Annotated in this window: 61 protein-coding genes and 2 tRNA genes (2 of these 63 cut by a window edge); 48 read left to right on the plus strand and 15 right to left on the minus strand. The window is 66.6% G+C overall.

The window, feature by feature from the left end:
- Positions 1–1150 carry the 3' portion of an ATP-binding protein gene (locus V7Z82_RS05600; RefSeq protein ID WP_334148873.1) on the plus strand. It extends 677 nt beyond the left edge of the window, so the window shows 1150 of its 1827 coding nt (coding positions 678–1827); its start codon lies beyond the left edge, outside the window; the stop codon is at positions 1148–1150.
- A 716-nt stretch (positions 1151–1866) separates the two neighbouring features.
- Here the strand turns inward: V7Z82_RS05600 and V7Z82_RS05605 are convergent.
- Complete coding sequence (locus V7Z82_RS05605; RefSeq protein WP_334148875.1) at positions 1867–2424, minus strand: hypothetical protein; 558 nt, start codon at positions 2422–2424, stop codon at positions 1867–1869.
- A gap of 290 nt (positions 2425–2714) precedes the next feature.
- Here V7Z82_RS05605 and V7Z82_RS05610 point away from each other — a divergent pair, with 290 nt between their 5' ends.
- Together V7Z82_RS05610 and V7Z82_RS05615 are read left to right on the plus strand one after the other, a co-directional pair.
- Positions 2715–4052 (plus strand): O-antigen ligase family protein, encoded by a 1338-nt coding sequence (locus tag V7Z82_RS05610; RefSeq protein WP_334148877.1) that lies wholly within the window; start codon positions 2715–2717, stop codon positions 4050–4052.
- Between the two features lie 120 nt (positions 4053–4172).
- A complete protein-coding gene (locus V7Z82_RS05615; protein WP_334148879.1) occupies positions 4173–5246 on the plus strand; it encodes a DUF4236 domain-containing protein in 1074 nt (357 codons plus the stop codon).
- Positions 5247–6128: 882 nt separating this feature from the next.
- On the opposite strand, the gene V7Z82_RS05620 is transcribed toward V7Z82_RS05615, so the two are convergent.
- Together V7Z82_RS05620 and V7Z82_RS05625 are read right to left on the minus strand one after the other, a co-directional pair.
- The gene (locus tag V7Z82_RS05620) at positions 6129–6680 is read right to left on the minus strand and encodes a LysM peptidoglycan-binding domain-containing protein (RefSeq protein WP_334148881.1); all 552 of its coding nucleotides are present in this window, start codon (positions 6678–6680) and stop codon (positions 6129–6131) included.
- A 436-nt stretch (positions 6681–7116) separates the two neighbouring features.
- Positions 7117–7494 (minus strand): hypothetical protein, encoded by a 378-nt coding sequence (locus tag V7Z82_RS05625; RefSeq protein ID WP_334148883.1) that lies wholly within the window; start codon positions 7492–7494, stop codon positions 7117–7119.
- 552 nt (positions 7495–8046) lie between these two features.
- On the opposite strand from V7Z82_RS05625, the gene V7Z82_RS05630 reads away from it, so the two are divergent.
- The 3 genes from V7Z82_RS05630 to V7Z82_RS05640 all read left to right on the plus strand — a co-directional run bounded on the left by V7Z82_RS05630 (position 8047) and on the right by V7Z82_RS05640 (position 9881).
- A complete protein-coding gene (locus V7Z82_RS05630; protein ID WP_334148885.1) occupies positions 8047–8742 on the plus strand; it encodes a hypothetical protein in 696 nt (231 codons plus the stop codon).
- Positions 8743–8747: 5 nt separating this feature from the next.
- Positions 8748–9101 carry a hypothetical protein gene (locus tag V7Z82_RS05635; protein ID WP_334148887.1) on the plus strand — a complete coding sequence of 118 codons (354 nt, stop codon included), beginning with the start codon at positions 8748–8750 and terminating at the stop codon, positions 9099–9101.
- A 378-nt stretch (positions 9102–9479) separates the two neighbouring features.
- Positions 9480–9881, plus strand: coding sequence for a hypothetical protein (locus V7Z82_RS05640; protein ID WP_334148889.1), 402 nt, complete (start codon positions 9480–9482; stop codon positions 9879–9881).
- 97 nt (positions 9882–9978) lie between these two features.
- On the opposite strand, the gene V7Z82_RS05645 is transcribed toward V7Z82_RS05640, so the two are convergent.
- Positions 9979–10494: a hypothetical protein gene (locus V7Z82_RS05645; protein ID WP_334148891.1), complete on the minus strand. Its 516-nt coding sequence runs from the start codon at positions 10492–10494 to the stop codon at positions 9979–9981.
- A 485-nt stretch (positions 10495–10979) separates the two neighbouring features.
- On the opposite strand from V7Z82_RS05645, the gene V7Z82_RS05650 reads away from it, so the two are divergent.
- The 9 genes from V7Z82_RS05650 to V7Z82_RS05690 all read left to right on the plus strand — a co-directional run bounded on the left by V7Z82_RS05650 (position 10980) and on the right by V7Z82_RS05690 (position 18703).
- Positions 10980–11975: a restriction endonuclease gene (locus V7Z82_RS05650; protein ID WP_334148893.1), complete on the plus strand. Its 996-nt coding sequence runs from the start codon at positions 10980–10982 to the stop codon at positions 11973–11975.
- A 625-nt stretch (positions 11976–12600) separates the two neighbouring features.
- Positions 12601–13797: a sigma-70 family RNA polymerase sigma factor gene (locus V7Z82_RS05655; protein ID WP_334148895.1), complete on the plus strand. Its 1197-nt coding sequence runs from the start codon at positions 12601–12603 to the stop codon at positions 13795–13797.
- A gap of 83 nt (positions 13798–13880) precedes the next feature.
- Positions 13881–14366, plus strand: a complete 486-nt coding sequence (locus V7Z82_RS05660; protein ID WP_334148897.1) for an FBP domain-containing protein — start codon at positions 13881–13883, stop codon at positions 14364–14366.
- 51 nt (positions 14367–14417) lie between these two features.
- A complete protein-coding gene (locus tag V7Z82_RS05665; RefSeq protein ID WP_334148900.1) occupies positions 14418–15215 on the plus strand; it encodes an enoyl-CoA hydratase/isomerase family protein in 798 nt (265 codons plus the stop codon).
- A 117-nt stretch (positions 15216–15332) separates the two neighbouring features.
- Positions 15333–16337 carry a hypothetical protein gene (locus V7Z82_RS05670; RefSeq protein WP_334148902.1) on the plus strand — a complete coding sequence of 335 codons (1005 nt, stop codon included), beginning with the start codon at positions 15333–15335 and terminating at the stop codon, positions 16335–16337.
- Positions 16334–17128 (plus strand): inositol monophosphatase family protein, encoded by a 795-nt coding sequence (locus V7Z82_RS05675; RefSeq protein ID WP_334148904.1) that lies wholly within the window; start codon positions 16334–16336, stop codon positions 17126–17128. The genes V7Z82_RS05670 and V7Z82_RS05675 overlap by 4 nt, the downstream gene beginning before the upstream one ends.
- 121 nt (positions 17129–17249) lie before the next feature.
- Entirely contained in the window at positions 17250–18452 is a 1203-nt protein-coding gene (locus V7Z82_RS05680; RefSeq protein WP_334148907.1) for a M23 family metallopeptidase, read from the plus strand.
- A 68-nt stretch (positions 18453–18520) separates the two neighbouring features.
- Positions 18521–18592: transfer RNA gene (locus V7Z82_RS05685), tRNA-Thr, on the plus strand.
- Between the two features lie 37 nt (positions 18593–18629).
- Positions 18630–18703 (plus strand) — tRNA-Met (locus V7Z82_RS05690).
- A gap of 38 nt (positions 18704–18741) precedes the next feature.
- On the opposite strand, the gene V7Z82_RS05695 is transcribed toward V7Z82_RS05690, so the two are convergent.
- The gene (locus tag V7Z82_RS05695; protein WP_334148909.1) at positions 18742–19002 is read right to left on the minus strand and encodes a DUF6458 family protein; all 261 of its coding nucleotides are present in this window, start codon (positions 19000–19002) and stop codon (positions 18742–18744) included.
- 110 nt (positions 19003–19112) lie between these two features.
- Positions 19113–19823 carry an META domain-containing protein gene (locus V7Z82_RS05700; RefSeq protein WP_334148911.1) on the minus strand — a complete coding sequence of 237 codons (711 nt, stop codon included), beginning with the start codon at positions 19821–19823 and terminating at the stop codon, positions 19113–19115.
- A 137-nt stretch (positions 19824–19960) separates the two neighbouring features.
- Between V7Z82_RS05700 and V7Z82_RS05705 the strand changes: the two genes are divergently transcribed.
- Together V7Z82_RS05705 and V7Z82_RS05710 are read left to right on the plus strand one after the other, a co-directional pair.
- Complete coding sequence (locus V7Z82_RS05705; protein ID WP_334148913.1) at positions 19961–20587, plus strand: MSMEG_1061 family FMN-dependent PPOX-type flavoprotein; 627 nt, start codon at positions 19961–19963, stop codon at positions 20585–20587.
- An 18-nt stretch (positions 20588–20605) separates the two neighbouring features.
- Entirely contained in the window at positions 20606–21532 is a 927-nt protein-coding gene (locus V7Z82_RS05710; RefSeq protein WP_334148915.1) for a PDR/VanB family oxidoreductase, read from the plus strand.
- Positions 21533–21558: 26 nt separating this feature from the next.
- On the opposite strand, the gene V7Z82_RS05715 is transcribed toward V7Z82_RS05710, so the two are convergent.
- Entirely contained in the window at positions 21559–22233 is a 675-nt protein-coding gene (locus tag V7Z82_RS05715; RefSeq protein WP_334148917.1) for a GntR family transcriptional regulator, read from the minus strand.
- A 116-nt stretch (positions 22234–22349) separates the two neighbouring features.
- Here V7Z82_RS05715 and V7Z82_RS05720 point away from each other — a divergent pair, with 116 nt between their 5' ends.
- From V7Z82_RS05720 to V7Z82_RS05740, 5 genes are all read left to right on the plus strand, one after another.
- Positions 22350–23441: a mandelate racemase/muconate lactonizing enzyme family protein gene (locus tag V7Z82_RS05720; RefSeq protein WP_334148919.1), complete on the plus strand. Its 1092-nt coding sequence runs from the start codon at positions 22350–22352 to the stop codon at positions 23439–23441.
- Between the two features lie 23 nt (positions 23442–23464).
- Positions 23465–23800, plus strand: coding sequence for an L-rhamnose mutarotase (locus tag V7Z82_RS05725; protein ID WP_334148921.1), 336 nt, complete (start codon positions 23465–23467; stop codon positions 23798–23800).
- 77 nt (positions 23801–23877) lie between these two features.
- Positions 23878–24063: a hypothetical protein gene (locus V7Z82_RS05730; protein ID WP_334148923.1), complete on the plus strand. Its 186-nt coding sequence runs from the start codon at positions 23878–23880 to the stop codon at positions 24061–24063.
- An 11-nt stretch (positions 24064–24074) separates the two neighbouring features.
- Positions 24075–24245, plus strand: coding sequence for a CsbD family protein (locus tag V7Z82_RS05735; RefSeq protein ID WP_334148925.1), 171 nt, complete (start codon positions 24075–24077; stop codon positions 24243–24245).
- Positions 24246–24332: 87 nt separating this feature from the next.
- Entirely contained in the window at positions 24333–25850 is a 1518-nt protein-coding gene (locus V7Z82_RS05740) for an MFS transporter (RefSeq protein ID WP_334148927.1), read from the plus strand.
- A gap of 11 nt (positions 25851–25861) precedes the next feature.
- Here V7Z82_RS05740 and V7Z82_RS05745 read toward each other — a convergent pair whose 3' ends face one another.
- Positions 25862–26422 (minus strand): MarR family winged helix-turn-helix transcriptional regulator, encoded by a 561-nt coding sequence (locus tag V7Z82_RS05745; protein WP_334148929.1) that lies wholly within the window; start codon positions 26420–26422, stop codon positions 25862–25864.
- Positions 26422–26661 carry a hypothetical protein gene (locus tag V7Z82_RS05750; protein ID WP_334148933.1) on the minus strand — a complete coding sequence of 80 codons (240 nt, stop codon included), beginning with the start codon at positions 26659–26661 and terminating at the stop codon, positions 26422–26424. Before V7Z82_RS05750 ends, V7Z82_RS05745 begins: the two co-directional genes overlap by 1 nt.
- 128 nt (positions 26662–26789) lie before the next feature.
- Between V7Z82_RS05750 and V7Z82_RS05755 the strand changes: the two genes are divergently transcribed.
- Both V7Z82_RS05755 and V7Z82_RS05760 read left to right on the plus strand, forming a co-directional pair.
- Entirely contained in the window at positions 26790–27233 is a 444-nt protein-coding gene (locus V7Z82_RS05755) for a MarR family winged helix-turn-helix transcriptional regulator (protein ID WP_334149158.1), read from the plus strand.
- 73 nt (positions 27234–27306) lie between these two features.
- Entirely contained in the window at positions 27307–27636 is a 330-nt protein-coding gene (locus tag V7Z82_RS05760; RefSeq protein ID WP_334148935.1) for a DUF7882 family protein, read from the plus strand.
- A gap of 10 nt (positions 27637–27646) precedes the next feature.
- On the opposite strand, the gene V7Z82_RS05765 is transcribed toward V7Z82_RS05760, so the two are convergent.
- Complete coding sequence (locus V7Z82_RS05765) at positions 27647–27922, minus strand: LysR family transcriptional regulator (protein WP_334148936.1); 276 nt, start codon at positions 27920–27922, stop codon at positions 27647–27649.
- Positions 27923–28069: 147 nt separating this feature from the next.
- On the opposite strand from V7Z82_RS05765, the gene V7Z82_RS05770 reads away from it, so the two are divergent.
- From V7Z82_RS05770 to V7Z82_RS05800, 7 genes are all read left to right on the plus strand, one after another.
- The gene (locus V7Z82_RS05770; protein ID WP_334148938.1) at positions 28070–28645 is read left to right on the plus strand and encodes a HutD family protein; all 576 of its coding nucleotides are present in this window, start codon (positions 28070–28072) and stop codon (positions 28643–28645) included.
- A gap of 140 nt (positions 28646–28785) precedes the next feature.
- Positions 28786–29226 carry an Asp23/Gls24 family envelope stress response protein gene (locus tag V7Z82_RS05775; RefSeq protein ID WP_334148940.1) on the plus strand — a complete coding sequence of 147 codons (441 nt, stop codon included), beginning with the start codon at positions 28786–28788 and terminating at the stop codon, positions 29224–29226.
- A 96-nt stretch (positions 29227–29322) separates the two neighbouring features.
- Positions 29323–29496, plus strand: coding sequence for a CsbD family protein (locus V7Z82_RS05780; protein ID WP_334148942.1), 174 nt, complete (start codon positions 29323–29325; stop codon positions 29494–29496).
- A 59-nt stretch (positions 29497–29555) separates the two neighbouring features.
- Positions 29556–29822 (plus strand): GlsB/YeaQ/YmgE family stress response membrane protein, encoded by a 267-nt coding sequence (locus V7Z82_RS05785; RefSeq protein WP_334148944.1) that lies wholly within the window; start codon positions 29556–29558, stop codon positions 29820–29822.
- A 187-nt stretch (positions 29823–30009) separates the two neighbouring features.
- Complete coding sequence (locus V7Z82_RS05790) at positions 30010–30510, plus strand: RNA polymerase sigma factor (protein WP_334149160.1); 501 nt, start codon at positions 30010–30012, stop codon at positions 30508–30510.
- On the plus strand, positions 30507–31127 hold the full coding sequence (locus V7Z82_RS05795) for a hypothetical protein (RefSeq protein ID WP_334148947.1): 621 nt from the start codon (positions 30507–30509) through the stop codon (positions 31125–31127). Before V7Z82_RS05790 ends, V7Z82_RS05795 begins: the two co-directional genes overlap by 4 nt.
- On the plus strand, positions 31109–31474 hold the full coding sequence (locus tag V7Z82_RS05800) for a hypothetical protein (RefSeq protein ID WP_334148949.1): 366 nt from the start codon (positions 31109–31111) through the stop codon (positions 31472–31474). Before V7Z82_RS05795 ends, V7Z82_RS05800 begins: the two co-directional genes overlap by 19 nt.
- Positions 31475–31558: 84 nt before the next feature.
- Here the strand turns inward: V7Z82_RS05800 and V7Z82_RS05805 are convergent, their stop codons facing one another.
- Complete coding sequence (locus V7Z82_RS05805) at positions 31559–32413, minus strand: SDR family oxidoreductase (RefSeq protein ID WP_334148951.1); 855 nt, start codon at positions 32411–32413, stop codon at positions 31559–31561.
- Between the two features lie 92 nt (positions 32414–32505).
- Here V7Z82_RS05805 and V7Z82_RS05810 point away from each other — a divergent pair, with 92 nt between their 5' ends.
- The 8 genes from V7Z82_RS05810 (at position 32506) to glmM (ending at position 39592) form a co-directional block, all read left to right on the plus strand.
- Positions 32506–32871 (plus strand): winged helix-turn-helix transcriptional regulator, encoded by a 366-nt coding sequence (locus tag V7Z82_RS05810; RefSeq protein WP_334148953.1) that lies wholly within the window; start codon positions 32506–32508, stop codon positions 32869–32871.
- A gap of 97 nt (positions 32872–32968) precedes the next feature.
- A complete protein-coding gene (locus V7Z82_RS05815) occupies positions 32969–34510 on the plus strand; it encodes an APC family permease (RefSeq protein ID WP_334148955.1) in 1542 nt (513 codons plus the stop codon).
- Positions 34511–34539: 29 nt separating this feature from the next.
- Entirely contained in the window at positions 34540–35388 is an 849-nt protein-coding gene (gene truA / locus V7Z82_RS05820; RefSeq protein ID WP_334148958.1) for a tRNA pseudouridine(38-40) synthase TruA, read from the plus strand.
- 60 nt (positions 35389–35448) lie between these two features.
- Entirely contained in the window at positions 35449–36339 is an 891-nt protein-coding gene (locus V7Z82_RS05825) for a hypothetical protein (protein WP_334148961.1), read from the plus strand.
- Positions 36340–36383: 44 nt separating this feature from the next.
- The gene (locus V7Z82_RS05830) at positions 36384–37052 is read left to right on the plus strand and encodes an endonuclease/exonuclease/phosphatase family protein (protein WP_045279255.1); all 669 of its coding nucleotides are present in this window, start codon (positions 36384–36386) and stop codon (positions 37050–37052) included.
- 207 nt (positions 37053–37259) lie between these two features.
- Positions 37260–37706: a 50S ribosomal protein L13 gene (gene rplM, locus V7Z82_RS05835; protein WP_045279258.1), complete on the plus strand. Its 447-nt coding sequence runs from the start codon at positions 37260–37262 to the stop codon at positions 37704–37706.
- Positions 37707–37733: 27 nt separating this feature from the next.
- Complete coding sequence (gene rpsI / locus V7Z82_RS05840; protein WP_045279259.1) at positions 37734–38219, plus strand: 30S ribosomal protein S9; 486 nt, start codon at positions 37734–37736, stop codon at positions 38217–38219.
- 14 nt (positions 38220–38233) lie between these two features.
- Positions 38234–39592, plus strand: a complete 1359-nt coding sequence (glmM, locus tag V7Z82_RS05845; RefSeq protein WP_334148965.1) for a phosphoglucosamine mutase — start codon at positions 38234–38236, stop codon at positions 39590–39592.
- A gap of 71 nt (positions 39593–39663) precedes the next feature.
- Here the strand turns inward: glmM and V7Z82_RS05850 are convergent, their stop codons facing one another.
- Together V7Z82_RS05850 and V7Z82_RS05855 are read right to left on the minus strand one after the other, a co-directional pair.
- Positions 39664–41136, minus strand: coding sequence for a hypothetical protein (locus V7Z82_RS05850; protein WP_334148967.1), 1473 nt, complete (start codon positions 41134–41136; stop codon positions 39664–39666).
- Positions 41133–41918, minus strand: a complete 786-nt coding sequence (locus V7Z82_RS05855; protein ID WP_334148969.1) for a glycosyltransferase family 2 protein — start codon at positions 41916–41918, stop codon at positions 41133–41135. The genes V7Z82_RS05850 and V7Z82_RS05855 overlap by 4 nt, the downstream gene beginning before the upstream one ends.
- A gap of 61 nt (positions 41919–41979) precedes the next feature.
- Between V7Z82_RS05855 and V7Z82_RS05860 the strand changes: the two genes are divergently transcribed.
- Positions 41980–42423, plus strand: a complete 444-nt coding sequence (locus tag V7Z82_RS05860) for a GtrA family protein (RefSeq protein WP_334148971.1) — start codon at positions 41980–41982, stop codon at positions 42421–42423.
- Between the two features lie 22 nt (positions 42424–42445).
- Here V7Z82_RS05860 and V7Z82_RS05865 read toward each other — a convergent pair whose 3' ends face one another.
- A complete protein-coding gene (locus tag V7Z82_RS05865; protein ID WP_334148972.1) occupies positions 42446–43888 on the minus strand; it encodes a polysaccharide biosynthesis tyrosine autokinase in 1443 nt (480 codons plus the stop codon).
- A 78-nt stretch (positions 43889–43966) separates the two neighbouring features.
- Positions 43967–45346, minus strand: coding sequence for a polysaccharide biosynthesis tyrosine autokinase (locus tag V7Z82_RS05870; RefSeq protein ID WP_334148974.1), 1380 nt, complete (start codon positions 45344–45346; stop codon positions 43967–43969).
- A 119-nt stretch (positions 45347–45465) separates the two neighbouring features.
- On the opposite strand from V7Z82_RS05870, the gene V7Z82_RS05875 reads away from it, so the two are divergent.
- The 8 genes from V7Z82_RS05875 to V7Z82_RS05910 all read left to right on the plus strand — a co-directional run.
- Positions 45466–46623, plus strand: a complete 1158-nt coding sequence (locus V7Z82_RS05875) for a hypothetical protein (protein WP_334148976.1) — start codon at positions 45466–45468, stop codon at positions 46621–46623.
- Positions 46624–46888: 265 nt separating this feature from the next.
- A complete protein-coding gene (locus V7Z82_RS05880; RefSeq protein ID WP_334148978.1) occupies positions 46889–48700 on the plus strand; it encodes a nucleoside-diphosphate sugar epimerase/dehydratase in 1812 nt (603 codons plus the stop codon).
- Entirely contained in the window at positions 48697–49830 is a 1134-nt protein-coding gene (locus V7Z82_RS05885) for a DegT/DnrJ/EryC1/StrS family aminotransferase (protein WP_334148980.1), read from the plus strand. Before V7Z82_RS05880 ends, V7Z82_RS05885 begins: the two co-directional genes overlap by 4 nt.
- Positions 49820–50455, plus strand: coding sequence for a sugar transferase (locus V7Z82_RS05890; RefSeq protein WP_334148983.1), 636 nt, complete (start codon positions 49820–49822; stop codon positions 50453–50455). The genes V7Z82_RS05885 and V7Z82_RS05890 overlap by 11 nt, the downstream gene beginning before the upstream one ends.
- Positions 50448–51113 (plus strand): NeuD/PglB/VioB family sugar acetyltransferase, encoded by a 666-nt coding sequence (locus V7Z82_RS05895; protein WP_334148985.1) that lies wholly within the window; start codon positions 50448–50450, stop codon positions 51111–51113. The genes V7Z82_RS05890 and V7Z82_RS05895 overlap by 8 nt, the downstream gene beginning before the upstream one ends.
- Positions 51110–52333 (plus strand): glycosyltransferase family 4 protein, encoded by a 1224-nt coding sequence (locus V7Z82_RS05900; protein ID WP_334148987.1) that lies wholly within the window; start codon positions 51110–51112, stop codon positions 52331–52333. The genes V7Z82_RS05895 and V7Z82_RS05900 overlap by 4 nt, the downstream gene beginning before the upstream one ends.
- Positions 52330–53382, plus strand: a complete 1053-nt coding sequence (locus V7Z82_RS05905; protein ID WP_334148989.1) for an SDR family NAD(P)-dependent oxidoreductase — start codon at positions 52330–52332, stop codon at positions 53380–53382. Before V7Z82_RS05900 ends, V7Z82_RS05905 begins: the two co-directional genes overlap by 4 nt.
- A protein-coding gene (locus V7Z82_RS05910; protein WP_334148991.1) for a polysaccharide biosynthesis C-terminal domain-containing protein crosses the window boundary here: on the plus strand, positions 53379–54104 show its 5' portion. The gene runs 369 nt beyond the window's last position; 726 of the gene's 1095 nt are visible here — the first part of the coding sequence; the start codon lies at positions 53379–53381; the stop codon falls past the right edge of the window. Before V7Z82_RS05905 ends, V7Z82_RS05910 begins: the two co-directional genes overlap by 4 nt.

A 54104-nucleotide genomic window follows, 5' to 3' on the forward strand; every position in this document is an offset into this window, starting at 1 on the left:
CCGAACGCTGATTGCCTATGTTCACCGTCGAACACCGACCGGTCAGCTGACGGCGAACGAGCAACTGCCGGGTCCGTTGGTGCCTGCAATTCAACGGACGTTCGATCTCATCGAGGCGCGCCTAGAGACGACGCCTGTCTCCATCGGGAAGGGCCAGCAGCTCCACATCGCAGATCTTCCCGAGCTCGCCGTCCGCGAGGCTGTGGTCAATGGACTGATGCATCGTGATTACTTCAACGCGGACCGGACTTCCGTCGAGCACACGGTGACGCAGCTCAGAGTGACGTCGCCCGGAGGATTTCTGCCCGGCATCCGGGTGGACAATGTGTTGACCACGTCCTCGAGAACCCGAAACAGTAATCTCGCCGGCGCGATGCGTATGCTCGGTCTGGCCGAAACCGCTGGCACGGGCGTGGACCGTATGTATGCCGAGATGGCGAGGATTGGTCACGAGCCTCCCCGGTATGAGGCTGACAACAATAAGGTAGAGGTCAGTCTTCTCGGCGGAGCGCCGAATACGGCGCTTGCTCGCTATGTTGCGACGTTGCCTGCGGAGGAGGCGGACGACGCGGACACCATGGTCATCTTGCTCACTCTGCTAACCAAAAGAACTGTGAGCGCTGACGAACTCGTAGCTGTCCTGCAGAAGCCGTCTGTGGACGAAGCGCAGTCAGTGCTGGGGAGGCTGGCGAGTGACGCGTTGAAACTTCTTGAACCCACTCGAGAGACCGCCCGGCGCGCGAACCCCAAGTATCGCCTGCGCGAGGAGGCGCTTGCCGCTCTCGGATCAGCCGTCACGTACAGGCGGCGGACTACAGACCAATTGGATCGCAAGATCATCGAGATGGTCATTGAGACCGGGAGTATCAACGCGCGAATGGTCCGGTTGATGCTCGATCTGGACGGGGTGAACGCCTCACGCTTGCTGGCTGACTTGGTCGACCGTGACATTCTTATGAAGACGTCGGAGGCAAAGCGAGGGCCTTCCGTTGCCTATGGCAAGGGGCGCGCTTTCCCATCGAAGCCCACGCGAGCGTCGGTGAAGCGCGCACCCCGTCAGGAGTCGCCTTCGAGAGTCCTCGATGAGCAGGATGAACCAGTGCTTGATGAGCCGCTGTTCACCGACGACCTCTTCCGCGAAAGCAGGTGAGCGCCCGGCCGGGAAGCTCGGGCGGACTCCCGGCGTCAACTCCAGCGCTGGAGCTGCTACTTCTACCCGCTGATCTACGTGTGTCGCCACACCCACATCGGATGAATAGTCGCCTTCGCTGCGACCAGCACGCCCTCCGCAGGGACCGCCGCCCACATGCCGTCCTCTTCGCTCCCGTACATGTCAGCGTCGATGAAATCGAGGCGCAGCACGATGCGCGAGTGCCGGCTGAGATCCCGCTCATCTCCACCCTCCTCAAGGAGCTTCGATGCCTGGCTCCGCGAGTACCTCGTCGGTGCCCTCGAGATCACCGAGGCAAACATCTCCGCAGATGGCTCAGGGAGTGACTCCGACACGGGGGAGGACCCGGTGGCTCGCGACGAGGTTGCCATCGCGGTTGTGGACTATATCTGCAGCCTCCGCGACGCGCAGGCCGCGATTCTCACGAGCCAGCTGCATCAGTCGCCTGACCCGGCACAGATGCATGCCACCTGGCTGAACGGCTAGCGTCGGCGCCCCTTATCGGACCGCGACGCGCCGTCCGATTCTTCTCGATGAGAAGGGTGCCCCCGTACGGCCGACGCGGGCACTTTTCGTCGTCCCGCGTTATGAGTACACCGGCGACAACCTTGATCCGTTCTTCGCCGCCCCTTTCAACCCGTCGAGGGTTCGGCCCACGCGTCCGCGTGGACCGAACGGTTCAGAAGCAGCTGAGCTCAGAGATTGCCGCGGTCGACTGACGTCAGGGTCCGAGGCTTCGTGTACGACACCGAGGAGCTGTGCATCAGCAGCGACGTCCAGCCGTCACTGAACTTGATGTCGAAGTACTTGTTGTAGTCCCCAGACGACGCGTAGACAACGCCTGGGACGTTTACTGACTTCTTTCCTGTCCCGGAGAAGCAATGCTTCGGAGATGTGCCGCCAGCGTTCGTCATCACGTAGGATGCCCCCGACGCGCAACTTGATCCGATGGCCATCGGGGCGATCCCGCGCGCGCTGGCCCGCCGAACATAGGTAGCCGCCAAGATCTCACCAGTGTCGGAGTCTACGAGCAAGTTCACCGGCTCGCCTGATTCGACAATCTGGTCGGTCTCCGTGCTCGTCTGTGAGGCTGCGATCTCGGCAAGGCGCTCAGGTGTCTGGCGGATGTATCCTCCTTCGTCCACCCATGTTCCTTCAGGAGCCTGTGCGGTGTCGGTCGCGTGTGCGGGCGCAACAATCCCGAGGCTGAGGACAAGTCCGAGTGCCGCGGCGACAACGAGAGATTTCTTCATTCGTACTTCACTTCCGGTCGTAATGCGGATTGTTCCGCCCTTCGACGATATGCACGTGCCCGGTGCGTAGCCGAACCCGCAGGGATTATGGTCTCAATCCTTGGATTCTGCTCCCTTGCGAAGAATGTCCAAGAATCTGTAGTTGCTCGCGGCGCCTCAGGTGATAGATTTTCCGGTCCGCGCTCTTCTCGGCTCAGTCGAGAACGGTTACTACACGATTGGTTCTCATGAACTCCCGGTCCGATACGCGCTTCGCTCGATGGAGTTTGCGAGACCTTCCGAGCACCGTGATGGAATGGCATGCCACCGTCGTCGTCTTCTCGGCTTTCGCTTACTCGTTCTGGTTCAACCTGATCGGAGCTGAGGGCGCAGGCGCTCTTCTCATAGCTCTCACCCTCGTCACGCTGACAGTGTGGATCCCTCCACGATTTCGGCGCAGGGGCGGTCTCCTGACTGCGGGCACCGCGCCGTGGGCCGTGTTCGCGTACGCAGGCTTGGCTCTTCTATCCGCCTTTTGGTCGCATTGGCCGGGTGTCAGCGCGTTGACGCTGCTCCTCTTCGCCTCAGCGACCGTTCACGGGCTCTTCTTAGTCGACCGGTTCGAGGGACGTGAACTCATCGCGATAGCGGGCAGGGCGCTAAGGGCGGTGGTCATCCTCTCTCTGGTGATGGAGCTGTGGGTCGCTGTTGTCCGGCGCGCGCCGCTAATGCCGAACTTTGCCGATGCCCCATCCGACCCGGACCCGCATTGGTACTGGGTTCGTGGCAACCTATTGGACGGGTTCCTTTCCGGAGGTCGCGCACAAGGAGCTGTCGGGAACGCGAACTTGCTGGGTGTGCTCTGCCTTTTGACCGCTCTCGTATGCATCGTGCAGTTGCTGGCAGGGCAGGGCTCGAGGCTCTACTTGGCCGCGGTGGCGACTGTGAGCGTGTGGCTGATCATCCGTACCGGCTCCGCGACAGTCTTGGTCGCATTGGTAGTGGTTGTGGCGACGGCCGCGTTCGTCATCGCCTTCCGCAGCATCCGCTCCCGACGTGGTCGAGCACTGATGTCTGCTGGCCTCGGCGCCGTCGCGGCACTCAGCGTCGCCTTGGTCATCCTTTTTCGTGAGCCGTTGACACACCTCCTCGGTAGACAGGGCACGTTCACCGGGCGCGTGAACATCTGGGAGGCTGTGTTGGAGCGCGCCGGGCAGTCGCCGGTCATCGGTCACGGCTTCGCCACTCCATGGCTTCCGTGGGATCCAGCTTTTGACGGCTGGATCGTCGACCATTCCATCGTTGTGTTTCAGGCGCACAACATGTGGCTGGACGTCTACCTGCAGCTTGGGGCGTTTGGCGTCTTCTGCCTCACCGCCGTCGCTCTCCAGGCTCTTCTGAAGAGCTGGAAGCTCGCCGTAGCCGTCCGATCTCCGGTGGCGCTGTTTCCTCTGATGGTCGTGGTGGTGCTCCTCATTCAAGGCATGACGGAGTCCACGCCGCTCATGCTGTGGGGGTGGTTGGCTTTCACTACCTGCGCAACGACAATCGGGTCGCCCCGTGGACCGTACGCGCGAGTCATAGCCAAAGAAGAAACGTTCACCTATTCAGCGGACGCGGGGCGAGTCCCCTCACCGTCGACGCGCTGAAGGAGACGAGTAAGAGCACGTCGGGCACGGCCGCTCTGGCACCCCCGGGGATCCGGCACTGGCGGCAGGTTCCGGCAGACTAAACACACCACCACCATGGTGACGAGAAAGGGGAGCGGCGTGGGCTTCTACGTGCGCAAGAGCGTCAAGGCCGGGCCATTCCGGTTCAACCTCAGCAGGTCCGGTGTTGGCGTCAGCGTCGGAGCACCTGGATTCCGGGTCGGGACCGGGCCGCGAGGCAACTACGTCCACATGGGACGTGGCGGCGTCTACTACCGCACATCGCTTGGCACCCCCACCGGCGTCTCCACGGGCGGCGTGCGCGCCGGAACCAACCCCGCCTTGAGCTGGACGCCGTTCGACCCGGGTGCTGTGATCCTTGACGACGTCACCGGCGCCACCACCATGGACATGCGGCCGACCGGCGGGGGAGAGATCGTTGAGCAGCTGAACGCGGCTGCCCGCCACACACGACTCGCCTGGTGGGTGACAGCCATCGCGGTCGTTGCCGGTGCAGCCACCCTGCCGTTCGGCCTCATCATCTGGCTGCTCGCGATCCCGCTGTGCTGGTGGCTGTTCCTCCGCGACGCCGCAAGAACAAAGGCGGTCGTCTTCTACGACGTCAACGATGACGCCGCCCAATGGTTCGAGGACCTCGTCACCAACTGGGGATGGCTCACCAACGCCACGAAACTCTGGCGCACAGTCGCATCAGGACAGGTGCAGACGCTCCATCAGCACAAACGGAACGCCGGCGCTAGCAACATCATCACGCGCGTTGATGCAACCGCGACCGCCCAGGGCCCGAAACATCTCGCCACCAACGTTGCCGTCCCCACCATCGGGGCGGGGAAGACAAGCCTGCACTTTCTGCCCGACCGGATCCTCATGCGGGAAGGAAAGTCCTACACCGATGTCGCGTACTCGCACCTGCGCGTTCACGCCCGGAAGCAACGGTTCATCGAATCGCCCGGGGCGACGCCCAGCGATGCAGTGCAGGTTGACCACACATGGCAGTACGTGAACAAGAAGGGCGGACCGGACCGTCGCTTCTCCAGCAACCCGATCCTGCCCATCATGCTGTACAGCAACCTTGAACTCACCAGTGCACACGGGCTCGACTGGCGTATCCAGGCGTCGCAGCAGGACGCGGCGGTCGTCGTCGGCGGAGTGCTCGAACGCCTCGCCCGGTAGCCGTCCGTATGCTTCGACGGGGCGGGGTCGGCTGGTAACTGAGCTGTGCCCCACGACGGTCGACGAGACAGCGGCTCACGAAGACGCGGGCGATGCGTTCGGTTTCTCCGCGCGGGGACGGGCGAACAGGCAGTGACGCGATCCTCAATCTGATCTGCGCGAGCCGGTCGCGGATCACGCACTCTGGGCTCTCGCTAAGTCCGCCTGCCCCCCCACTCAGGCATGGGCGCGTTAAAACCAGCTCGAGCAAGAGTTTCAAGCGCTGTCTCGAGCCGCCAGGGGAATAACGCCCTCGCGCCAGAGGATTCGGCCGCGTACATGGTGCGTATGACCCCTGAAGCCTCAAGGCATCGCGCAGAACCGAGAACACCCCACCACGGGGTGTTCTCGTATCTAGGAACACCATGTTCTCGTATCTCAATCGAGACGAGCCGTCAGGAAACTGGCGGCTTTTCTCGTCTCCGGACGGAAGTAGGGCGCCGTCAGTTCGCGCTCCTGGTCGAGCGCCGGGGATCTGGGGTGATCGGCAGTGCGGTCTTCGGTCGCGAATCACCGCCATGCTTCGGGACAGCCGTTCTACCTCCGCACCGCGAGGCCGCGCTGGCTACTCGGCGGCATGTTCCGACGAACCGCGAGTAGCGCGGTTGCTGCTCGCGATCCGAAACGTGCGGTCGCCCTTCTCGGCTACTGAGTACGAGCAGGATCCTGGTGATGACCCCCGGAAGCAGGCGTCGAGTACCTGTCGGCGTCGATGGCACAAACAGTGCTGATTTCTCGCAGGGGTTCACGTTGCGGTTGGTCGACGCCGGCCGCGCATCGGTCAGCCGCCCTATGCGTCCACGCAAGGACGCGATGCTGACGAACGTCGAGGTTCGGAGGCCACTAGCTCGGTCCGTCAGAATCGGGAACGGGCCATTCGTCATTCGGGTTCGGAATCACGTTGAGAATGTCCCCTGGCTGGATGGCGTCTCCCGCGACGTAGTGATTGAGGTCGGAGAGCGCGGTCCCGTTGACGATGCACAGGCGCTCCCCAATCGCAGCTTCTGTGTCGCCGGGCGCGACCACGTAGGTGGCGATCCGTCCCTGGTCGTCGACGCCGACTGTCCCTGTCGCGAACTCACGGGCCCCCATATCTACGAGCTCGGCGCCAAGCATCTCCGCGTGCATTGGTCCGTCGTCGTCACTGCCGATGTAGATCCAGGAGGGTGCGGCGCAATCGCCTGGGCCATCATCGGGGATGCGGGTCCCATGGCCAAGATTTACGTACCCGTCTGAAAAGTCAGGGGACCCAGTCGTGCTAGCTGGGCTCGGGAAAAGCGTGGGGTCGCTGCTCGCCAACGTGGATGTCTCTATGAGAGCGGGGGTTACAAGGGCTCCAATGCCGACGAGCGCAAGAGCGGCGACGCCAATGGCTATCTTCATCCCGGTCTTCATGGCAATCAGCATCGCAGAGCACGCACGAGGACACCATACGCGGGCGCGTCGTTGGAAATGCTTTTCCACGTAGCTTTGGGGATGGCTTGGAGCGTTTCCGTCTCAATTTCTGTACTTTGTCGGTTGCGATTCCTTTAGTTGCGGGTCGGAATGCGAAAGCAGGTCAAGCGTTCGACCTCGAACTAGATCAGGGGCTGCCTTCACTAGTGGGGGTGTGAGCACAGAAATTGAGCCAGATTTGGAGCGGCTACGTGTTCGACTTCCTGGTCGGTTCAGTGGCTGCGATAGCGAAGCGGAGGTGCGAAACCTCGTCGCGGAAGCAGCGTCCGGAGACCGTATCGCCCATCGCGCTGGACGTCGGGTGCACGCGAGCCCCACTCATCGTTCGGCGACGAATCAGCGAAGCTGCTGACGAGGTGACTCGCGCACTCAAAGCTCAGGCGATGACGGGCAACAGCGCGTAGGTGGCCACGAAGTAGAGGGCCAATCCCAAGAGTCCGGTGGCGCACATCGTAAGGGCGCTGATGCCGAGGCCGGTGCCTGCCCTCCGTCGCATCGCGACAACTCCCAGGATCAAACCAATGAGATGCACTGCAACAATGGCAACCCAGATGGCGAGAGGCGCCGCGTAGACGTTGGCCAGATCTCCTCCGCTCACGTTTGCGCGGATGATCCAGGGCGTGACGCTGAGGGCTGCCCACAGCGATAGCCAGGCGGTTAGGCCAAACGCCATGGCCAGGGCTCCGATTCGTCGGGACGCAGGCCCAAGCGCTTTCGCGTTCAAGGATGCGGGGCTCTGCTGCACGTCGGTCATGCCGACAGAGTACACACGCGCTTTCACCATTGCCACCATCGGACCTACCCCCTGCGTTCGTTCATCGTGGCGCCGTGTCCGCCAAACGGCCTACTTGACCTGTTGGTCCAATGTCATATGGTTTGGCGAAACATTGCAATGTTCGTCAACGCGAAAGGGGCCTGTATGTTCAGTGCCACGGCAAAGAGAGATAGATCACAGAGGGGGGTCATGAACCGCACCGCATTCGCAGCAATATTTCTGAGCTTTGCTCTGGCCGCGAGTGCCGTGTCGGGAACGGCGTATGCAGGTGTCGATAAGGGCACCGGGGGAAGCGGGTACACGGTATTTCCGTCATCATCGCCGTATATCTCGTACGCGTACGTCACCGCTTGTCACAGCGAGGGGTCCCCTGTGCTGTTCTATCAGGGCAAAGTGACCCTCGGTACAACCGAAGCGACCGGGCCAAAGCAAGCCTGGCCCGGCCCCGAGAGCACCGTGAACCTGCGTCGAAACGGTAGCTACACCGGTACTTGGCGCTGCATGGCGAAGTAAGAAAGACAGGAGAAGAAGATGAAGAAAAGAACACCGATCATCCTCGTAGCGAGTGCCGCACTCGTTGCTGCACTCGCTGGGACCGCGTCGGCCGCCTTCGCGCAACCCGCGCCCACGGTCGACTCCGCACAGCTCGTCAACGAGCCGAAGGCGGAGACCATCGCACCCTCAATCTCCGACCTCGCACAGACCGTCCTGGACTCTACGGCCAACGAGGCAGGTTCCAATCTCTTGCGGGGAGCTGGAAGCGCCGAGGCTCTGGTTGAACAGAAAGCGCTGAATCGCACGGTGGAGTCTGGTGCGGTGAGCGAGGAGGACTACGAAGCGAACCACCAGATCTACGTGGAGTGCCTGAACGCTGCTGGATTCACGCCGGAGTTTCGTCAAAGCTCGGACGGGTTTTACGTCCAGCTTCCGTTCCGCAACGTCGCGGACAGCGAGCAACTGGATCTTGCGCTGACCGACTGCGCTACACATACGACAGCCATCGACATGATCTTCCGGCTCCAGGAGGCCAACCCGCAGCTCCTCACCGATTCGCGCGCAGTTGCAGTCGGGTGCCTCGCGGACGGAGGCTACGTAGCATCGTCCTACTCCGCGGAGCAGTTCGAGCAGGATTGGCTCAGCGATGACTTCCCCTTCGACGCCACTGAGGCCGGTCCAAACGACTGCCTGTGGGGAGCTGGCTACGGATACTTCGCGGAAGAAGGATGACGATGATGTCAACAAAGAAGCGCGGCTCTGCGCTGCTCGGCATGGGGACGTTGCTCCTCGCTGCGTTGTTCGCGGTTGGAAGCGGTCAAGTAGCGTTCGCCGGTGCCGACTCGGGAACGACAGGAAAGGGCAAGATCGTCACCCCTACCTCGTCGCCATACATCTCGTACGCGTACGTCACGGAGTGCCGGGGCTTCGGTGGAGGCGCATACATCTGGCAGTCCAAGGCGACCCTCGGCACCGACGTGGCGTACGGGCCCACCTACACCGTTACTGACGGCGACAGCCAAGTGACACTACGCAAGAACGGTTCCTACGGGGGATCGTGGCGTTGTATCAATAAGGCCCCAGGAGTGTGACAATCCGGGTGGTGGCCGCTTCTGAGTACAGAAGCGGCCACCACCTCTCGTCGTGCAGAACCCGCTGCACGCCCGAAACGCGGCGTTTCTACACGGGCCGTGAAGTTCCGAGGCCGTGAGCCTGAACTTCGGCTTTGGGAGGCGCCTCAGGCCTGACCTCTGGATCGCAAGCTCTTGTGAACTTCGCTCAGTCGGTTGTCGCGGGGACGGCACCTCGATGGCTGAGGCGAGCCTCATCTCGGCTAACGCTCTTACAGAGATTGAGACAGATTGCGCTGAAATCGGCGCGCACGTCGGCCCGCGATGCGATCTGAACCTGGGTGAATGACGTCACCGGACTGGATTGGGCCCTACACGGACGGCGTTTAGCCTGGACAGATGGATGCACGCCGCGAACTGTCCGCGCTCGCAGCTACTGGCGCCCTCCTGCTGATACTGACGGGGTGTGCGCCATCGGCGGTCGATGCGATACTCACCAGCGGTGAGCCGGCAGGGCCCCCTGCAGGTATGACTGCCGACCAGCTCGACATGGTGGACCCTGACACCATCCGGTCCCTCGGCGAAAGCAGTGGTGGCGCTCAGTTCTTTGTTGCTGCCAGTTCCGACCCGGCAGTCCCGATCTGCATCTACGCTAACCGAGGCGAGTTCCAGAACACGATGGCATGCGGTTCCTTGCCCCTTCGGATGGGTGCGGGAGCCGTGAGCGCTGAGCTCAGTACCGCGGAGGGCGAAGCGAGCCGGGGAGAGCGCGTCGGAGAGTTCCTTCGTGTCTTCGAGTGACAGCGTGGCAGCTGCTTCACTTCGCTCGGACAATCCCGCCATTTTCTGGTCGGCTGCTCGCTCTATGCGCTCGGCGGAACCTCATCCGCGGGCGTGCTTACTGTGCGTCCACGGCGAACGTTGTCCGCGCGAAGACTATAAGGGCGATGGTGATGGCAACTGACACGGCCGCGGCGACTATGGTCCACCGCAACCGGAACTGCTCCTTCATCTCGCGCGTCCTCCACGAGAAGATCGCGCCGCCGAGAGCAAGAAGCACTGGCATCAGCGAAGCGAGGTACGCCCACAGTAGGGCGCCAACCTCGCTGTCCGATTCCAGCCCGAGTCCAGTGAAGCCGAAATAGAACCAGGCGATGGGGAGGGCAAATCCGCCAAGCACCCCGGTAGCCATCGTCATCACCACGTCTTGTACGCCGACGACGGGGGAGGCCGCGTGCAGGAGCAGGCCACCGATCACAAGGGCGAACCCGAGAAAGAATGGCCAGCTGTGGACGAGGTTCACTCTTTCGAGTGCAAGTGAGCCGGTCCCGAACAAAACGAGGTGTGCTGCCGCGATCACACACCCAACAATCACTGCACCGCTCGATGCCCAGTTGCGGCGTGCCGTGCTCACTTGCGTACTTGAATCAGCCACAGGTGCACCGTACCGGGTCGTCAGGGCGGAGAGCTGCGTACGAGCCTGCTTGCCGTCGTTCTAGCCCCCAGGGCAGTCGCACTCGCTACCGCTGTAGCACTGGCACACCGAGTCGGTGTAGTCGGCTCTGGTGGTGGTGAGCCTGACGTCGAGTTCTCCAAGCGGGACGATGTCTTCAATGCCGTCCAGCACTGGGATGTTCGGGCAGTCTGCAGGACCGGTCTCGATGAGCTCTTCACCTCGCGGGAAGGTCAGAGTGAAGCACACCGCTGCTTCGCGCTGCGTGTACCACCAGCCTCCGCCGGTCTGCGCGCCGCCGAAAGCGAGCAGCGCCCGGCCTCTATCGGCATCCTTGTGATTCGCGCGACATGCCCCCGGGGCTCTGTTTTGCCCAGACGGCGATGCAAGTGCAGAAGTAGGGACACGAGGCTCCGACATTCGCACGGGTCGTGTAGAACAGTTTAATGGCGGCAATTCCTCTTGACTGGCGACGAAAATACCGCGAGTTGGAGAAGCTCCCCCCGCATGCGCCTCGCCTTGAGAAGATTCGACGTGGCCAGGACTTCGAAGTCGTGCTATCCGCTATGTTCGCTGAGGCAGATTTGCAGCCGCGGCTTCGGTATCGTCCGCAAGGGGAAGAGATCGACGGGTCCATATGGCTCGACGGGCGTACGATCCTTATCGAAGCCAAGTGGACCAAGGACCCTCACCCCGCATCGAGCATCTACCAGTTCAAAGGCAAGGTCGATGGCAAGCTTGTCGGCACCATCGGACTTTTCATCAGCATCAGCGGATTCAGCAAAGACGCTGTCGATGCGCTCGTCCTCGGCAAAGAACTGAACATCGTCCTTGCTGACGGCGCAGATATGCGGGCCCTCGTGGACAACCGCATCTCAATCGTCGAGATGCTTCGGAGCAAGCTCCGCGCGGCTGGTGATACGGGAGATGTGAACTGGACGTACGAGGCCATCGAGGCCTCGGGCGGATCTGCCATCCGTCCAACGCTTCAACCCCCTGTGCGGCGGATCATCGTTGTGGAAGGGCGGAGCGACATGCTCTACCTCCAGACCATCAGAAGACTGTTCGGCTTCACGGACCCGGTGACGTTTGTCCCAGCGGGCGGCGCCCTGAACGTCCCACGCCAAGTTCGAGCGCTCTCGCAAAGTGCTGAACCTGTAATTATCACCGCCATCGTAGACGCCGACGTCGATCCACGCTTCATCGATGAGATGCAGGCAGAGTTCCATGGGCGGTCGAACGAGACTGACGCACGGATTGATCTCATCACTGCGAACCCTGACCTTGAGTCCGTACTAGGACTATCGCGGGAAGCTGGTGCGTGGGCGCGCCTGCAGGGTCCTCTGGGGCTGTACCTCGAGGAAACCCTCACAGCAGAGGGTCTCCTTGCGCGTGCGAGAGACGACAAGTCGCTCAGCGCGATTCTCAGGGCAATAGCGTGAAGTGGTTCATCCGGCCGCGCTAGTGTGAGTGAGTCGAAGGGGAGTGTCAACTCAGGGCTCTGTGCGGAAATGGCAGGACCGTGTGACGGCAGGACCGTTCCGCGGGCGGAGTACAAGGACAGCACTCGTCGCGACCGATACACACCTAGTTGACGACCTCGCTGACGCGACGCGACCGAGCCGTGGTTTCAATGGCTTCAGAGTCTGAGCCAACTGAACGTTCCGGGAGTGTTCCACGACGAGATCGAACCGCAGTACGCGATCTCGGTCACGCCCGGTGAGATTCGCGGCTACCTGCAAGCGGCACGGAGGTCGCGCAGCTGGAGGAATAACGCTCGCGCGCCAGAGGATCTGCCCGCGTACATGGTGTGCATGACCCCTGAAGACTCAAGGCATCGAAGAGAACCGAGAACACCCCACCACGAAAGCCCCCGGTCTCCGGGGGCTTTTCTCGTCTCAGGTCGACGATCTCCTCGGTTTCGCGTCATACACTCTGTTGGATCGAGTCCAGGTATGAGGGGGCGCTGACGCATCGCGACAGCGCTCTGAATGCACGCCGACCGGGGGAACACATGCTCGTCATCCGAAGCGCACCATCTGCACGAGCTCTCCGATGACAGGGGGAGTGCCACGCGGCCCTCGCTCGCTCGAGGATGCGCAGGACCAAGACCTCGTCGCGCTGGTCAGGGCAGGGGATGCCGCAGCCTACGCGACCCTGTGGAAGCGGCACTCCGGCTCCGCGTACGGCGTCGCCCGCACCTTCACCCACCTCGATGCGGATGACCTCGTGTCCGAGGCCTTCGTCAGGGTGCTCGACGCGATCAAAGCGGGCGGCGGCCCCGTCCGGGCGTTCCGTCCGTACATCACGATGACCGTTCGGAACGTCGCACGCAGCCTCCACGTGCGCGAGGCCTCCCTCGTCGATGCCGATCTGGAGTCGCGACGCACCGAGGTCCCGAACGGCGAGGATGCGGCGGTCGTGCGCTTCGAACGCGACGTGACGCTGGAGGCGTTCGACTCCCTCCCAGAGCGGTGGCAGCAGGTGCTCTGGTACAGCGAGGTCGACGGCCTCAAGGCGGCCACGATCGGCAGGATCTTCGGCATCCCCGCGAATGCGGTCTCGGCACTGCTCGTCAGGGCGAGGCGGGCATTCCGCGATGCCTGGGTATCGGCCCACTCCGCCGCGGGGGCCACGCCGGAATGCACGGCGACCATCCGCGATCTCGGTGCCTTCATCCAGCACCGACTGTCGAGTCGACGGCGGGGCGCGGTCGAGGCCCATCTCGCCACCTGCGAGAGCTGTCGAGCAGCGCTTGCCGAAGCCAGGCATGCATCGTCGATGATCCTCCTGCTGCTTCCGCTGGTCACTGCGGCTGCCGCGCATGCAGCGCGGGTCGCGGCGGATACCGCACCCCAGGCGCTCGGCTCGCTCGCGGCGGCTCGGGTGGCAGCGGAGCGAGCAAAGTCGCTGCCTGCTGCGAGCGCATCCGTTCCAGGCGGCACTCTCGTTCTGGGCTGGGCTGCCGGAGCCGTGCTGGTCGGCGCGATGACAGCGGGGATCGTGATCGGGCAGGGTGCGACGTCGGAGGCGGCTTCCGTGCGTCCAGCCGTGGTGCTGCCAGCGGCATCCTCCGGCGCGGAGCCGACTGAGGAGGAGGGCGCGACGGCATCCGTCGGAGGAGACCTCCTCGACGTCGGAGCCTTCTCCGATGCGCCTCCCGAGGCATGGGTCGCGCTCAGTCGCACGGCGAAGCCTCCCGAGGCAGAGCGAGAGACAGCGCCGGCTCCTCTCCCGGAGCCAGACACCGACCCGCACGGCTGAATCTCACGACGTCTTCGGCGAGGATTCGCGAGCGGCCCCCGGCGCTGATGCGTGTCGCGGCGCTGCCTTCATAGACTGGGCGAATGCGAGCGCTCACCGAGACAGACGTGCGGGCTTCGTTCGTGAACGCGGACCCCGACGAGCTGCGGGTCATGGAGATGCCCCACGACTTCGTCCTGACGGACTGGGACTACCTGGACTTCTTCGCCTGGCGGGATCCCAGCGTGGGCGGTCGCGGCTACATCCTCGTCCAGCACGAGGGAGCGGTGGTCGGTGTCGTCGTCCGGGCGTCGGGTCCGGGGCGCGGCCGTTCGGGCATGTGCAACATCTGCCACACGATGCAGCCGGGCAATCAGGTCACGCTGTTCTCCGCACGTCGAGTCGGTGACGCAGGCAAGCGAGGCGATTCCATCGGCACCTACGTGTGCGCCGACCTGTCCTGCCACGAGAACGTTCGGCTCGCGCATCCGCTGGCGCCGAACGAGGTGCGGACCGCGGGCCAGGTCGACTTCCGCATCGACGGCACTCGCCGACGGATGGAGCGGTTCATCGCGCGCGTCTGGGAGTGATGCGATCGCGGTTACGCTGGACGGAACCGTCCTGTGCTCGAAGGAGACGCCATGAACGATGCCATCCTGTTCGCCGTCGATGAGGGGCTGGCTCGGCTCACGCTGAACCGCCCGACACGACTCAACGCGTTCAACGCCGATCTCGCCCACGCATGGCGGGACGCGACAGCGGAGGCCACCGCTCGGGACGATGTGCAGGCGATCCTGATCGATGCCACGGGCCCGGCGTTCTGCGCAGGCGGCGACGTGATCGACATGGCCACCTCGTTCGGAGGACCCGAGGACATCACGGCGCTCGCCGAGGTGATCAATGCGGGGATCCGCTCGCTCACGGAGTCGTCGGTTCCCGTCGTCGCTGCCGCACACGGCACGACGGCAGGTGGGGGCCTGGGCATCCTGCTCTCCAGCGACTACGCCGTCGTCGGGTCTCGCTCCCGCCTCGGGAGCCTGTACGCGAACATCGGTCTCACGCCTGACCTGTCGGTCTCGGCGCAGCTCGCACGTGCCGTCGGTCAGCGCCGGGCGCTGCAGCTCGTGCTGCAGGACCGCCTGCTGAGCGCACAGGAGGCGCAGGACTGGGGCCTGGTCGCGGAGTCGGTGGAGGGAACGGATGCCGCAGACGAGGCGGCGCTCGTGCGCGCCAGGGGTGAGGAGATCGCCCGGTTCTGGCTCGCCGGAGCAGCGGATGCGTACGGCCAGGCCAAGCGGCTCGTGCGGTCGCAGCCCGAGCGCACCTTCGTCGAGCAGCTGAGCGAGGAGGCACGCTCGATCGGCGCGGCCATGGGCACGCCCGAGGCGCAGGCGCGCATCGCGGCCTTCGCTGCAGCGTCCGCGAAGAAGGGCGCCTGACCCGGCCTGCACAGGCAGGCGATCCGTACGCACTCCGCACAGAGTGTGTCGGGGTCCGCGGCTTCCGGACGCCCGCGTGGCAGGATGAAGGCACCGCAGCTCGACGAGAGGACCGCCATGTCTCAGCCGCAGATCGCGAACACCGGCAAGACCAACACATCCCTGCTGATCAGAGGGGCCATCTGGATCGCGATCGGTGCGCTCATCGCGGCGGCGCTGGTGTGCGTGGTGTGGGTGCTCATCGGCGACCAGGACGGGTTGATCGGGCGTGCCTTCCTCACGATCCTGCTGCTCGCCGCATTCGCGGGGATCGCCATCCTTGAGGCCGGGCTCGCGCCGAATCGACCGGACTGGCTCGCGCTGGCCAGCATGGTCACCTGGATCGTCGCGCTGCTGGTCGGCGCGGTGAAGATCTGGCTGCCGGAGGACGGCGACTACTTCGGTGGAGCCGAGCGGTTCTTCCAGCTGCTGGTCGTCGTCGGGATCCTGCAGCTCGCGCTGCTGCACGTCCGCCTGTTCACCCCGGCGGCGCAGCGGCACATCACCACGTTCACACGCATCATCTACATCGCGACCATCGTGTTCCTCGGCGGCCTCGTCGCGCTGCTCGTCTTCTTCCTCACGTTCCCGCACACCTTCGACTACAGCGAGCTGTACTGGCGGATCGTGGTCGCACTGACGATCCTCGCGGCTGTCGGCACCACGCTGATCCCGCTGCTGAACGCGCTGTTCGCACCGAAGCGGGAGTCGTCCTCGGCTCGCGCCGCTGCTGCACGCGCCACGGCCGCTCCGGCATGGCCCACCTTCGCTGACGGGGTCACGCCGCTGCCGGCGCTCCCGGATGCGTCGCCTGACTGGAACGCGTACTACACGGGCTACCCCACGGTGCCGCAGCAGGCACTTCCGAGCGCCCCGGCATCCTCGTTCCCGGTTGCGAGCCCTCCCGTGCCCCCGGTCCCGCCGGCGCCGGGTTCCTTCGGCGGCGGCCACACCGCTGCGACCTCGCAGCCGACGCCTCCGGTCCCGCCGGCTCCGGAGGTGCCGCAGCCTCCCGCCCCGACGCAGGGTGACGCACCTTCGTTCCCGCCCGCTCCGCCCGCGGCCCCCCAGCCGCCGCAGTGACCCTCGAGATCGAGCTCGGCGAGCTTGCCGCCAGGCTCGCACGAGAGGCCGGTGAACTCGCGCTGCGGCGCCGCCGTGACGGCGTGCAGCTCGCGGCGACCAAGACCACCCTCGCCGACATCGTCACCGAGGCCGATCGCGAAGTCGAGAACGTCATCAGGGCCGCGCTGCGCGATGCACGACCTGAAGACGGATTCCTGGGCGAGGAGTCGGGAGCGGAACCCGGTGCGAGCGGCATCACCTGGGTCGTCGACCCGATCGACGGCACGGTCAACTACGCCTACGGCATCCCGGCGTACAACGTCAGTATCGCCGCCGTCCGCGGAACCCCGGAGCCCGAGTCCTGGGAGGCATTGGCGGGCGCGGTCTATGCGCCAGCGCTCGACGAGCTGTTCACCGCCGTGCGTGGAGGCGGTGCATGGTTCGACGGCAGCCGTCTCTCCGTGAACACCGAGACGCCGGCCGGCGCGCTGCTCGCCACCGGGTTCGGCTACGACCCGTCAACGCACGACGGAGACATCGAGACCGTGCGGCGCGTGATGCCGATCGCGCGTGACGTGCGCCGGATGGGAGCGGCCGCTCTCGACCTCGCGTACGTCGCGGCCGGTCGTTTCGACGGCTACTTCGAGCGGGGCCTCAAGCCGTGGGATCACGCAGCCGGTGCGCTGCTGGTGCAGGAAGCAGGGGGAGTCGTCACGCGACTCGATGTCGACTCGCCGCGCCCCATGCTGATCGCCGCCGGACCACAGGTCCACGACCAGCTGCTGGCAGCGATCGGCGTTGACGCGTGATCGGTTCATGGCATTCCCAGCCTCCACAGGGTAGGGTTTACGGGATCGTTATTTCCGTCCCCCGAAGATGGAAATGCTCAGAATCCCCCCGAGTTTGACGCGCGACCCGAGAGAATCACTTTTGCCCTTCGAGAACCCCCAGGCTGACGCTGCGCTCACGCGACGCTCCGGCCGGAACCGCACTGCGGCCTTCACGGCCCCCGCGGCGGGAACGACGGCACCCGACTCCACCGACGCTGCTGCGGCTCCGACCGCAGCGTCAGCCCCGCTTTCGCGTCGGGCCGTTCGTGAGCGGATGATCCTCGACCTGCCGACCGTTCCAGCCGCCGCCGAGTCCGCTCCGGCAGCTCCCCGTATCCCCACTCCCGCAGAGCTTCTGACTGAGAACGCCGAGACGCCCGCGTCCCTGTTCGAGGCAGACACCGCCGCATTCGAGTCGACGACGACCGATGACGGCGCCGACGCGTTCGAGCAGGCTTCCCGCGCCTTCCGCACGGTGACCGGACCGCTCCGCACCGGCAGCGCATTCGTTCCCGCCGAAGACATCGCCGCCGAAGCGGTCGTCGCGCACGTGGTCCCGCGCCGTCGCGGATCACGCAAGTTCCTCACCATCGGCGCCACCGTCGGCGTGATGAGCCTCGCCGGCCTCCTGGCCGTCTCGATGACGCTGCCGGCTGAGGCCGTCGCGGCCTCGCAGGGAACCTCGGTCGCCGCGACCTCGTTGGTCGCTGCATCCGGCTCCGAGAAGACCGCGGCAGCGGACGACGAGATCCAGGCATTCGTCGCACCGTCGGGCGTCCAGAGCGAGTCGCTCGCTCGCGGCGACGACTTCAGCACGGTCTCGCTCGTCGACGTCGCGTCGGAGCAGGGCATCAACTACTCCAACGAGATCTTCACGAACGACCCTGAGGCCGCGATCCAGTGGCCGTTCATGGTCGGCGTCGGCATGAGCTACGGCTACGGCATGCGCAGCGGACGCCTCCACGAGGGCATCGACTTCGTGCCAGGCAACGGCGCGCCCGTGCAGGCGATCGCCGATGGCACGGTCCGCATCGCGACCGAGCAGGGCGGCGCCTACGGCGTCACCGTGTACATCGATCACGTGATCGACGGACAGGTCATCACGAGCCACTACTCGCACATGCAGTACGGCTCGCTGCAGGTCGCCGCGGGTGACACCGTGACGGTCGGAACCGTCGTCGGCAAGACCGGCAACACCGGACGCTCCTACGGCGCCCACATGCACTTCGAGCTCATCGTCAACGGATCGACCATCGACCCGCTGCCGTGGCTCCGCGAGAACGCGGGTCGGTACTCGTACTGACCGGCTCGATTTCATGAGGACGCCACAGTGATGGTATTCTCGTACGGTTGCCCCGCGAGGGGCAGCACGCCCCGATAGCTCAGTGGCAGAGCACTTCCATGGTAAGGAAGGGGTCGTCAGTTCAATCCTGACTCGGGGCTCGCAAGCATTCTTCTCACACGCGGACGGATGCCTCGCGGCAGGGTAGCTCAGCTGGTTAGAGCGCACGACTCATAATCGTGAGGTCGCGGGTTCAAGCCCCGCTCCTGCTACAGAGAAAGCCCCGGCCGAGCCGGGGCTTTTCTGCATCTCAGGCGATGGTGTCGTCGTTGCGGACGCTCCGCCGCGTCACGCGCTCACCGGTCGCTGGATCGACGGACGTCCGCGCGACGGTGTCGGTACGACGGCTCCGCATCACGAGGATGAGGCTGATCAGGAACACGACCACGCCGGCACCCATCAGGATGTAGCCGATCAGGTCGAGGTTCACGTACCCGCCGGTGTCGATGTTCACTGCGAAGGCCAGGATCGCTCCGATGACGAAGAGCGCGATGCCGCTTCCGATACCCATGTGTCCATCCCTCTCTGGAGACCGAGGCTTCGGTCCGATACGAGAACACTAGGACGCATCGCGCCGGAGTCAACCCTCATGGACACTGCGATCCACGGATGGTATCGGCGTCAGCGCGCCGGCTGCAGGCCCCCGATGGCCGAGCCCTGCTCGCCGTTGACGTACATGTAGCCCTCGATGATGTCGGCCGAGCGACCCCTGCTCAGCCACGAGTCGACCCCCTCGCACACGTTCGTCGTCAGTGGGGAGAGCGTCCCGAGATCGATCCTGCCCTCGGCATCCTGCGTCCAGCGGCCGCTCAGGTCGTTGCATCCGTCATTGCCGGCGACACCCCCGTCCGCTGAGAACTGCAGGAACGGCGTGCCGCCGACGCTCGCCTCCCACTCGCCGACTGGGTCGGGGAGTGGTGGCGGCGTCTCAGCGGGCACCTCGCCGTTCGCGATGCGATTGTTGCGTTCGTACATCCCGGCCAGCCCGACCTGGAAGACGATGCTGGTCGTGATCGCCGACGCCAGGATGAGCGCGATCCCCAGCAGCGGACCCCAGTGGGTGGGCTTCCGCTTGATCCGAAGCACCACCGCAGTGACAATCGCCACCGCGATGGAGACGCCGACCGCCCACGGGTACGCCGCTCTGGCGCCGAAGCTGAGATCCAGATCGCAGTCTCCCTCGCAGCCGACGCCCGAGAACGACTCGAAGAGCTGCGCCCAGGAGATGAAGAACAGGATCACCGGGATCAGCACCCAGAGGCCGATCGCCAGCCCCGGAGGACGTGCGCCGACGTCGTCCGGCTTCGAGGGGCTGGTCGTCTCCGCGAACATGCCGCCGAATCTAACATCGAGGCGCCTCTCCGGCAGTGCAGCACACGCGGCGCGATGTGGTGGCAGCACACTCCGCACGGTGGATGCTGTGCCGCGGCGACGCTGACGTGGCCTCTGCCCTCGGCTACCGTCGAAGTATGGACACCTCCGCGTTTCCCGCTGTCGATCTGGCGTATCTCCGGTCGATCCTCGGTGAACCCGAGGCTCCGACGACGCAGAAGATCACCGACTTCCTCGACGACAACTGCCTGACGTTCCTCGCGCACTCGCCGTTCTGCTGCCTCTCGACGTCGGATGCCGCCGGCAACTGCGACTGCTCGCCGCGGGGTGACTATCCCGGATTCGTCCGAGCGATCGACTCCCGGACCGTCGTCATCCCGGACCGACTCGGCAACAAGATCGCCGACTCGATGACCAACGTCCTCGACAACGGTCACGTCGGACTGCTGTGCTTCGTGCCGGGCATGACCGAGACGCTCCGCATCAACGGCACGGCGACGGTGACGAACGATCCGTCGCTGCTCGCGATGCTCGAACAGGACCACTCCGTGCCCGACCTCGCGATCGTGGTCCGCACCGAACAGGTCTACCTGCACTGCGGACGCGCGCTGCTGCGGGCAGGACTGTGGGATGCCGAGATGCAAGACCTCGCTGCCGAGGTGCCCACCTCAGGCGCGATCTGGGCGAGCATGTCGGGCTATGACCCGAGCGTCGGCGACGTGATCGACGACGCGATGGCCGGCTCCTACCGGGCGCTCTACTGAATGCGCTCCCGTGCAGGGATGCTCTCGCTCGTCGTGCGCGAGATCATCACCGAGACTCCGTCGATCGTCAGCATCCGGCTCGAGGCCGAAGACGGCTCGGCGCTTCCGCCGTGGCAGCCGGGCGCGCACATCGACGTGCAGCTCATCACTCGGCACGAACGGCAGTACTCGCTGTGTGGCGACCCCGCCGACATCACCGCGTATCGGATCGCCGTGCTCCGCGAACCGTTCTCGCGGGGTGGCTCGCACTACATCCACGGATTCCTCCGGGTCGGCAGCCGCGTCTGGGTGCGGCCGCCGCGGAACCTGTTCCAGCTCGCGCCGGCGCCTTCGTATCTGCTGCTCGCCGCCGGCATCGGCATCACGCCGATCCTGTCGATGGCGCGGCATCTCGCTGCCGAGGGCGCGGACTGGCGGATGACGTATCTCGTCCGGCGACGCGAGGACCTCGCATTCACGGATGAGCTCGCGACGCTCGGCGATCGATCGACGACGCACATCAGCGCGGAGGTCGGACGCCTCGACCTCGCTGGTCTGCTCGCGGGCATCGCGCCGGGCACCGCCGTCTACGCGTGCGGCCCGCAGACCTTCATCGACGCACTGACAGGACTCGGTGGGGTGCTGTCGGATGGCAGCAGCATCCACGTCGAGCGCTTCGAGCCGAAGCCGCGCGAGCACCTGCCGAATGACGTGTTCTCGGTCGTGTGCACACGCTCCGACGTCACGGTCGAGGTGCCGGTGCAGCGATCGATGCTCGAGGCTCTGCAGGGGGCAGGCGTCCCCGTCGAGGGGTCGTGCCTCCGTGGCATCTGCGGGTCGTGTGCGCTGAGCGTCCTCGATGGCACTCCGGAGCATCGCGACTCGCTCACCGGCGATGACGCCTCGACGACGATCTACCCCTGCGTGTCTCGGTCGATCTCGCCGACGCTCGTCGTGGATGCCTGAGGGCTTCACCCCCGACGCAGCGCAGCTCAGTCGATGACCTGCAGCAGGCGGTCGCGCGAGCGCTCGATGTGCGTGCGCATGGCGGTCGCTGCAGCATCCGGATCTCCCGCGGAGATCGCTTCGGCGACGGCGGCATGCTCGTCGACGGTGTCGGTGACGTACGCCCCCGTGTAGGCGAGCCGGAAGGTGTGCAGGTGGCAGTGCGTGCGGGTGTAGGCCAGGCGCACCGTCTCGTTCCGCGCGGCGCGGAAGACGAGATCATGCAGACGCACATCGTGCTGCGAGAGCAGGCGGTATGCGTTCGCATCGCCGATGGCGGAGCGGCCGGTGGTCACCTCCTTCGAGAGCTCGGCGACATCTGCTGAGGAGCGTCGGGCTGCCGCGTTGGCTGCCGTTCCCGGTTCGAGCAGGAGCCGGAGCTCGAAGAGCTCCTCGAGTCCTCGGCGGTCGAGGAGCTCGGTCGTGCGATAGCCGCGGAGCGGCAGCTTCTCGACGAGCCCGTCGGATTCGAGCCGAGCGAGGGCCTCGCGCACGGGGGTGGGAGAGACGTCGAAGTGTCGGGCGAGCTCACCGGCGTTGATCCGAGCGTCCGGCGGGAACGTTCCCTCCAGGATCGACTGCTGCAGCGCGCCGTAGACCTCATCGCCGAGCATCGTGCGCGCTCCGGCGGAGAAGGACGGCAATTGATCGATCGCAGACATCCGACCTCCTGCTTGACAGAGCGAGCGTGTGCCATCAGCATAGCCTTTGAAAGATCAAATACGATATTTCAAAAAAAGTCGGAACACCTCGTCCCTCCAGAGCCGGAGACACCCAGATGACCAGCACGATCACCGATGCCCGCGCGTTCCTGGTCGACGTCGCGGTCGAGACCGAGCGCACGGATGCCGTGCAGAGCTTCGTATCGCAGGAGACGATCTTCGTCGAACTCACGACCGGCGACGGCCTGCATGGCCTCGGCTACTCCTACACGATCGGGACGGGAGGTCGCGCTGTGCTCTCGATGCTCCGCGACCATCTTCTTCCGATCCTGCTCGGCCTGGAGTCCGACCGTATCGAGTCGATCTGGCACCGGCTCTTCTCCTCGACCCGTGCGACGACGACTGGCGCGATCACGTCGCTCGCCCTCGCCGCGGTCGACACGGCACTGTGGGACATCGCCTCCCGCCGCGCGGGGCTGCCTCTCTGGCGGCTGGCCGGAGGATTCCGTCGCGACATCCCGCTCTACGACACCGAGGGCGGTTGGCTGCACCTCGAGACCGACGCGCTCGTCGCGGGTGCCCTCGCCTCGAAAGCCTCGGGGCTCAACGGCGTCAAGGTGAAGATCGGCAAGCCGAACGGTCAGGAGGATCGAGAGCGCCTCACTGCCGTCAGGGAAGCGGTCGGGCCGCGGTTCGACATCATGGTCGATGCGAACCAGTCCATGACGAGCGCCGAGGCGATCCGCCGGGCGCGGCTGTTCGACGGACTGGACCTCGGCTGGATCGAGGAGCCGCTGCCCGCCGATGACGTCGAGGGACACGTCCGACTGGCTGCGTCCACGTCCACGCCGATCGCGGTCGGCGAGTCGATGTACTCGATCGCCCAGTTCCGCGAATACCTCGATCGTGGTGCGGCAGGCATCGTGCAGGTCGACGTGGCTCGCATCGGCGGTATCACCCCCTGGCTGAAGGTCGCGCACCTCGCGGAGTCGTTCAACGTGCACGTGTGCCCCCATTTCCTGATGGAGCTGCACGTGAGCCTTGTGGCCGCAGTCCCGAACGGGCGCTATGTCGAGCACATTCCGCAGCTGCGTGCGATCACCCGCACCGGCATGACGATCGAGGACGGCCGCGCGCTCGCCCCCGAGGCGCTCGGTCTCGGCATCGACTGGGATCGCGACGCCATGGACGACCGAGTCGTCGAATGATCCCGGAACGAGGAAGGAGCAGCATGCGCATCGCACTGCACTCGGTGATCATCGACGGCGCGATCGACGACTATCGGTCTCATCACGCCAGGATCCCGAGCGATCTGCGCGACCTCTTCGGCGACGCCGGCATCCAGGACTGGACGATCTGGCGTTCCGGACGCGACCTGTTCCACCTCGTGGAGTGCGACGACTTCGAGGCCGCGATGCGCGTCGTCGACGCCGCGCCGGCGAACGAGGCATGGCAGGCCGAGATCGGTCGATTCGTCGAGGACTTCCACGGTGCGGACGGGGAGGTCGGATTCGCGCCGATCGAGCAGGTCTGGGCGCTCTCCGATCAGCGGAGTGCCGAGGTCTGAGCCGACGGGTCCTGATCGCCTCGTTTGTCAATTAGCTAGACCGGCTAGTAATATATCTGCCGAGGGAGGTGAGCGACATGACGACGATGGCAGACACCGGTTCTGTGAGCCGCCCCGTCATCCCCGCTCTCCTGACGGCCGCCGACCTCGCGCCCGTCTCGGCCCGACTGGCTGTCGGGCGCGACACCGGCCTCGCGGCCGCGCGAGTGCCGATCCGGCGCTCCTTCGGCGTCCTCCGCCGCTCTTCGACCACCGCAAGATGAAAGGAGCCCCCATGGGACTCGATGACAAGATCAAGAACGCCGCAGAAGACATCGCCGGCAAGGCGAAGGAAGCTGCGGGCAAGGTGACCGGCAACGAGAAGCTCGAGGCCGAGGGCAAGGCCGACCAGGCCAAGTCCGACGTCAAGAAGGCCGGCGAGAACGTCAAGGACGCACTCAAGTAATATCCAGTCGGAAGCATTTCGGGGAGGCGGAACACCACCGCCTCCCCGAAGTCCGTCTTGGCGCAGTACCAGCTAGAGGAGAAGAGCATGTCGGAACCCAGCACCACTGAATCCCTCTGGCGTCGGCTGGTCAGGCGCCTCCGACCGGCGGCGGACGAGCCGAGACGCCTCACCGTCGAGGACGTCACGGTGGTCGATCGCCCGATGCTCCGTCGCGCCGTCGCCGGCACCGTGGTCGGCAACCTCATGGAGTGGTACGACATCGGCGTCTACGGCTATCTCGCCGTGATCATCGGTCGGGCCTTCCTGCCAGACGCCTCAGCCGGTGCGCAGTCGCTCTTCTCGCTCGGCGTGTTCGCCGTGACCTTCGTCGCCCGCCCGCTCGGCGGCATCGTGCTCGGCCAGCTCGGCGACCGGATGGGCCGACAGCGTGTGCTGGCCTTCACGCTCATCATGATGGCTGCCGCGACGTTCCTGATCGGCGTGCTGCCGGACTTCTCGGTGATCGGCATCTGGGCGCCGATCCTGCTCATCGTGCTCAAGCTCGCGCAGGGATTCTCGACCGGCGGCGAGTACGCCGGAGCCACCACCTTCATCACCGAGTACGCGCCAGACCGCCGCCGCGGCTTCTACGCCTCGCTGCTCGACCTCGGCTCGTACATGGGCTTCGCGATCGGCGCCGCGTTCGTCTCGATCCTGCAGCTCACGCTGTCCGCCGACGTCATGCAGGGATTCGCCTGGCGCATTCCGTTCCTGGTGGCGCTGCCGCTCGGCCTGATCGCGATCTACTTCCGTCTGAAGATCGAGGACACCCCGGCGTTCCAGGAAGCCCAGGATGCTGCGGCCCGTGCGTCCGACGAGGCGCAGGCGTCAGCGGATGCGCCGAAGGGCGTGCTCGCCCTGATCCGCGCCTACTGGCGTGAACTGCTCACGGCGTTCGTGCTCGTCGCCGCAGCGAACACCGTCGGCTACGCCCTCACCTCCTACATGCCGACGTACCTGACGGGCACCCTCGGCTACGACGAGGTGCACGGCACGCTGCTCACGCTCCCGGTGCTCGTCGCGATGGCGCTGTGCATCCCGCTCACCGGTCGGCTCTCTGACCGCATCGGGCGCAGGAAGGTGCTGTTCATCGGCTCGATCTCGGCGATCGTGCTGGCTGTGCCCGCGTTCCTGTTCATGATGCACGGCGAGATCTGGTCGACCGTGCTGGGGCTCGTGCTGCTCGCCTTCCCCGTCACGTTCTACGTCGCCAACCTCGCCTCGTCGCTGCCGGCGCTCTTCCCGACCTCGTCGCGCTACGGCGGCATGGGCATCTCGTACAACCTCGCCGTCGCGCTGTTCGCCGGCACCGCGCCGGTCGTGATGGAGGCGCTGGTGCAGCTGACCGGCTCGTCGCTCGCGCCGGCGTTCTACGTGATCGGCACCTCGATCGCCGGGTTCATCGCCGTGGTCGTGCTCAAGGAGTCGGCGCGGCGCCCGCTGCCCGGCGCCATGCCCAGCGTGCAGACCGAGGAGGAGGCCGTCGAGCTCGTCGAGGGACAGGACGACAACCCCGATCTCGACCTCGACGAGCTGTTCCCTGAGCGCACCGAGACGAGCTGAGGAAGCGTCGATCAGTCCTCGGCGGAGTCCGAGTTCTCTCCGTGCGATCGAATGACGTCACGCAACTCCTGATCGAGGTCTGAGGCCTCCTCGATCGCTGAGGTCATTCCGGCGAGGAAGCGGGTCACGATCGCGCGCTCCTGATCGGAGAGCTCGTCGACGAGCGCGAGCATCCGCCGGTGCATCGCCCCGAGCGTCTCCTTCACCTCTTCGTCGCTGCTGACGGTGGGAACCACGACGCCGGCTCGGCGATCGGTGGGATGCGGCTCTCGACGCACGTGACCGCCCTTCTCGAGGCGATCGATCAGGGTGGTGGTCGATGCGGTGGAGATGTCGAGCATTCGGGCGATGTCGATCGGACGCACGATCCGCTGTGCACGCTGTTCCTTCAGCAGGAAGCGCAGCGCCATCAGATCGGTCTCGTTCATGCCCATCGAGACGCGCGTGCGCGCCCGCATGGCAGTCTCGGCGCCTCGGTATCGGCGCAGCATGTTGAGCACATCGACCGTGCTGGCAGACTGCGCGTCGGGGTACCAGTAGCCCGACGCTGAGAACTCCTCGGGGTGTGCCATCAAGCGACCTCGCTGTCGTCGTGCGTGCTGTTCAGTTCGCGTTCGAGCATCTCGGTCGCGCCGACTTCGACCTCAGCCGGGACGATCTGCATGACGCCGCCGGTGATGGCGTCGTTCTCGGCCGTGATGATCTGCTCGAGACGCCAGATCGGAACGGTTGGGAACCGCTCATGCAGACGATCGAGCATGTCCGAGTACGAGATGTACCCGGCATCCTGGAGAGTGAATCGCTCAGGCATGGCGTCCTTTCCCGACCGCAGACCTGTACCAATCATCGCACCCCGGGGGAGGGGCTGATGCCTAGCCCGCCTGGTTACTTGCCTGTCGAGTAGCATGGTTCCGACGGCAGCAAGGGGCGGTGAGCGAGATGGTGCAGGACACGCGAGTCTCGACAGACGATCTCGTGAGCGGGGTCGAGGAGTTCAGGCGAGCCGATGCGCAGCTGACTCGGCGCCTGGCGGCGATGCGAGCCCCCAATGATACGGATCGCGCTGCTGTGCGCTTCATCGCTGCGGCGCCGGCCGATGCGCCGGTCACGCCGGGGAGTCTCGCCACGCACCTCGGGGTGAGCACGGCTGCGATCACGAGTCTCATCCGCCGTCTGCAGGAGCGCGGACAGGTGGTGGTGGCTCGCCACCCCGACGACGCCCGCTCCAAGGTGCTTCGAGCGTCCCTGCGCGATCTCCATTCCCCAGTCGACGATCTGGGCAGACGCGTCGAAGCGCTGGCTGACGAGTTCAGCCCGGAGCACCTCGAGGCCGTGACCCGGTTCTTCCGGCGACTTGCGGAAGAGGTCGCGGAACTGCCCTAGATTGTTCTGTTCCATTATTGCTAGCTAATCTAGTAATCTAATTCTCGAAGCAAATCTGCACGAGGAGAGGGCTATGGGACATCTGACATACGCGAACAATGCCGCCCCCATCGAGATCGCCGATGAGATGCTGGCTCACCTGCGGGCCGTGACCGTCACGAAACTCCGTCGCGGGGAGTCGTTCGCGTTGACCGTGCCGACGAACAGTCATGCATTCGAGACCCTCTGGATCCATGCATCGATCCCGATCCAGTTCGCGCTCGACGTCAGCGTCCGGCTCGAGCGCTCGCTGCTGGCTTCCATGATGGAGGCCGCCAGCAGCTCCGGAGGCCTCGACCTCGGGGATGAGCGACTCGCGATCGGTGTCCAGGCTGCGCGCCCGCTGCATGCGATGAGCGCCTGAAGCGATCTGATCAGGCGGTGATGCGATCCGCGTAGTCGCGCATCTCGGCGCGAACCGAGTCGACCTCGTCGAGGATCTGCCGCGCCCGCTCCTGCAGGTGCCGACCGGCCGGCGTGAGCTCCACTCGACGCGTGCTGCGGGTGAACAGCGACATGCCGATCTCCTGCTCGAGTCGTCCGATCTGCACGCTGAGCGGCGGCTGCGACATGTGCAGCCGCCGAGCCGCGCGACCGAAGTGGAGCTCGTCGGCGACGGCCATGAAATAACGCAGTTGACGAAGCTCCATGAGGGCACGATACGTGCTTCGTGTTACCGCGCTGTTACGCGCGGATTGCGAGCGAAACGCAATGAATCTGGCTTGGAAATCGCCTTTGAACTGGGGTTGTCTGAACGTATTCTCTGATGACGAAACACCTCGATCTGAAGGACCGACATGACGCACCGCGCCCGCGCCGACCTCGGGATCGTCCGCCCATCGGACGTCGCCCCCACGCCGTGGGCCAACGGTGTCGGGGTCACACGCGTGCTTGCTGCGCGACCTGCCTGGCGCATCAGCCTCGCTGAGATCGAGGGGCGGATGCCGTTCTCGCCGTTCCCGGGTGCTGATCGGGTGCTGATCCCACTCGGCGTCGAGGGAGTGACCCTCGCGATCGGCGAAGAAGAGCGGTTCGTCCCCCAGCACGCAGGAGCGGTGTTCCGCGGCGAGGACCTCGTCTTCGCCGACACCGGTCGCGGCAGTGGCTCCGTCGTGACGTTCATGACCCGGCGGGAGAGCGGGCGGATGCGGTGGCGCGTCCGCAGGGTCGACGGGGCGATCACGGAGGAGGGCGTCGACGTCGCGGTCGTGCTCCGCGGGGACGTGATGGTGGGAACCGAGGCGTTGCCGCCGGGCACCGTGATCGGCCGAGAGCTGCTCGCCGACGTCGAATCGCGCGCCGGGGGCACGGTCGTGCTGATCCATCTCATCGCCCATCGAATGGCCTCGCCGATCAGCCTGCCGTTCCCCTGAGCGGCACCCGGCTGCTCCCACCGGAGAAGAACTTCCGACGAATTCGTGACGTTCTGCCACGCTCATCCGTCTTAGTGGTGTCGCTGCTCTGCGACCCGCACTCCGAACCGGAGGCGGACACATGGATGAAGGAGCTCACGATGGCGAATGTGACTGGTGGCACCCAGCCCAAGGCCCAGGTTCTCGCCCCGCAGCAGGGGAGCGCCACAGGAAAGACGACGATCGAGGACGGCGTGGTCGCGAAGATCGCTGGCATCGCCGCTCGTGAGGTCAACGGCGTCTACGCGCTCGGCGGCGGAGCCGCCCGCATGGTCGGAGCGATCCGCGACGCACTCAACACGACGGATCTCTCGCAGGGCGTGCGCGTCGAGGTCGGCGAGACGCAGATCGCGGTCGACGTGACGATCGTCGCCGACTACCCCGTGTCGCTGCAGCAGGTCGCAGACGACGTACGCGGTGCTGTGCACCGCGCGATGGTCGAACTCGTCGGCATGGATGTCACCGAGGTCAACGTGACGATCAACGACGTGCACGTCCCCGCTGACGACGACGACGACACCATGGAGGCCCGCGTCCTCTGACGCCGCGGTCGCTGGACGGAACGAACTCGCGGAGACGGCTCCGCGAGAGGATTCGTCTTCGAGTTCCGAGGACGAGCTGAGAGAGGAAGAGAACGCATGAGTGCTGAAGACAAGATCAAGGCCGCTGCCGAGAAGGCAGTCGGCAAGGTCAAGGAGACCGTCGGCAACGTCACGAACGACGACAAGCTCGTCGCGGAAGGCAAGGCCGAGCAGGCCAAGGGCAACGTCCGTGACGCTGCCGAAAACGTCAAGGACGCCTTCAAGAAGTAACGGATGCCGGGGAGGGGCTGAGCCCCTCCCCGCTCCTCCCGCATCGAAAGGACACTGCAATGGGCTTCTTCGCCTTCCTCCTCCTCGGACTGATCGCCGGAGCGATCGCCAAGGCCATCCTCCCCGGCAAGCAGGGCGGCGGCTGGTTCATCACCCTGCTGCTCGGCGTCGTCGGAGCCATGCTCGGCGGCTGGCTCGGCGGGCTCCTGTTCAATGCCCGTGTCGACGAGTTCTTCTCGCTCTCCTCGTGGCTGCTCGCGATCGGCGGTTCGGTCCTGGTGTTGCTCATCTACGGCCTGATCACCGGTCGCCGCTCGAAAGCGTGAGGAAACCGACAGAGTCGGTCGCGCAGACGCGCCGCCCGGACAAGCTGGAGCCGATGCGCTCCGGTCCAATCCGGCGGCGCGTCCGCTCCGAACCTGAGAAGGAATCGAGCGAAGGAGTCGGAACGTGAGCGAACGCTTTCGCAGCGCACTCGCGCAGGCGGACGATCGGATCGTCGCCGGCCGAGCGATGGACGGCGACGTCGACGCGTTCGCGGTGCTGGTGCGCAGGTACACGCCGATGATGCGCGCGTACACGCAGCGGATGCTGAACGCGTCGTCCGACGTCGACGACGTCGTGCAGGAGGCGTTCGTGACCGCTTGGCAGCGATTCGGCGAGCTCGACGACCCGGCGAAGGTCAAGAGCTGGCTGATGCGCATCGTGAGCCGCAAGGCAGTCGATCGGATCCGAGCCATCCGGCCACTGCTCGATGTCGACGACATCGACAGCCCGGCACCGCCGCACGCGTCGCCTTCACAGGTGGTCGAGGTGCGTGCGGGAGTCGCAGCGCTCGGCGCCGCCTTGAAGGAGCTTCCCGATGCGCAGCGCGAATGCTGGGTGCTGCGCGAGATCGGCGGGTACTCCTATGAGGAGATCGCCGAGGAACTCGGCATTCCTGCCACCACCGCTCGTGGCCTGCTGGCTCGAGCCCGGAGATACATGATCGTACGGATGGAGGAGTGGCGATGACCGATGAGCACGAGATCCCCGAGCCGCACCGACTGAGTCTCGACCCCACCGACCTCGACGGGCACACGCTCGAAGAGCTCATGGACTACCTCGAATCCGGTCGGCAGCCGATCGATCCCTCGATCGAGGAGTCGCCGGGCTGTCAGCTGGCGTTGGACGCACTCGAACGCCTGCAGGGCCTCGGCGATCAGCTGATCGAAGCGGATGCCGCGGCACAGCCGGAGGTCGACGCGAGCTGGGTCGACCGCATCCTCGACGGGATCGCCCTCGATGCGCGCGCCGGTCGCCGGATCCCCTTCGAATCCGAAGATGCGGGCATCGACCTCGGGATCACCGAGGGCGCGGTGCGTGGCCTGATCCGCTCGGCGGAGAACGCCGTACCGGGTCTGCTGGTGGGGCGCTGCCGTCTCGACGGCGACGTGACGGAGCCCGGCGCGCCGATCCGCATCGAGATCGACGCGAGCGCGCTGTACGGCGAGCCCATCCTGCGCGTCGCCGACCGGCTTCGCACCGAGGTCGATGCCCGCTTGCGGGCGCATTCCGACCTGCACATCGACGCGATCGACATCAGGATCACGGACATTCGGGAGGTGTCGTCATGGACGGAACAGCGCTGAGACCGGCCGAGTCGGATGCGGCGCTCGCCGCTGAGATCGAGGCGATCGTTCGGGCGACCGCCGGAGTGCGCAACGTGTACCGATCCGGGTCGCTGGTGTCGAACGTGATCGGCGCCGGCGCCGTCGCGCTCGGCGTGCGCCGCAGCGATGAGCCGCTCGTCGCCGTCGCCCGAAGTGACCTCGGCGTCTCGGTCGCGGCATCGATCGGCATCGACTTCACCGCAGATGCCGGCGACACACTGCGTGGGGTGCACGAGGCGATCGACGCGCTGCTCGCCACCCGGGCCACGCCGCGCGAACGCATCACGCTCACCGTGGTGTACATCCAGTCGCGAGAGGCCTCCTGAGCCGCGACCCTGAACGCAGAAGGTGCCGTCTCCGCGGGAGGAGACGGCACCTTCTGTCTTCGATTGCTCGGTGTGCTGCGCGGCTCAGGCGATCTCGCGCAGCCCGTCGACGAGCGGCGTGGTCGGACGGCCGATCAGACGCGCCAGGGTGCTGTCGGTGTCGGCCAGGGCGCCGTTGCGGATGCCCGCATCGAGAGCCACGACGAAGCCGACCGTGCCGGCATCGAGGCCTGCGGCCTGCAGCGAAGCGGTCTGCTCCTCGGTGGAGAGCTGCTGGTACTCGACCGGACGACCGGTGACCTCTGCGATGGCCGCTGCCAGGTCGGTGTACGTCCATGCGACGTCGCCGCCGAGTTCGTACGCCTCGCCGATGTGGCCGTCCTCGAGCAGCACGACGGCTGCGGCATCCGCGAAGTCCTTCCGGCTGGCCGATGCGACCCGGCCGTCGCCGACACCGGCCGCCAGCACGCCGGTTTCTGCGGCGCGAGCGAGGTCGGCTGCGTAGTTCTCGGTGTACCAGTTGTTGCGCAGGATCACGGCAGGCAGTCCGGATGCCGCGATGAGCTCTTCGGTCGCCTTGTGCTCGGGTGCGAGCACCAGGTCGCTGGTCGGCGCCTTGGGGGCGCTCGTGTAGACGAACTTCGTGACGCCTGCTGCCGCGGCCGCGTCGATCACGGCCTGGTGCTGGGCGACCCGGCGCCCGACTTCGGAGCCGGAGACCAGGAGCACGGCGTCAACGCCCTCGAGGGCGGCGGGGATGGTCTCGGGGCGGTCGTAGTCGACGACCGCGACCGTCACGCCGAGGGCGCTCAGATCCGTGGCCTTGGCGACGTCGCGCACGCCGGCGACGATCGACTCCGGGGATGCGCCGCGCGCGAGCAGGCGTTCGATGACGAGGCGGCCGAGCTGGCCGGTGGCGCCGGTGACGAGGATGGTCATGAGGGTCCTTTCGTAAGTGACATCTCCGACAACCGACTCGTTCTGCGAAACCTTCCGATCTGCCGGTACCCACTTTGAAGTAAGGTACCTACATGACGGTGAGTTTTGCGCAGATAAAGGCATCGACCCCCCTGGTCTTCGAACAGGGCTGCGGCACGCGGGTCATCCTCGACCACATCATGAGCAAGTGGGGCGTCCTCGTGCTCTCCGCCCTGTCCGACGGGACCCGGCGCTGGGGCGAGCTGCGCCGTGAGGTCGACGGCATCAGCGAGAAGATGCTCGCGTCGACGCTGCGCACGCTCGCCGAAGACGGCCTCGTGCACCGGGAGTCCTTCCCGGCGGTGCCTCCCCACGTCGAGTACAGCCTGACGCCGCTCGGTCGGGACCTGATGGAGCGGATGCTGCCGCTGATGGCCTGGGTCGCGGACCATGCCGATGGGATGCTCGGACGCGACTGATCTGCGAATTCAGTTGTTCTCATTAGTATGAAAAACGGAATCAGTCGTTTGCAGAAAACGATTGACTCGAAACCGCAGTAGCTCTACTGTTCTGAACATGTCAGCAACGACGCCAATCCGCTTGGAACGACCCGACGGCAAGGGGCTGGCGACCGGCACACTGGGCCTCTGGGGATCGACCGTCATCGGACTCGCCTCCACCGCCCCCGTGTACTCGCTGGTCGCGACGCTCGGATTCGTCGTGCTCGCGGTGGGTGCGCAGGCACCGATCGCCTTCATCATCGCTTTCGTCCCGATGCTCCTCATCGCCTTCGCCTATCGCGAGCTCAACAACGCGGTGCCCGACTGCGGCACGACCTTCACCTGGGGAACGAAGGCGTTCGGACCCTGGGTCGGCTGGATGGGCGGCTGGGGCGTCGCGGTCGCCGGCATGGTCGTGCTCGCGAACCTCGCTCAGATCGCCTCGGTCTACTTCTGGTCGCTGATCGGATTCGACCTGGAGAACAACGACTGGCGCATCATCCTCGTCGCGGTGATCTTCATCGCCTCGATGACCTGGGTGAGCTGGCGCGGGGTCGAGATCGGCGAGCGCATCCAGAACATCCTCCTCGGCATCCAGTACCTCGCCCTGGCGATCTTCGTCGTCGCGGCGATCTGGCAGTTCGCCACCGGTGACGCCCCGAACGCGACGCCCTTCGACTGGGAGTGGCTGAACCCGTTCGCCTTCACCGACTACTCCGGCTTCATCGAAGCGATCCTGCTCGCCCTCTTCATCTACTGGGGCTGGGACACCTGCCTCGCCCTGAATGAGGAGACGAAGGACCCGAAGCGCATCCCGGGTCGCGCAGCGCTGCTGACCACGGTCATCCTGCTGTTCACGTACGTCACCGTCACGATCGCGGCCATGATGTACGCGGGCCTCGGCGAGACCGGCACCGGACTCGGCAACGAGGCCAACGCCGACGACTTCTTCCTCGCCATCAAGGACGGACTGCTCGGACCGTTCGGCTGGGTGCTCGTGGTCGCCGTGATCATCTCCGCGATCTCGTCCACGCAGACCACGATCCTGCCGACCGCCCGCGGCACGCTCGCGATGGGCGTCTACCGCGCGCTTCCTGCGAAGTTCAAGGACGTGCACCCGACGTACAAGACGCCGTCGTTCTCGACGATCGTGATGGGCGTGGTCGCCTCCGTCTACTACGTGGGCATGACCCTGATCAGTGACAACATCCTGCAGGACTCGATCCTGTCGCTCGGGCTCGCGATCGCGTTCTACTACGCGATCACCGGCTTTGCCTGCGTCTGGTACTTCCGCGCCGACATCTTCCGTTCTGCACGGGACTTCTTCTTCAAGGGGCTGTTCCCGCTGCTGGGCGCACTCATGCTCACCTACGCCTTCGTGCAGTCCGCGATCGACATGTGGGACGTGGATTACGGCTACACCGTGCTGTTCGGCATCGGTGGCACCTTCGTGATCGGCATCGGGTCGCTGGCCTTCGGCCTCGTGCTGATGTTCGTCTGGTACGCGTTCCCGCGAAGCAAGCGCTTCTTCCGCGGCGAGAGCCTCAACCGCGACACCGAGGTCATGGTTCCCGACGAGCCGAGCGTCACGATCCGGTCGATCGACGGAGGGATCTGAGCGCCGCGCTCGCGTCCTAAGCTTGCTTCGTGCGCATCCGGCTCGACATCGCCTACGACGGCACCCACTTCCGCGGGTGGGCCCGACAGCCGGCGCTCCGCACCGTGCAGGGGTCGATCGAGGACGCGCTCGCCCGCATCGTCGGCTCCTCGGTGCAGCTCGTGGTGGCCGGGCGGACGGATGCCGGGGTGCACGCCAGCGGGCAGGTCGCGCACGTCGACCTCGACGAGGCGCAGTGGGCCCGCATCGAGGCTCGCAACGGACGGGCTCCCCAGGATCCGGCTGCGACGCTCGCGGCCCGGATCCGCGGTGTGCTCGGCGCCTACTCCGACGTCACGGTGACGCGCACCTCGATCGCGCCGGAGGGCTTCGATGCGCGGTTCTCGGCGGTGTGGCGGCGGTATCGCTATCGACTCGCCGACCAGCGCTCGGGCTACGACCCGCTCCGCCGCGCCGACACGACCACGGTGCGCGGAACCCTCGACGTCGAGGCGATGGACGCCGCCGCCCGCACGCTCATCGGCCTCCACGACTTCGCGGCCTATTGCAAGCCCCGCGACGAGGCCACGACCATCCGCACGCTGCTCGACTACCGGTGGACGCGTGACGCCGACGATGTGCTCGTCGCCGAGGTCAAAGCCGATGCGTTCTGCCACAGTATGGTGCGCGCGCTCGTCGGCGCGTGCGTCGCCGTGGGGGAGGGGCGCCTCGACATCGGCGACCTCGCGGTGCTGCGAGACGCGCTGGTCCGCACGAGCGAGTTCAAGGTGCTGGCCGCGCGCGGACTCATCCTCACCGAGGTCGGCTACCCCGCCGACGAGCTACTCGCAGCGCGAGCCGAGCAGACGCGCGCTCGCCGAGACGATCCCCGCGACTGACGAGACCGTAAGCTGGCCCCACGGCGACCGTCTTCACTGAGGAACCGGGGGGTCTGTGCGATGGAACCGCTGGAGGGGAAGGGCAGCGCATTCGCTGACGCACTGCGAGCGGCGATCGCCGTGCGCGGGATCACGCTGGCCCGACTGCAATCGCAGCTCGTCGCGGACGGAAACCCGGTCTCGGTCGCGACGCTCAGCTACTGGCGTTCGGGCGACAGGCAGCCCGAAGGAGCACTCTCGCTCGGTGTCGTCGAGGGACTCGAGGATCGCCTCGGCCTCGTCCGCGGGCACCTGGCGAGCCTGCTGGGCCCGTCGACGCGCCTCGGTCCGGTCGCCCCGCCGAGGCTCCCGTTCGAGGGGGAACGCGAGCAGCGAGAGCTGAACGAGACCATCGAGGCGCTGCGGTCGGCACCGCAGGAATCGCTGCGTGATCTCTGCACCCACATGATGGTCAGCGTCGGAGAGGGCGGTGCGGTCGAGCGGGTGGTGACGCGCTCGCTCATCCAGTCGACCAAGGGGTCGATCTCCGAACTGCCGCTGATCGACATGTCGCCGGAGGAGGCCGACGTCGTGCCGATCATCTCCGACGTCATCGGCGGACGGATCGATCGCGAATACCTGCACCCCGGGCGGATGCTCTCGGGCGCCGTGATCGTGCTCGACGAGCCCATCTCGACCGGTGAGACCGCGATGATCGAGTACGCCGAGACGTTCCCGCCAGGGTGCCCGCCACGCCGGTCGGTGTGGCATGCGACGTCGCGCGCGGCTCGCGAGGTCGTGATCTGGGTGCGGTTCGACCTCGACCATGCACCGCGCTGGTGCGAGGAGTACGTCGAAAGCGACGCCGGCGACTCGGTCGTCGTGCGTGCGGTCAAGGCAGGATCGGTGCATGCGTTCAGGCACGGATTCGGCCCAGGCATCCTCGGCATCCGTTGGGGAGACGCCCGGTGATGCGGAGCCGGTCCACAGCTGTACCGGGTAGCGTGTGACTGGTCATGAAGGTCATCTCCTACAACCTGCGCAAGCACCGGGCAGCCACCGAACTCGTGGCACTGGTGGGACAGCACGACCCCGACATCCTGTGTCTGCAGGAATGCGATGTGCAGAGTCTCCCTGAGCGCATCGGCGAGCTGGTGCTCGCGGACGCGACGCAGGGAAACCGGCTCGGACTCGCGCTGTACTACCGGACCAACACCTTCCAGCTGCAGCACATCAGGGCGATCGAGCTCAAGAAGTCGCTGCACGATCGGATGCTGAAGCCGGCGCACGAGCGGGTGCTCGGCGCCCGTCTGCGCGACATCGATGACGGTCGCGAGATCGTCGTCGCGTCATTCCACGCCGCTCCATTGACAGCGCTGAACTCACTGCGTCGACACCAGATCCGCGCGGCGCTGACCGCGCTGGCGGAGCTCGGGGGAGACCTGCCGCAGCTCATGGTCGGCGACTACAACTACCCGGTGTTCAAGGAGAACCTCGGGCAGGCGGTCCGCGACCACGGCTACGCGCTCACGCTCAGCGACGACCACACCTATACGCGCTACCGCGTGTTCCGCGGCCACTACGACTTCGCGACCTCGGTGGGATTCCAGATCGACGGCATCACGACGCTGCCGCAGGCGTCGAGCGACCACCGCCCGATCCTGGTGACGGCGCACCCGGACTGAGCGGTCGCCCGTTTTTGAGGATCGGGTGTGGGTGGCGTATGCTGTCTCTTTGGTGCCGTTCCCACATGTGGGAATCGGTCTCCGTCCGAACGTGAGCCCTCCACTGGCGTGTTCCCGTCTCCACCAGCTCGATGAGCCGGAGGCGAAGAACCACCCCGGAGTGGGATTCACGAACTTCTCCGTTCGACACAAGAAAGCAGCACTATCGTGACGCGCACTTACACCCCCAAGGCTGGCGAAGTCCAGCGCGACTGGGTCGTCATCGACGCCACCGACGTCGTTCTCGGCCGTCTGGCATCGCACGCCGCTACGCTCCTGCGTGGCAAGCACAAGCCGACCTTCGCCAACCACATCGACTCGGGTGACTTCGTCATCATCGTGAACGCAGAGAAGGTCGCGCTCACCGGTCAGAAGCTCCAGAAGAAGCTGGCCTACCGCCACTCCGGTTACCCGGGTGGACTGAAGTCGGTCACCTACGCCGAGCTGCTCGAGAAGAACCCGGTCCGCGCTGTGGAGAAGGCCATCCGTGGCATGCTCCCCAAGAACAGCATCGGCCGCGCACAGCTGTCGAAGCTCAAGGTGTACGTCGGTGCCGAGCACCCGCACGCCGCGCAGCAGCCGCAGACGTACACCCTCGACCAGGTCGCCCAGTAAGCGCCGTAAAGACTTAAGGACATACTCGTGGCTGACATCCAGGACACCACCGAAACCCCCCAGAGCTTCTCGACCTCGACTCCCGAGACCGAAGCAGTCGAGGCGGCTCCCCGCCCCGTGCTGAGCGTCCCGGGCGCCGCAGTCGGTCGTCGCAAGCAGGCAATCGCCCGCGTGCGTCTGATCCCCGGCTCCGGCACGATCACGGTCAACGGCCGCACGATCGAGGACTACTTCCCGAACAAGCTGCACCAGCAGCTGATCAACGACCCGTTCACGGTTCTCAACCTCGCCGGCGGCTACGACGTCATCGCGCGCATCTCCGGTGGTGGCCCCTCGGGTCAGGCCGGTGCGCTCCGTCTCGGCATCGCTCGTTCGCTGAACGGCATCGACGAGGAGAACAACCGCGCGACCCTGAAGAAGGCCGGCTTCCTCTCCCGTGACGCTCGCGTCAAGGAGCGCAAGAAGGCTGGACTCAAGAAGGCCCGTAAGGCGCCTCAGTACTCGAAGCGTTAAGGTCAACTGCTCCGATGCCGATCTTTGGCACGGACGGCGTGCGAGGACTTGCCAACGGCATCCTCACCGCCGACCTCGCGCTCACCCTGGCCCAGGCGACTGCTGTCGTCCTGGGCCAGGGCCGTACTGCGGAGTCTCGCAAAGCCGAAGGCAAGCGTCTCACCGCAGTCGTCGCCCGTGACCCTCGCGTCTCAGGGCACTTCCTGACCGCAGCGGTCGCTGCAGGTCTCGCCTCGTCCGGGGTCGACGTCCTCGAGGCAGGGGTCATCCCCACGCCGGCGCTGGCGTTCCTCGTCGCCGATCGGGACGCCGACTTCGGCGTCATGATCTCGGCGTCGCACAACGCCGCCCCCGACAACGGCATCAAGATCTTCGCTCGCGGGGGCCGCAAGCTTCCCGATGTCGTCGAACAGCGCATCGAAGAGGCCATGTCCGGCGAGATGCTGCGCCCGACGGGTGCCGGTGTCGGTCGTATCGACCGCTTCTCCGATGCCGAAGACCGCTACGTCGTGCATCTGCTCGGCTCGCTGCCGAACCGCCTCGCGGGCATCCACGTGGTGCTCGACTGCGCCCACGGCGCGGCATCCGGCGTCTCCCCTGAGACGTTCCGCGACGCGGGCGCCGAGGTCACCGTCATCGGGGCAGACCCCGACGGCTGGAACATCAACGACGGCGTCGGCTCGACGCACCTCGACAACCTCGCCGAGGCCGTCGTGCGTCTCGGTGCCGATATCGGCATCGCCCACGACGGCGACGCCGACCGCTGCCTCGCAGTCGATGCCGAGGGCAAGGTCATCGACGGCGACCAGATCATGGCGATCATCGCCGTCTCGATGAAGGAGCGCGGTCGCCTGACCGACGACACCCTCGTCGCGACCGTGATGAGCAACCTCGGTCTGCACGTCGCGATGCGCGAGCACGGCATCACGGTCCGTCAGACCGCCGTCGGCGACCGCTACGTGCTCGAGGACATGAACGCGGGCGGCTACGCACTCGGCGGCGAGCAGTCCGGTCACGTCATCATGAGCGAGTACGCGACCACGGGCGACGGCCTGCTGACCGGTCTGCACCTGGTCGCCGAGATGGCCCGCCAGAACAAGACGGCAGCCGAGCTCGCGGCCGTCATGACCGTGTACCCGCAGGTGCTGATCAACGTTCGCGGTGTCGACAAGGACCGCGTCGCAGACGACGAGGTCGTGCAGGAGGCTGTGCGCTCGATCGAGACCGAGCTCGGCGACACCGGACGGGTGCTGCTGCGCAAGTCCGGCACCGAGCCGCTCGTCCGAGTCATGGTCGAAGCCGCCGACGCGGAGTCCGTGCAGACCTACGCCGAACGCCTCGCGGACGTCGTGCTGGAGCGCCTCGCGCTCTGACGCGCCGACATCGAACGAAACCGGCCGGCCGCTGATTCAGCGACCGGCCGGTTCGACGTTGCGGGGTCCGATCACGGTGCCGCGCAGATGCGGTATCCGTTGTGGCTCTGCGCCAATGCGGGGCTGACGCCCTCCGCCACGGTCTCCGTGCTGCACTCGCCGGCGGTGAGCCGCGGCGTGTCCTGCATCGAGGGGGCATCGAACAGGCCGGCGTGCGCACCGGTGAGCACGATGATCGACATGGCGGAACCCCAGGGTTCGGCTGCGAGCCAGTCCTCGTCGTTCTCGGTCGCCCATTCGGCCAGCGGGGCCGCTGCAGCTCGCTGGTCGTCGAGGGTCTCACCGCCGGCCTGCAGCGTCGTGGTGACGTGCATGGCGCCGCCGACCGTGACGATCGCGAGCAGCGCGGCACCGGCTGCTGCAGCGATCCGCGCCGTCGTCCTCTCCGGCATCCGCTGCACCGCCCAGATCGCGACGGCGGCGAGCACGGGCACGAAGGCGAGGATGCCGACGGCCGGGTGCCGGATCCAGAGGGGGAGGTGGGAGGCGGTCGACCACCAGAGCACGAAGGTGAGCGCGCCGACAGCAGCCGTGGTCGCGTACATGCGCACCAGGCGGTCGGCCGGACGAGGGTCACGGCGCGCGACCACGACGCCGGTGACCACCAGTCCAGCGAGCAGGACGAGCGCCAGTGCAGCGACGAATCCGGGCAGGGACCACGAGCCGGCGAGCGTCGTGAGCTTCTCCGGCACGGTCGTCGCAGCCACCTGGCCGCCGCTGCGGACGAAGCGGGCGAGTTCGCGGAGGTGTTCGATGAATCCACCGATGCCGAAGGTGAACAGCGCGGCGAGTTCGAACAGGAACGTCGGCAGCGCGACGAATGCGAGTGGCAGCCACGACCGGCGCAGGGCATTTCGCACACGAGCCCAGCCCTGACCGTCGGCGAGCACCCACAGGGCGACGGCGAAGGCGGGGAGCGCGAGCAATGCGATGAGCTTCGCCTGCACGGCGAGCCCGACCAGGAGTCCTGCGAGCCAGGCTCGGCGAGGAAGCACGACCAGCGCCCAGACGAGCAGGGCGGCTGCGGGGATCTCGCCGAGGATGTCGGCCGGTCCTTGGATCGGGGACTGGTTCGCGGCGGCGGTGAACGCGAGCGGCAGGGCGACGGCGAGCAGCGCTGCCCAGCGGCCGCCGATGCGTCGCCCGAGCACCGCGAGCCCTGCCAGCAGCAGCACCCAGTACGCCAGCGGGACGAGACGGGCGCCGACCACCGGATCGGCGCCGGTGGCGAGCACTGCCGCGATCGGCAGCAGCACGGCGGGGCCAGTGGAGATGCGCGCATCGAACAGCGTGATCGTCGAACCGGAGAGTGCGCCGTCACTGGCATAGCCGAGGCCTGCCAGCAGGTTGCGCGGGACGGTGAGGTTGAACGCTTCGTCCTCCCAGACACGCCAGACGACCAGGCTGTGCCAGGCGACGATCGCGTGACCGATCACGAGAGCGGCCGCGAGCGCCCAGAACAGGACGGTGCGTGCGCGGGTCATCGCGAGACCGACTCCGGTCGGTGGACGCCACGGAGCGGCGCTGCGGGACGCAGCGAGAGCTGCCATGCCTCGCCGAGCGCCGAGAGCGCGAACTGCCGGAGGCGCTTCGGCGGGAGGGCGACACGGGTGCCGCGGCCCCACATGGTCCCGGTCGCCGACGTGCCGCGACGCGGGATGCTGGCCACGCGCACATAGCGGACGACGAAGCCACCGCGCGCCTCGGCGAGCGAGAAGTGCACGTGCGGCACGCTCGCGTCGGCGGGGATCGCCTCGATCAGCGCGCGCAGCGCCGCAGGGCGGTATGCCCGCAGCGGCGTATTGACATCGGGGATGCGGCGTCCGGCCGGCACGGCGATCAACAGGCCGACTGCGCCAGTGAGGACCTTGCGATACCAGGGGTCGGTGCGCCCGTCGCGGACACCGTGCACGACATCGGCATCCTCCGACAGGAGCGCCGAGATCAGCCGCGGGAAGTCGGACCCCAGGAACTGGCCGTCTCCGTCGACGTGGACGAGCACGGCAGGATCCGCTGCGAGACCGGCGCGATACGCGGCGAGGGCGGTCGGCCCGTGGCCACGATTCTGCGGCTGCACCTCGACGGTCGCGTCGTCGACGCTGTCGAAGGCGGATGCCGTCGCGTCGGTCGAGCGATCGTCGGCGATGTGGAACGACACACGATCGGCGAGCGGTGCGACAGCGTCGCGGATCTCGTCGATGAAGCCACCGATGCCCTCGACTTCATTGAAGGCGGGCATCACGATGGCGAGATGGGAGATCGTCACGTTTTCCTCAGAAAGCAGCGCGTTCGGAGTGGGCACGCGCAGCAAGTAGCCTAGTCGAGACATGAATCAGACCTCTCGATTGCGGCGCTTCGCCGGCCTCGGCAGCCGCTTCCTGATCGTCGGGGGACTGAGCACCCTGATCGAGATCGGCGTCTTCAACCTGCTCGTCTACGTGTGGGGGTGGGACGTCGTCGCGGCCAAGATCGTGGCCTCGCTCGTCGCGCTGGTGAACGCGTACATCGGCAACCGCGAATGGACCTTCCGTCATCGCGACCGCCGGAGTCGGACCTCGGAACTCGTGCTCTTCGTGCTGACGAACGCCGTCTGCACGGCGATCGGCGCCGGCCTCGTCTGGATCGGCGTCGAGATGGCGGCGAGCATCCTCGGGCAGGCGCCGGGCGCGATCGCCGTCAACGCCGTCAACCTCGTCAGCATCGTGATCGTCGTCGCGATGCGGTTCGTGCTCTATCACTTCATCGTGTTCCGCTCGCCGGCGAAGCGCTGACGCCGCGCCGAGGGGGCCTTGGTCAGCCATTGCCTCGAGCCGCAGCACGACGCTTGGCCACCCTGCGTGCGGTCCGCGGGCTCGCGTCGCCGCCCAACTCGTGCGTCGAACCGTACGTGTAGGCGCCGTAGCCGTAGCTGTCCGGCCCCTTCGTCGGCAGCATCGTGATGACGAGCCCGAGCAGGTCGACGCCGGCGGTCGTGAGCGTGCGGATCGCCCCCTGCAGCTCCGGCTTGCGCGTCTTGCCGGAGGCCGCGGCGAGGATGAGCCCGCGCGTCTTCTTGCCGATCACCGCGGCGTCCGTCACCAGCAGCAGCGGCGGCGCGTCGATCAGGATGTAGTCGAAGTACTCCGAGAGCGTCGACAGCACCGTGTCCATGGCGGTCGATCCGAGCAGCTCGCTCGGGTTCGGCGGCACCGGACCGCTCGGGAGCACGTAGAGCTCGTTCGTGCCCCACTTGCGCAGCGCCTCCGACAGCGGCACCTGTCCGATCAGCACGTTGGTGAGGCCCACCCCGCCCTCCATCGCCATGTAGTCGGCGATGCGGGGCAGACGGAGGTCGCCGTCGATCAGGGCGACGCGCGCACCGGTCTCGGCGAGCGCGATGGCGAGGTTCGCGGTGGTGGTCGACTTTCCCTCGCCGGGGCCGGAGCTCGAGACGACGAAGACACGGGACTCCGCATCCACGTCGAGGAACTGCAAGTTCGTGCGCAGCGCGCGGAACGATTCGGCGCGGGGGCTGCGCGGGTCGGCGTGCACGATCAGCGGTCGCTTCGGTGCATCGGGGTCGAACGCGATCCCGCCGAGCATCGGGCGATCGGTGATCACCTCGAGGTCGTGCAGCGTGTGGATGCGGGTGTCGAGCACGGTCCGCAGCACAGCGAAGGCGATGCCGGCGGCGAGGCCGAGCAGTCCGCCGATGATCACGAGGAGCGGAATGTTCGGGCTGGATGGGCCGGTCGGAACCGCGGCGGGGTTCGTCACCGTGACGTGCACCGGGCTCACACCGCCCTCGACCGCCGGACGCTCGAGCGTGTTCTGCACCGCGTCGGTGAAGCTCACCGCGGTCTGGTTGGCGATCTTCGCCGCGCGTTCCGGGTCGGTGTCGGTGACGGAGATGTTGATCATGACGGTGTTCAGAGGAGTGCTCGCCGACACCTTGCCCGCGAGCTGACGTGCGGTGAGGTCGAGGCCGAGTTCTTCGATCACCGGGTCGAGCACCAGTGCGGTCCCGATGGTGTCGACGTAGCTCGTGACCATCTGCCGCGCGAACGTCGTGCCCTGCACGAGGTCGCCGGTCGCCGCTCCCTCCGTGCGCACGGAGACGTACAACTGTGTCGACGTGACGTACTTCGGCGCCTGCAGGTAGGCGTACGCGCCGCCGCCGGCGAGGCCGACGATGAGGAGCACCAGGATGACGATCCAGTTCTTCTGCAGGATACGGATGTAGTCGCGGAGCTCCACGTGGTCTTTCCCTCTGGTTGTCGTCGCGATCGGACGCGATTCGGATCAGTGTATGTCTGGCGCGCGGCAGCGCCCGGTCTATCCCGCTTCGGCGCCGTATCCGTACGCGCCGGCGAGGGCGCGGTCCGGGCCGCGGGTCGGCAGCATCGTCACGACGGTGCCGAGGACCTTCGCACCGACGTTCTCGATGTTGGTCACGGCGTCGCGCACCCGTGGGATGACCGACTTGCCTGCGGCTGTGACGAGGATCGCCCCCGAGGTGCGCCTGGCGATCACGGCGGCATCCGTGACCAGCACCACGGGCGGCGCGTCGATGAGGACGATGTCGAACGCCTCGCGGAGGTCGTCGAGCAGGCGTCCCATCTCGGCCGACCCCAGCAGCTCGGCCGGATTCGGCGGCACCGATCCCGAAGGGAGCACGAAGAGCGTCCCGCGGCCCCAGCGCTGCATCGCGTCGACGGCCGACAGGCGTCCGGCCAGCACCTCGGTGAGACCGACCCCACCCTCGATGCCGAAGTACTCGGCGATGCGGGGGAGTCGGAGATCTCCGTCGATCAGGGCCACCTTCGCGCCGGTCTCCGCGAAGGCGATCGCGAGGTTGGCGATCGTGGTCGACTTCCCCTCGCCCGGCCCGGCGCTCGTCACGACGTACGACGGCGTCTCGCCCGCCGGACGCAGGAACTGCACACTCGTCCTGAGCGATCGATAGGCCTCAGCCCGTGGGTCTGCGCCTCCCGCCGAGACGATCAGGGGACGCGCGCCGGCGGAGGCGTCGAAGGTCGTCGTGCCGAGCGCGGGAGCACCCGTCGCCTCTGTGGCGTCCTCGACGCTGCGGACGCGGGCGTCGAGCGTGGTGCGCAGGACGGTGAGGAGGATGCCGGCAGCGAGGCCGAGCACACCGCCACCTGCGAGGGACAGGGTGCGATTGGGTGCAGAGGCCGTCGTCGGCACGGTGGCCGGCTGGATCACGTCGACCCGCACGATGCTCGCACGACCTTCGGAGGGGCGCTCGAGCTGTTCGGCCACGACGGTCGAGAAGCTGTCGGCGACGGCGTTCGCGATCCTGGCGGCACGGCCGGGCATCGCATCGGTGACGGTGATGGAGATCGTCGTCGCGGCGACCGCGGCGGAGGCGGAGACGCGACCGGCGAGCTGGGCGGGCGTGTCCGTGAGACCGAGATCGTCGATGACCGGCTGCAGCACGATCGCGCTCGGGATGATCGTGACATAGCTCGTCACGGCCTGCAGCGCGTAGGTGCGGGCGAGGTTCAGCTCGGCGGTGGTCGGCGTGCCGGCGGCGCCCTGCGCCTGCCCGATCACGAAGACGTCGGCCGTGGTCGTGTACCGGGTCGGCGTCGTGATGGCGTGGAGGACGCCGACCGAGAGGCCGATGAGCGTCAGTGACACGATCAGCACGAGATTGTGCCGAAGCGCGCGCAGTGACAGCTGGATGTTCATGGCCCCCCACGACTTCAGATCCTTCGGCGGTCGCCGTATCCTTTCAAGACACTACCTGTCGAGCCTCCGGTATATTGCCGGTGGCCGTCGCGTGGCGCAACGGAACTTTGGGGGAACGCATGTCGAATGACGAGATCTTCGACCTCGACAAGACGCGTGACCGTTCTCGCCTGCGCGAAGCGGATGCCGCGGCGAACATCGGCGGACTCGATTCGCTCGTGGGACGCAAGCGCACGACGCGCGTCGCCGACGGTGCAGGTCATGACCTGCCGCGACTGGTCGCAATGGTCGACGCCGCTGCAGCTGATCGGGCTCCGATGCCGGTGGTCCCGTCGCCGTCGTCCACCCGCCGTCCGCAGCGTCGCATCGACTGGCTGAGCGTGCTCACCGGTGCCGCTGCCGTCGTCGCGGTGGCCGTCGCCTCGACGTTCACCGCTGTGCAGATCGCGAATGCGAGCCCCGCCGGTGACGCCGCGGCGCTGCTGCAGTCGGATGCGGAATCCCTGCTCTCCGCCGAGCTCGCCCTCGCGGCAGCGCGCCTGCGGGTCGAGGGGCAGGTGCAGACGGGCCTGGCGACGGCGCAGGCCTTCCAGGGCACACTCGCGACGCTCGCACCCGCTGAGGACGAGGATCCGTTCTTCGACAGCGCGACGGTCGACGCCGGGAATGCGACCGCGGCGCAGTACATCGCCGCGCTCCAGGCAGTCGCCCTGCCGGAGGACCTTCCCGAGTGGACGGAGCCGACGGTCGATGAGCAGTCGCTCTCGAGTGTCGCGACCGCTATCGACGAGGTGCAGGCACGCGCAGGTCTCGTCGACGAGCAGAACAGTGAGCTGCGATCGGTGCGGCAGGACATCGAGAGCGCCGCCGCCGGATTCACCACGGGTGTCGATGCGTTCAGAGCAGGTGTCGGTGCGAGTGCGCAGCGTGAACTCGACGATGCGCCGGACGCGAGGCAGGTGCTGCGGGATGCGGTGACGCTCGCCGCGACGACTGCCGGCGCTGCGGATCTCACCACGGAGGCCGGGGTCGCGACCCTGGTCGCGTATCGCGATGCGGTGCGTGCGCTCCGCGAGGGTCAGACGCTCGCAGACGAAGAGGCCGAGCGGCAGCGGGACGCGAACGCGAATCGGAACTCCTCGAACCGGACGCAGACTCAGACGCCGACCGATCCGGGGAGCGACACGACTCCGCCCACCGAGCCGACGACGCCGCCTGTCGACCCCGGCACCGACCCGGGCACCGACCCCGGCGCCGACACGGGCGACGGCGGCTGACGCGGCATCCGACCTGCGCGCGCTGTTTCGCTCATGTTCGTGAATTGATCCATCGTTCAGTCATTCTTCGTCGCAGTCCGCGCGAAACCGGCATTCCAGCATTCCGCTTCTCCACCGGTGTGTCACGATGGAACCAATACATTGGTTGCGACTGAGACATCGAGACCTCTCGCGGGTCCCCAGCCCGAGCGAGAGGATCACGCGCTGACGTGCGTGTGCAGGGGGAATTGTGCCATCGGGTTCTGAGCGGAACGAAGAAGTGTCGGTGTGGCAGCGGCGGAGGAGACTCACCGCGGCCATCGTCGACAGCGCCGCGTGGATCGTCGGCATCGTCATCGCCGTCGTGCTGCGATTCGAGTTCGAGCCGACCCTGCGCGGCTGGCTGTCCATGGTCATGCTCGCGGTCATCGCCGCAGCGAGCCAGGTCGTCGTCGGCTACTACCTCGCGCTCTACCGCGGCCGATTCACGTATGGCTCCTTCGATGAGGTGCGTGCGCTCGGCATCGCCGTCGTGGTCCAGGCTGCCGTGCTCTCCGCGGTCGTGATGGTCGTCGGACCCTACGTGGGTCTGCCTCGCGGCACCGTCATCCTCGCCTTCCCGTTCGTGCTGCTGCTCATGTTCGGCGTCCGCTACAGCGCTCGCCTCGTGATCGAGCGCAGCCGCAAGCCCGGAGCCGAGGCCGAGCCGGCGCTCATCGTCGGCGGCGGCTACGTCGGCGACATGCTGCTGCACCAGATGATGACCGACCCCACGTCGCCGCTGCGCGCCGTCGGCATCCTCGACGACGATCCGGCCAAGAAGAACCTGCGCCTGCGCGGTGTGCCGGTGATCGGCCGCACCAGCGAGATCGTCGCGGCGGCCGAGGACACCGGGGCAACGACGTTGGTGATCGCGATCGGCGGCGCAGACAGCCTGCTGCTCCGGCGCCTCGCCGACGACGCCGAACAGGCCGGACTCCGCGTCACCATCACCCCGACGCTGTCGAACATGATGTCGGGCGAGCAGTCGGCGAGCGACCTGCGCGACATCAGCATCGAAGACCTCATCGGGCGCCACCCGGTCGACACCAACGTCGAGCTCATCGCCGGCTATGTGACCGGCCGTCGCGTGCTGGTCACCGGCGCGGGCGGATCGATCGGCTCGGAGCTCTGCCGTCAGCTCGTCAAGTACGGCCCGAGTGAGCTCATCATGCTCGACCGTGACGAGACCGGTCTGCAGCTCGCCCAGCTCGGCACCTCGGGACATGGCCTCCTCGACTCGAAGGACGTGGTGCTCGCCGACATCCGCGAGACCGACACGCTGAACGACATCTTCAACGACCGCCGCCCGGAGGTCGTGTTCCACGCGGCAGCGCTCAAGCACCTGCCGATGCTCGAGCAGTACCCCGACGAGGCCTGGAAGACGAACGTGCTCGGCACGCTCAACGTGCTCACCGCCGCGCAGGCCGTCGGCGTCGACACCTTCGTCAACATCTCGACCGACAAGGCGGCGAACCCCACCAGTGTGCTCGGGCACTCCAAGCGCGTCGCCGAGAAGCTCACGGCGTGGGCCGGCGAGGAATCCGGCATGCGGTACCTCTCGGTGCGCTTCGGCAACGTGATCGGCAGCCGCGGTTCGATGCTCCCCACGTTCCAGACGCTGATCGAGGCCGGCGGACCGATCACGGTCACGCACCCCGACGTCACCCGCTACTTCATGACCATCCCCGAGGCATGCCAGCTCGTGATCCAGGCCGGCGGCATCGGTCGCGCCGGCGAGGTGCTCATCCTCGACATGGGCGAGCCGGTCTCGATCCTCGAGGTCGCCAAGCGCATGATCGCGATGTCGGGCAAGAAGATCGAGATCGTGTTCACGGGACTCCGCCACGGCGAGAAGCTGCACGAGGTGCTCGTCGGATCGACCGAAGACCTCGAGCGCCCGTTCCACCCGAAGGTCTCGCACACCAAGGCCGATTCGATCTCGCCCGAACGCCTCGACAAGGCCGGCTGGGAGGCGCGGATGCTGGCAGTGCCGCGCAACAACGACACCGCCATCATCGAGCCCATCAGACTCGACACCACGGAGTTCAAGAAGTGACCGCACGGATCTACATGTCCTCGCCCGACGTCGGCGAGCTCGAGGAGAACGCGGTCCTCGCGGCGATGCGCTCCGGGTGGATCGCCCCGCTCGGGCCCGACGTCGACGCCTTCGAGCGCGAGCTCGCCGAACGGGTCGGCGTGGCGCACGGCGTCGCGCTCAGCTCCGGCACCGCTGCGCTGCACCTGGGGCTGCTGACCCTCGGCATCGAGCCGGGTGACATCGTGCTGACCTCGACCATGACGTTCGCCGCGACGACCAACGCGATCGTCTACACCGGTGCCGAGCCGTACTTCATCGACGCCGATCCCGAGACCGGGAACATGGACCCGGTCCTGCTCCGCCAGGCGCTGCAGCAGCTGCACGCCGCGGGCGAGCGGGTCGCCGCGATCGTGCCGGTCGATCTGCTCGGCAAGGCCGTCGACTACACCGCGATCCTCGCCGCTGCCGCCGAGTACGACGTGCCGGTGCTCTCCGATGCGGCAGAGTCGCTCGGTGCGAGTCACCGAGGCCGGGCAGCAGGCAGCTTCGGTCGCGCATCGATCGTGTCGTTCAACGGCAACAAGATCATGACCACCTCCGGCGGCGGGATGCTGCTGACGGACGAGCCCGAGATCGCACAGCACGTGCGGTACCTCGCGACCCAGGCCAGGCAGCCGGTCGTGCACTACGAGCACACCGACATCGGATACAACTACCGCATGAGCAACCTGCTCGCGGCCCTCGGGCGCGCGCAGCTGCAGCGCCTCGACTCGATGATCGCTCGGCGCCGCGAGGTGCGCGAGCTCTACAAGGCGTTGTTCGCCGACGTCGCGGGCGTCGAGGTGTTCGGCGCCGCAGGCGACCAGGACGACAACGTCTGGCTGACCTCGATCATCGTGGACTCGGACGTCACCGGCTGGCAGCCGCAGGAGCTCGCCGCGGTGCTCGGCGCCGACGACATCGAGAGCCGGCCGCTGTGGAAGCCGATGCACCTGCAGCCCGTGTTCGCCGGCTCGCGGGGTGTGATCACCGGTGCCTCCGAGGCGCTGTTCGAGCGGGGCCTGACCCTGCCGAGCGGTTCGGCGCTGACGGCCGAGCAGCGGGAGCGCGTGCGCTCCGCGATCGCCGCCTTCCTCGATGGGCGCTGAGGTGGCTCGCCCCACACGTCGGCCGTACGACGTCGCCAAGCGTGCGCTCGATGCCGCGGCATCCGCTGTCGGGCTCGTCGTCCTGAGTCCGGTCATCCTCGTCACCGCCGTCGTCGTGCGGCTGAACCTCGGCAGCCCGGTGCTCTTCACGCAGCCGCGCCCCGGTCGCGGTGGTCGGGTGTTCCGTCTGTACAAGTTCCGGTCGATGCGCAACGTCGACGAGTCCAGGGGACTGGTGACCGACGAGCAGCGGCTCACGCGCTTCGGTCGCATCCTGCGTTCGACGAGCCTCGACGAGCTGCCCTCGCTGTTGAACGTGCTGCACGGCGACATGAGCGTGGTCGGTCCGCGCCCGCTGCTGGTCGAGTATCTGCCGCGCTACACGCCGGAACAGGCACGTCGGCACGAGGTTCGACCTGGCATCACGGGTCTTGCGCAGGTCAACGGTCGCAATACGGTGGAGTGGGAGCAGCGGTTCGCGCTCGACGTGCAGTACGTCGACCGGCGCAGCCTCGCCCTCGACGCCCGGATCCTGGTCGACACGGTCCGGTCTGTCGTGGCTCGCGAGGGGATCAGCGCAGAAGGACACGTCACGATGCGGAAGTTCGGAGAAGCGGATGCCTGAACGGATCGTCGTGATCGGCGCCGGCGGCTTCGGCCGCGAGACGCTCGACGTCATCGAGGCGCTCATCGCGGCGGGGGAATCCCTGCACCTCGTCGGCGTGATCGATGCTGGTCCGCGTCAGGACGACCTCGGACGTCTGGGCGCACGCGGCATCGCGTATCTCGGCACGGACGAGGAATGGCTGCCGACCGCGACCGGCGATGAGCGCTTCGTCGTCGCGATCGGATCACCCGCCGTCCGCTCGAAGGTCGCTCAGCGGTTCGCCGCTGCAGGTCTGCGGGCGAAGACCCTGATCCACCCCAGCGCCGTGATCGGCTCGCAGCCGAGCATCGGCGATGGCGTCGTGATCACGTCTGGCGTGCAGGTGTCGACGAACGTGTCGATCGGCGACCACGTGCATCTGAACCCGGCATGCATCATCGGGCATGACGCGACGCTCGCCGACGTCGTCTCGGTGAACCCCGGCGCCATCGTCTCGGGAAACGTCGTGGTCGAGACCGGAACGCTGCTCGGCGCCGGATCGGTCGTGCTGCAGGGGCTCACGGTCGGTGCCGGTGCAACCGTCGGCGCAGCTGCATGCGTGACGAAGGATGTCGCACCGGAGACGGTGGTTGTCGGTGTGCCGGCGCGGGTGCTCGGGGACGGTGCGGCATCGTGAAGGTACTCATCGTCTCGCAGTACTACCCGCCGGAAGCGGTCCCTCTTCCCGCCGACTTGGCGCACGGGCTCGCGGCGCACGGACACCAGGTGAAGGTGCTCACCGGCTTCCCGAATTATCCGACCGGTCGCGTCTTCCCCGGCTACCGCCAGCGCTGGCGCTCCGTCGAGAAGGACGGAGCGGTCGAGCTGCACCGCGTGCCGCTGTTCGCCGACCATTCGCAGCACGCGCTGAAGCGGATGCTCAACTACTTCTCGTTCGCGCTCAGCTCGGCGACCGCACGCCGACTGTCGCGAGGTGCGGACGTCGTCTACGTCTACGCCACGCAGATGACGGCCGGGTTCGGGCCGTGGCTCTGGCGCGTGACCGGCGGACGCCCCTACGTGCTGCACGTGCAGGATCTCTGGCCCGACTCGATCATCGGTTCATCCATGATGGCGGGCGGCGCGAAGGAACGGATCATCTCGGGCGTGCTCGGGCCGTGGTTGCGCAGCGCATATGGTCGCGCTGCTGCAGTCATCGGCATCGCCCCGACCATGGTGCGCACGCTCGTCTCGCGCGGCGTGCCGCAGGAGCGTGCGCACCTCGTCTACAACTGGGCGGATGCCGGTGAGCCCGTCGCCTCCGCCCTGCCGACCATCGACGCGCCCCGCGCGGAGATCGTCTATGCAGGCAATGTCGGGGATATGCAGGATCTCGGCACTGCGGTTCGGGCAGCGCACGCCGCTGCCGACGACGGCGTCGCGCTCACGATCGTCGGCGACGGCGTCGTACGGGCGGATCTGCAGGCGCTCGTCGCCGAACTCGGCGCGACCAACGTGCGCTTCGAGGAGCCCGTGCCGCGCGAGCGGATGCCCGAGATCTATGGGCGCACGGATTTCGCGCTCGTCTCGCTGAAGGACATGCCGGTGTTCCGTGGCACGATCCCGTCGAAGTTCCAAGCCGTGCTGTCGGCCGGCGTGCCGGTGATCACGACGGTCCAGGGCGATGTGCGAGCACTCGTCGAGACCGACGGAGTCGGGTTGACGGCGGATGCCGAGAACGAGGCCTCGCTGGCCGATGCGTTCCGGCGTGCTGCGACACTCACCTCCGACGAACGCGCGGCGATGGCACGCAATGGCCGGACGATGTACGACACACACTTCTCCCGCGAGTCGGGGATCTCCAGTATCGAGGAGCTGCTGTCTGCAGCCGCGAAGGGAACGAGTAGAGGACGATGAGCGAGTCATACGGCGGAGCGCGCGTGCTGGTCACCGGCGGAACCGGATCGTTCGGGCACACCGTCGCCAAGAAGCTGCTGGAGCGCGACGTCGCCGAGATCCGCATCTTCAGCCGCGACGAGGCGAAGCAGGATCTCATGCGCCACGAGATCAAGGACTCGCGTCTGCGGTTCTACGTCGGGGACGTCCGCGACTACGACAGCGTCGATCGCGCGACCCGCGACGTCGATTTCATCTTCCACGCGGCGGCGCTCAAGCAGGTTCCATCGTGCGAGTTCTTCCCGATGGAGGCGGTCCGCACCAACGTGCACGGCAGCGAGAACGTCGTCCGCGCGGCCGACCGCAACGGCGTGCGCTCGGTCGTCGCGCTCAGCACCGACAAGGCCGTCTATCCCGTGAACGCGATGGGCATGTCGAAGGCCCTGATGGAGAAGGTCGCGCAGTCGCACGGACTGAACAACCCGAACACCGACACCACTGTGTCCTGCGTTCGATACGGCAACGTCATGTACTCCCGCGGCTCCGTCATCCCGCTGTTCATCCGTCAGATCAAGGCGGGCAACAACATCACGGTCACCAACCCCGAGATGACGCGGTTCATGATGTCGTTGGCGCACTCGGTCGACCTCGTCGAGTTCGCGTTCCGCAATGCCCAGCAGGGCGACCTCTTCGTGCGCAAGGCGAAGGCGACCTCGATCGGCACGCTCGCCCAGGCCGTGCTCAACCTGTTCCGCTCGGACGCGAAGCTCGAGGTCATCGGCACCCGTCACGCCGAGAAGCTGTCGGAGGCGCTCGCCACTCGGGAGGAGCTCTCCCGCGCTCGTGACATGGGCGACTACTTCCGAGTGCAGGCCGACAACCGCGACCTGAACTACAGCGTGTACTTCGAGGAGGGCGACGTCACGCAGAGCCGCTTCGAGGACTATGACTCGCACACCGTGCAGCAGATGTCGGTCGGAGAGGTCGAAGAGCTCCTCCTCACGCTGCCGGAGGTGCGCGCCGAGTTGCGCCAGGCCGGGCTCCCCGAGACCTCGGTGACGAACTCGTGACTCGTTTCGCCGTCACCGGTGCCGGCGGTTTCCTCGGCTGGCACCTGCGCTCTGCGCTGCAGGAGTCCGGTACCGCCGTCTCTGCAGTCGCGGTCGGCGACGCCTTCGATCTGCACGCGGCTGCGGCTGCAGTCGACGGGAGCGACCGAGTCATTCACATCGCCGGGGTCAATCGTGCCTCCGATGAAGAGGTCACCGCGGGCAACATCGGCTTCGCCGAGCAGCTCGCATCGGCGCTGCGGGCGGCGAAGACGCCGCCGCCGGTCGTCGTGTACGCGAACTCGACGCAGTCGACCAACGGCTCGGTCTACGGCGAGGCGAAGGCGCGAGCCGCCGAGATCCTGGCCGGCGCGGCATCCGATGTCGGAGCCGAGTTCATCGACGTGCAACTGCCGAACCTGTTCGGCGAGCACGGTCGTCCGTTCTACAACGCGGTCACCGCGACCTTCAGCCACCTGATCGCAGCAGGTGAGAGCCCCGTCGTCGAGAACGACAAGGAGCTCACGCTCCTGCACGCGCAGAACGCCGTCGATCTGCTCACCGGAGGCGTGCCGTTGCAGCGGCTCGGCGAACTCGAGCGGAACGAGACCGTGGCCGGGCTGCTCGCACGGCTGCAGGGGTACGCCGAACTCTATGACCGGGGGGAGATCCCCAGCGTCGCCGACGACTTCGATCGCGACCTGTTCAACACCTACCGCTCGTACACGTTCCCGGCGCAGTCG

Source organism: Microbacterium sp. (genome assembly GCF_036823965.1).
Classification (GTDB): Bacteria; Actinomycetota; Actinomycetes; order Actinomycetales; family Microbacteriaceae; genus Microbacterium.

What these genes read in the sequence shown, in the direction of transcription:
- V7Z82_RS05605 (WP_334148875.1), bottom strand. Translation starts at nt 2,424, where the DNA reads ATGAAGAAATCTCTCGTTGTCGCCGCGGCACTCGGACTTGTCCTCAGC.
- V7Z82_RS05610 (WP_334148877.1), top strand. Translation starts at nt 2,715, where the DNA reads ATGGAATGGCATGCCACCGTCGTCGTCTTCTCGGCTTTCGCTTACTCG.
- V7Z82_RS05620 (WP_334148881.1), bottom strand. Translation starts at nt 6,680, where the DNA reads ATGAAGACCGGGATGAAGATAGCCATTGGCGTCGCCGCTCTTGCGCTC.
- V7Z82_RS05625 (WP_334148883.1), bottom strand. Translation starts at nt 7,494, where the DNA reads ATGACCGACGTGCAGCAGAGCCCCGCATCCTTGAACGCGAAAGCGCTT.
- V7Z82_RS05630 (WP_334148885.1), top strand. Translation starts at nt 8,047, where the DNA reads ATGAAGAAAAGAACACCGATCATCCTCGTAGCGAGTGCCGCACTCGTT.
- V7Z82_RS05635 (WP_334148887.1), top strand. Translation starts at nt 8,748, where the DNA reads ATGTCAACAAAGAAGCGCGGCTCTGCGCTGCTCGGCATGGGGACGTTG.
- V7Z82_RS05640 (WP_334148889.1), top strand. Translation starts at nt 9,480, where the DNA reads ATGGATGCACGCCGCGAACTGTCCGCGCTCGCAGCTACTGGCGCCCTC.
- V7Z82_RS05650 (WP_334148893.1), top strand. Translation starts at nt 10,980, where the DNA reads ATGGCGGCAATTCCTCTTGACTGGCGACGAAAATACCGCGAGTTGGAG.
- V7Z82_RS05660 (WP_334148897.1), top strand. Translation starts at nt 13,881, where the DNA reads ATGCGAGCGCTCACCGAGACAGACGTGCGGGCTTCGTTCGTGAACGCG.
- V7Z82_RS05665 (WP_334148900.1), top strand. Translation starts at nt 14,418, where the DNA reads ATGAACGATGCCATCCTGTTCGCCGTCGATGAGGGGCTGGCTCGGCTC.
- V7Z82_RS05670 (WP_334148902.1), top strand. Translation starts at nt 15,333, where the DNA reads ATGTCTCAGCCGCAGATCGCGAACACCGGCAAGACCAACACATCCCTG.
- V7Z82_RS05695 (WP_334148909.1), bottom strand. Translation starts at nt 19,002, where the DNA reads ATGGGTATCGGAAGCGGCATCGCGCTCTTCGTCATCGGAGCGATCCTG.
- V7Z82_RS05700 (WP_334148911.1), bottom strand. Translation starts at nt 19,823, where the DNA reads ATGTTCGCGGAGACGACCAGCCCCTCGAAGCCGGACGACGTCGGCGCA.
- V7Z82_RS05705 (WP_334148913.1), top strand. Translation starts at nt 19,961, where the DNA reads ATGGACACCTCCGCGTTTCCCGCTGTCGATCTGGCGTATCTCCGGTCG.
- V7Z82_RS05710 (WP_334148915.1), top strand. Translation starts at nt 20,606, where the DNA reads ATGCTCTCGCTCGTCGTGCGCGAGATCATCACCGAGACTCCGTCGATC.
- V7Z82_RS05715 (WP_334148917.1), bottom strand. Translation starts at nt 22,233, where the DNA reads ATGTCTGCGATCGATCAATTGCCGTCCTTCTCCGCCGGAGCGCGCACG.
- V7Z82_RS05720 (WP_334148919.1), top strand. Translation starts at nt 22,350, where the DNA reads ATGACCAGCACGATCACCGATGCCCGCGCGTTCCTGGTCGACGTCGCG.
- V7Z82_RS05725 (WP_334148921.1), top strand. Translation starts at nt 23,465, where the DNA reads ATGCGCATCGCACTGCACTCGGTGATCATCGACGGCGCGATCGACGAC.
- V7Z82_RS05730 (WP_334148923.1), top strand. Translation starts at nt 23,878, where the DNA reads ATGACGACGATGGCAGACACCGGTTCTGTGAGCCGCCCCGTCATCCCC.
- V7Z82_RS05735 (WP_334148925.1), top strand. Translation starts at nt 24,075, where the DNA reads ATGGGACTCGATGACAAGATCAAGAACGCCGCAGAAGACATCGCCGGC.
- V7Z82_RS05740 (WP_334148927.1), top strand. Translation starts at nt 24,333, where the DNA reads ATGTCGGAACCCAGCACCACTGAATCCCTCTGGCGTCGGCTGGTCAGG.
- V7Z82_RS05745 (WP_334148929.1), bottom strand. Translation starts at nt 26,422, where the DNA reads ATGGCACACCCCGAGGAGTTCTCAGCGTCGGGCTACTGGTACCCCGAC.
- V7Z82_RS05750 (WP_334148933.1), bottom strand. Translation starts at nt 26,661, where the DNA reads ATGCCTGAGCGATTCACTCTCCAGGATGCCGGGTACATCTCGTACTCG.
- V7Z82_RS05755 (WP_334149158.1), top strand. Translation starts at nt 26,790, where the DNA reads ATGGTGCAGGACACGCGAGTCTCGACAGACGATCTCGTGAGCGGGGTC.
- V7Z82_RS05760 (WP_334148935.1), top strand. Translation starts at nt 27,307, where the DNA reads ATGGGACATCTGACATACGCGAACAATGCCGCCCCCATCGAGATCGCC.
- V7Z82_RS05765 (WP_334148936.1), bottom strand. Translation starts at nt 27,922, where the DNA reads ATGGAGCTTCGTCAACTGCGTTATTTCATGGCCGTCGCCGACGAGCTC.
- V7Z82_RS05770 (WP_334148938.1), top strand. Translation starts at nt 28,070, where the DNA reads ATGACGCACCGCGCCCGCGCCGACCTCGGGATCGTCCGCCCATCGGAC.
- V7Z82_RS05775 (WP_334148940.1), top strand. Translation starts at nt 28,786, where the DNA reads ATGGCGAATGTGACTGGTGGCACCCAGCCCAAGGCCCAGGTTCTCGCC.
- V7Z82_RS05780 (WP_334148942.1), top strand. Translation starts at nt 29,323, where the DNA reads ATGAGTGCTGAAGACAAGATCAAGGCCGCTGCCGAGAAGGCAGTCGGC.
- V7Z82_RS05785 (WP_334148944.1), top strand. Translation starts at nt 29,556, where the DNA reads ATGGGCTTCTTCGCCTTCCTCCTCCTCGGACTGATCGCCGGAGCGATC.
- V7Z82_RS05790 (WP_334149160.1), top strand. Translation starts at nt 30,010, where the DNA reads ATGGACGGCGACGTCGACGCGTTCGCGGTGCTGGTGCGCAGGTACACG.
- V7Z82_RS05795 (WP_334148947.1), top strand. Translation starts at nt 30,507, where the DNA reads ATGACCGATGAGCACGAGATCCCCGAGCCGCACCGACTGAGTCTCGAC.
- V7Z82_RS05800 (WP_334148949.1), top strand. Translation starts at nt 31,109, where the DNA reads ATGGACGGAACAGCGCTGAGACCGGCCGAGTCGGATGCGGCGCTCGCC.
- V7Z82_RS05805 (WP_334148951.1), bottom strand. Translation starts at nt 32,413, where the DNA reads ATGACCATCCTCGTCACCGGCGCCACCGGCCAGCTCGGCCGCCTCGTC.
- V7Z82_RS05810 (WP_334148953.1), top strand. Translation starts at nt 32,506, where the DNA reads ATGACGGTGAGTTTTGCGCAGATAAAGGCATCGACCCCCCTGGTCTTC.
- V7Z82_RS05815 (WP_334148955.1), top strand. Translation starts at nt 32,969, where the DNA reads ATGTCAGCAACGACGCCAATCCGCTTGGAACGACCCGACGGCAAGGGG.
- V7Z82_RS05825 (WP_334148961.1), top strand. Translation starts at nt 35,449, where the DNA reads ATGGAACCGCTGGAGGGGAAGGGCAGCGCATTCGCTGACGCACTGCGA.
- V7Z82_RS05830 (WP_045279255.1), top strand. Translation starts at nt 36,384, where the DNA reads ATGAAGGTCATCTCCTACAACCTGCGCAAGCACCGGGCAGCCACCGAA.
- glmM (WP_334148965.1), top strand. Translation starts at nt 38,234, where the DNA reads ATGCCGATCTTTGGCACGGACGGCGTGCGAGGACTTGCCAACGGCATC.
- V7Z82_RS05850 (WP_334148967.1), bottom strand. Translation starts at nt 41,136, where the DNA reads ATGACCCGCGCACGCACCGTCCTGTTCTGGGCGCTCGCGGCCGCTCTC.
- V7Z82_RS05860 (WP_334148971.1), top strand. Translation starts at nt 41,980, where the DNA reads ATGAATCAGACCTCTCGATTGCGGCGCTTCGCCGGCCTCGGCAGCCGC.
- V7Z82_RS05870 (WP_334148974.1), bottom strand. Translation starts at nt 45,346, where the DNA reads ATGAACATCCAGCTGTCACTGCGCGCGCTTCGGCACAATCTCGTGCTG.
- V7Z82_RS05875 (WP_334148976.1), top strand. Translation starts at nt 45,466, where the DNA reads ATGTCGAATGACGAGATCTTCGACCTCGACAAGACGCGTGACCGTTCT.
- V7Z82_RS05890 (WP_334148983.1), top strand. Translation starts at nt 49,820, where the DNA reads ATGGGCGCTGAGGTGGCTCGCCCCACACGTCGGCCGTACGACGTCGCC.
- V7Z82_RS05895 (WP_334148985.1), top strand. Translation starts at nt 50,448, where the DNA reads ATGCCTGAACGGATCGTCGTGATCGGCGCCGGCGGCTTCGGCCGCGAG.
- V7Z82_RS05905 (WP_334148989.1), top strand. Translation starts at nt 52,330, where the DNA reads ATGAGCGAGTCATACGGCGGAGCGCGCGTGCTGGTCACCGGCGGAACC.